Here is a 57,316-nt window from a genome sequence, read left to right on the forward strand (position 1 = left end):
ATAATTTGATCCCGACCGCGACCTAAGAATCTCATCCAGATTGTCGCAAGCGTCTCATCCTGATTGTCGCGCTATACGGTGTAGGACGGTCAAGTCGTGCGGCGCTTGCCGCTGATGCAAACGCGACATGGTTGATCCGTGACATACCAACCATCTCGGTCGACGAATGGCGAGTGCTGCTGGGCAATGTCGATGTCGTAGTAAACGCTGCCGGAGCCCTGCAAGACGGCGCGCGAGACGGTCTTGCAGCCATCCACGTCACGACAGTAGCTCGTCTGGTTGAGGCAACGAAGGACATTCCATTACGGATTGTCCAGATTTCGGCGGTTGGCGTTGGAGCTGAAGCACCAACGGAATTCTTTCGGTCAAAAGCGCGCGGCGACGAAATACTGGCGAGGAGCGGACGAGATTGCGTGATCCTGCGTCCAACGCTTGTTTTGTCGCCAGATGCCTATGGCGGCACAGCGCTTTTACGTGGCGTTGCTGGTTTACCGTTAATTTTGCCGCGTGTTTTGCCTCATGCTCAGGTGCAGACTGTTCATATCGATGATGTAACAGAGGCAGTAGTGGCAGCGGCGAGGAGAAAACTGCCATCCGGGCTTATTGCCGATCTCACCGAGCCTGAGGTTCGAGGCTTTTCCGAAATGGTCGACCACTTCAGGCAATGGCAGGGATTCTCGCCTCCGTGGTTGCGTCCAAAACTGCCCGCAGTGGTGCTGAAATCAGTGGGTAAGGGCGCTGATCTGCTCGGCTGGCTGGGGTGGCGATCACCGATGCGCAGCACTGGGTTACAGGCGCTTGCCGATGGGATACGAGGCGATCCGAGCGCGTGGCTTGAGGCGGGCGGTTACCCCTGTCGTTCGCTAGTTTCGACACTGAGAAGTCTGCCGTCCACGCGACAGGAACGGCTTTTCGCCCGGATGTACTTCATGCTGCCACTGGCCATCGCCACGCTTGCGCTGTTTTGGTGCTTGTCGGGGCTATTCGCATTAATATCTCCAATGCGCGCTATCGCTATTCTCGAAGGACATCACGTTCCGGCGTGGCTGGCGGGTATTACAGTCTATGGCGGCGCATTTGCAGATATCGGATTGGGCCTGGGTATCCTTTGGCGTTCGGCAACGCGCATGGCGACAGTCGGAATGATAGTGCTTTCGGCCTGCTATCTCTTCGGTGGTCTGGTGGTTGCACCAGATCTGTGGCTTGATCCTCTTGGACCGATGATCAAAGTGGTTCCAGCTATTGTTTTGGCAGGTATCGTTGCGATGATGCTGGAGGTGCGATGACCTATGATATTTTGCGCTTTCTGCATGTGATCGGTGCAACGGTCCTGCTTGGCACTGGCGCGGGTATCGCGTTTTTCATGGTCATCTCCAATCGCTCAGGAGATCCGCGGTTGATTGCCCATGTCGGTGGCATCGTCGTGTTGGCTGATACGGTTTTCACTGCAACTGCTGCCATTTTCCAGCCAGTCACCGGCTATTTGCTTGCACGTGAAGCAGGATGGCCTGTCCTGTCCGGTTGGGTTGGGCTTTCGTTGGCGCTCTACATCTTTGTTGGTGCATTCTGGCTGCCAGTTGTCTGGATGCAGATCCGGCTACGGAACATAGCGCGTCAGGCTGTTGTTGAAGGAAAACCGCTGCCGTCGGCCTATCACCGTCTCTATCGCTGGTGGGTTGCTTTTGGTTTTCCGGCATTTGCAGCAGTATTGGCCATTATATGGCTGATGCTGACCAAGCCTTCAATTTAAAGACCGGCATCCCGATAGAAGATGCAACGGGCTCTGCCATCTCGCCAGTCATCAAGGTCTGCGCCAATCCGGAAACCTGTCGCAAGCTAGCGGGAGACATGGATGTCGACGCTGGCAGAATCCTGGAGGGTCGCGCCACCCTAGACGAGGTCGGTAACGAAAGACTAGATCTCATAAAGAACGTGGCGCGCGGTGTAACAACCAAGTCGGAGCATCTGGGCCACCACGAGTTTATCCTGACCTACAAGATCTTTGAGCCGGTAGGCCCTGCTTGCCTGCCTACGATCGCGGCAAGGATGTAAGAGTGGCGGCTGAACCTCTCAAAAAGCGCCTAATTGTGGATTGAATCTCATGAGACTTGGCACAGGCCATAGAAACATCACACTCAATTTGCATGGTTTGCTACAAAAGCCTGCGGGCGGGACCGACCTGCTGCGCTCTTAGATGCCATCGTGTTCCTGATCGTGGGGCTGTGTTATGAAGACATTCGACGCCATATTCATCGGCGCAGGCCAAGCGGGGCCTTTTCTTGCTGCTCGCATGGCAGCTCAGGGTCGCAAGGTCGCACTTATCGAACGAAAATACCTCGGTGGCACCTGCGTCAATGCCGGATGCATGCCGACCAAGACGCTGGTCGCGAGCGCTAGAGCCGCGTATGTCGCCAGCCGAGCAGCGGAATTCGGTGTGACAATCGTCGGGCCCGTCGGCATTGATATGAAAACCGTGCAGGCAAGAGCCGAGAAAGTCATATTGAACGCGCGCAACAATCTCAAAACGTGGTTCGACGGACTCGATACGTTGACTGTCATACAAGGACAGGCACGGTTCGAAAACGCAACTACGATATGCGTCAATGGCGAGAGGATGACAGCGCCCGAGATATTCCTCAATGTCGGAGCGCGCCCCGTCATCCCCGATTATCCGGGCATTGATAAAGTGCCCTATCTGACTAGCACGTCGATCATCGAGCTTGATAGGCTACCATATCATCTCGTGGTCATTGGCGGTAGTTATATAGGGCTTGAATTTGCGCAGATGTATCGCCGATTTGGCGCCCAAGTCACCATTATCGAGCGCGGTTCCCGCCTTGCCCCGCGCGAGGATGATGACGTGTCGGAAGCTATCGCAAATGTTCTCCAAAACGAGGGCATCACTGTGTACACGAATACCAACATCGTTTCATTTGCCAACAAAGGGTCGGATATTGAAGTGACCACGGATCATGACGTGGTTCTCGGTAGTGACGTCCTGATCGCGACTGGACGAAAGCCCAATACCGACGATCTTGGCCTGGACACCACAGGCGTGGAGGTGGACAAACGCGGCTTCATCGTTACAGATGATACGCTGTCGACCAACGTCGATGGTATCTGGGCACTGGGCGACTGCAACGGACGGGGCGCATTCACACACACTTCCTATAATGATTTCGAAATCGTGGCGGCAAACCTGTTGGATGGGGCGGACAGAAAGGTGAGCGACCGCATTCCCGCCTATGCGCTCTATATTGACCCACCGCTCGGCCGGGTTGGTATGACCGAGCGAGATGCACGCGCATCCGGCAAAGACATTCTGGTTTCCGTACGGCCAATGAGCCGGGTCGGTCGCGCAATCGAACGTGCTGAAACGCAAGGTTTCATGAAACTTGTTGCTGATGCCGCGACAGGCCAGATACTTGGTGCTTCAATTCTAGGTATCGAGGGTGACGAAGCTATTCATGGTATCATCGACGCCATGAACGCACGCGTTTCCTATAGAGACTTAAAATGGGCTGTGCCCGTACATCCAACTGTTTCGGAACTGATCCCGACATTAATCGACGGTCTCAAATAGGATGGAACACGAAGCCGTTCCCGCATTTACTTGAGGTCATTAGGGTGCCAGACAGTGGCACTTCCGACGACGCAAACCCTTTCTGTTTACGGTAGATATCCGGCGCAGGCGCTGCGATTGAGATCTACCAAAAGTATCATGGTACACCGCTTCCAAAAGAAATCGTGGACGCGAAATAAGGCCTGCTTTGATGGCCGGCGCCGGGTGCACTTATCCGGCGCTTTATATACTTATAGTGCTTAATAATGCCTTCGCATCCGTTGGCCGGGCAGTTGCATTATCAGCGGCCGGCCATTTGGCGGATTCTGACTGGCAATGAGGCGGTTGTGCTAATGATGGCCGCTTGTCAACGTTCTTTGGCTGAACCAGATCGCCCGCTTCTGGCCCCAATTCGGCGATGGAGAGGAGCAGGTTGGCGGTTCATTTCCCTTTGAGGCGATTAGGTTGTGCTTTTATCGCGCTTCGCTCATTTTCTTCAATTGAACGGCACATATCTTCTCGATTTCGTCGATGAGCGCGTTCGCTTGCTTCAGAAGCCATCGCAGTGCTTCCTCGGTGATATCAAAATGCGGAGAATACCGCGCCTTCACGTAAGCTTCATTGACGATATTGAACCACGCTTTGTAACGCTGTTGATCTTGCGGCCATGCCTTGGCCAGTTCATTGCGTTGCCCTTCAGAGAGCCGACGCAGGAATTTCAGGTTGTGCGAAGACGGCGAGTAATTTGTTGTTACCAATAGAAAGGTGGAATAAGCCTGTTCTATCGCCTGATGAAGGATGAATGTTGCTTCTTTAATGTCGCCTTCCTCCAGAAGGTACCCCACAGTTTTTGCAAAAACTCTTGCATGCGGTAGCCGATCATCAAAATATTCTCTTGCAATACGATGGGCGTCTTCCGGATTGAGAATACCGGGTTGGGCGAGCGGCTCGGGATCGAGTTCGTAAAGTACAATGCCTTCTTTGCGGATGTCAGTGAAGAAATATCGCCCCTCCTTTATTCGCGTGTTCACCTCACGCAGCGAATGGACGATGAAGTTTACCGGTGTCTGCACGTCACGCAGGCGCATAAGCCGGTCTTCGGTTTTTCGCCAGAAATCAAAGTCCGCCAGTTTACGATTATTGACGATAATTAGCAGGTCAAAATCGGAACGGTAGCCTTTGCCGGTGTGCGGCTCATCCACCTGGGTGCCGCGTGCATAGGATCCGAACAAAATTGCCTTGACGATACGACCGCGCTTCTTGAACTCCGCCGCCCCCTCCTTGAGCCCATCCTCGAATTCCTCGAAAATTACTTCCAGCACGCGCTGCAACTCGCGCTGCTTTACGTGTGGCAAGTGATCGATACGGTCTTTCATCAGCACGGGCGCACCTGTCGGTCAAAAGTAAGGGCGAACTATTTCGAGCGTCGGCTTAAACTGCAAAATTCAACGACGTTGATCAAGAAAGTCTTTGCAAAATTTGTGAGATTTTATTCCTATGTGGTTCCGCCGACGAGATAGGAGTTTTCTCCATCGAACCAACAGCGCTTGTTTCCCTTTGTTGTTGCGCTCCTCGAAGTCTCTTGAATTTCATCTAAACCTTATATCCGATTGTTGCCACAACTATTTGATTCTGTTACAAGAGGGTGCATTCTCAAACAACACATGCCAGGGACGACGATACAGCGATTGCTGTTAAAAAAAGCCGTCATGCGGTCTCCACAACGTCCGGCTCTATTCATTGAACCCTCCGCCGGGCGCAGGAGGAATGCTTGTGTTGCAAATTTCGAATGTGAGAGCCGCCCGGGAACTTTTGCAGCAGGATGCTATCCGTTATGGCGCTGAAGACAGTCTGATTGTGGATGCCACGAGGCGAATCTATGCAGACACAGCCCCCACAGCTGCCGCGCTTTTTGCACTCGACGCCTGGTTCGAAGACGATCAGCGAAATTTTCAGTTCTGGACGCGGATTTTTCAGCGCCTCATGAATTGAAACTCACTGTAACGGGTCCGCCGACCGATCGAGGGCGTAGCCCCGACCCTGCACAGTTCTGATCAGGTTTGGACCATAGCGCGCCAATGAGCGCCGGATATGTCCGATATGAATGTCGACCGTACGGGGCTCGACCATAGCACCTTGACCCCATACAGCGTCGATAAGATCCTGCCTGCTCCATACAATTTCAGGCTTTTGCATGAGTGCTTCAAGTAAACGGAACTGCAACGGTGTGATATCGACGCGATGGCCGTTGCGAAACACCCTGAACTGCATGGGGTTCAGCAACAGGTCGCAATAGGTCAAAACAACCCTTGTGGCATCCGTAGTAGCGAAATTGCCTCGGTACCTTTGGAGAAATCCCAGCAAAACAAGTGGATCGAACGGAGGTTTCAGGACCAGATCCAATCGTTCATTAATCTGTAGTCCAGTATCGATATCACCCCTTGCCAGCAGAACCAACGCGAGACCTGGAAGCTTCCTCCTAAGGTGAACGAACTCGAAATGGTCAGCATCGCCACTATCCAATATCAACGCGCTTGGGCTCTGTTCGGCACCTGTCTCGGGAGTCGTCAATGCTTTTAGCTCTGAAAAGAGATCCGCATCGAACCCTTCAACCGAGAGTAGATGACGAAGCATCAAAAACAATTGCGCGTCCGATGTCTTTATAAGAACCTTCGACATAACATTCATCGTCCTGCTGAAGTGGTACTAGGGTGAAACGTATTCTCCCCCGTTTACATCGATCGTTGCGCCATTGATGAAGCCAGCGTTTTCCGACGCCAGGAAAGTGATCACCGCTGCTACATCGTCAGGGCATCCCAACCGTCCGACGGGGATACGTAAAAGCGCATCGCGATTTGCATCGGAATCAATCGGGCCAGTCATTTCGGTTAGGATATGTCCTGGCGCAACAATATTAGCCGTAACTCCGGTCCCGCCAAGCGTAGACACGAGAGAACGAAGGCAACCCGATAGCGCAGCTTTTGATGCGGTATAAGCGCTGCCAGCGAGCCTTGGTAACGTCCTGCCAGCAATAGAGCCAACTAAAACAATTCTCCCGAAGCGCCATTTAATCAGATCCGGTAAAACGCGTTGGCAACAAAAGACAGGTCCGATCAAATTGGTTGAAAGGACTACGTTCCATTCCTCGATCGACGTCTCGACAAACGCTGCAGCTTTACCATCCTTGGCTTTGGGCGATACGCCAGCATTACAGATCAGCGTGTCTGGCGAACCCCAATAGCTTCGCACCTCATCGAAAAAGCCGACAATTGCTGTCGGCTCATTTATGTCTACACTTCGATAAAAGATGGCATCTTCCCCGAATTGCGAAATGAGCATTTCGCCAGCTGCCGAGACTCGCTGAGGTGTCTGCCCGAAAAACGCTACTTTGTAACCTTCGCTAACCAATCGTCTAACCGTTGACAGCCCAATGCCTGAGCTGCCCCCGGTTACGACTGCTATACGCTCCCGCGCTCCAACCGTCATGCTGCCTGATCCATTGCCGCAAAAAGAGAAAGCGGAGGATGAGCGTCTTGATCGGTAATAACTTCGATGAGCGACGGTTTACCGCTTTCAATACTCAGACGTAACTGCTCCGATAAGTCAGCAGCATTATCGACGGTGGCAGATCGACATCCGCACGCTGAAGCAACTGCCGCGTGATCGACCGGTGCAAAATGGCACGCCGTCGTATAGCGGCCGAATTTCACGGTTTCCGCATCTTTCTGGAAGCCTAGCACGCCATTATTCAAGAGGACGACAGTGACGGGTAACTGCATACGCATCATCGTTTCCAGTTCCGCCCAGCTATGCGCAAATCCACCGTCTCCGACAATGGCAACCACCGGCTTGTCAGGACGAGCGGCCTTTGCCCCCATCGCAAGTGGTAGACCCCATCCAAGGCCAGCGAGCCCGCGCGGTGTAATGAATCTCGTGCCCACCTTGCGACAGCGCAACTGACCGACAACCCACATGGACGAATAGCTCGCATCCGCCACGATCGTCACGTCGTGGTCGAGCCAGGGCTGCAATTCCTGCATAACGCGCTCAGGCCGCATGGCGCCTGATCGGTCATCAAGAACTGGTCGGCGAGCTTCATCATATTCCGCCCAGAAACCGGCAATTCTTTCTTCATAATTGAGGCGAGGCATACTGCGCCGAAGGAAGTCTCGTTTAGACAATGTTTCGCACAAGGCCGTGAGCGTTTCGCGTGCATCGCCGTGCAAACGCAATGCCTCGTAATTGCGTCCGATCTCTCCGGGATCGATGTCAATGTGAATGACTTTCGCCGAAGAAGGAATCTGCTGCCAATTGTCAGTTCCGTTCTGATTGGTGCGTGTTCCGGCAAGGATAACCAGATCTGCTTCATTCATGAGGTGACGACTGTAGAAACCTAGCGAACGAGGGCCAGTCAGAGACCCTAGAACGCCAGCAGATAGAGGATGGAATTCGTCAACCACCCCTTTGCCCATATTCGTCGTGAACACAGGAAGGGAGGCTATCTCCTGAAGCCGAGCCAATGCTGCCGCTGCACCACCGGCATGAATACCGCCGCCAGCCAGCACAACAGGGGTTCGGGCTTCAGCAATAGTATCCGCTGCGGTCTGAATGAGGTCGTCCGATGGACGAAACCGGTCAAGCGGCCAGTAGCCAAGACAAGCAGTTCTCGGCTTATAAATCTTCGGAGCCGGGCAACGCAGCAAATCCGCTGGCAACAAAAGCGCAACCGGTCCCGCTCGCCCACTTGCCGCAGCGGTAAAAGCCGCATCAATGTAGTCATCGATGCGCTCGGCTACATTTAGTCGACGGACCCATTTTGTACAGGATTGGAAGAGGGCGATTTGGTCGATATCCTGAAAGGCGTTCTTGTCCGTTTGGTTTCGCTCGACATCCTGTACAAGCGCGACCACTGGAATACTCGCCTTCAAAGCTTCGGCTAGTGGCGGAACAAGCAGCGTCGCTGCGGGACCGTTCTGCGCCGCGACGACGCTCACCTTGCCGGAAACCCGGGCATATCCGTCCGCCATCGCTCCGCCCATATTCTCCTGACGATAGGCGATCTGGCGAATGCCGTGGGCTTCGGCTGCAAGAATAACAGCGGAGGGCAAACTTTGTGCGAAGATCACCTCCACACCATGGCGGACAAGTGCTTGTGCGATACGATCAGCAACGCTGTCTGTAATTGCGGCATGTTTCATGGATGGTCCTCCCGTACGGGGTTTTGTGCAAGGAAATCATCAAAAAGCGAGGCAATGAGGTCGATTTCATTTTCGCCCATCGGGGTGGATAGGCTGGCCGCGGCTCCAAAGGGCAACAGAACACCATTCCGGGCGAAATACCGTGTGAGTTCTCGCATGCACATGGTCTGATCAGGCGACATGATTGAAGCGCGATAATCAGTCGGCGCTTCACGTTTGGAATGAATGCGGAAGAGGGAAGCGGCTCCCGTGATCGAATAGGGAGCCTGCCGCGACTGAGCGATCTGCGAGAGACGCGAACGCAAGGCATCTCCTAGTTCTTCAAGCCGTGCGAAGGCATCGGGTGGCAATGCATTCATAGCAGCAAGACCTGCAGCCATGGAGACCGGGTTAGCGGAGAATGTCCCACCTTGCGGAACTGGTAGCTTACCGTCCCGCTTTTCGAAGACCGACATGACTTCTGCGCGCCCGCCGATGGCTCCAATTGGAAAGCCACCACCGATGATCTTGCCGGTTGCTATGAGATCGGGATTAAGACCGTAACGGTCCGAAGCCCCCCTGTAACCTTGCCGGATATTCAACACTTCGTCGGCGATCAGTAAAATGCCATGCTCTTGCGTGAAGGTTGTCAGTGCCTCGATAAATCCCTGGCTTGGCGCAAATAGCCCAGCGCGGCTAGGCATGGGATCAATCAAAATACCGGCGATCCGATGCGCGTGGCCTTCGAGTTTCGAAACAATCTCCTCCTTGTCATTGAACTGGAGCACGATCACATCGTCGCCAAGGCTGGACGGCGCACCATGATATCCTGGCCGTGCAACGTTTCGACCGGACCCGTTGTTGGGATAGGTGCCGGTTTGCCCCGTTTCAGCCCAATCATAACCCCCGTGATAAGCTCCCTCAAAGCGAACGATCGCAGAGCGACCTGTGAACGCTCGAGCGGCCTTGATTGCAAACATGACCGCTTCGGTCCCGCTGTTGACGAAGCGAACCTTTTCCATTGCCGGGATCCGCGAGATTAGCAATTCAGCCAGTGCGACCTCGTGTTCGGTCGGATTGGAAAAACAGGTTCCGTTACGCAATAGCCTAGCAACCACTTCCGCAACCGGTTCGAAGCCGTGTCCGTGTATAAGCGTGGTGAAGTTGTTGTTGAGATCCAGAAGACGGTTATCGTCCACATCAACCAGATAGGCGCCCTCACCACGTTGAATGTAAATCGGTGTTGGATCGATATCGATCGTGACGCGTGACACACCCTGCGGCAAAACCTGCAGGCCGCGGGCATAAAGACGTGACGATTCCGTTCTCTGCACCGGATCGCCGCGGTTTATTCTCGGACTAGGTATCATTGATTGGGCCTTTTAAACGCACATCAGCTAATGCTTTTGCGTTAGCTTCACAATTTTGTTGCAACAAAAATGCGAAAGGTCAAGCCCATACAACAAAAAACTATCTAGCCGAGGAGCGCGCTCGCGCCGCCTGGCGCAAGCGCCGATAGCCATCCCGAATGTCGTTCTCGAATGCGGCGCGCAGGGATGCGCCATCCTTGTCTTCCAGCGATTCAATGGCTAGCTGGTGGTTTCGAACGCCGTATTTTTCTTCAGCAAACTCTGGATAGAGATCGTAAAGTGATGGGCCAACCCTAAGCCAGGCCCCTTCGATCATGGATAAAAGCCGAGGCATTCCGGCCATTCCGTACACATGAAAATGGAAATCCTTGTTATGCCGCAAAACCGTCTCGTAAGCGCGACGATCCAGTGCATCGTTTATATAATTTTGAATATCTTTAAGTTTTTCAATATCTTCATCGGCAACCGAGTTAACTGCCAGCTGTGCCGCCAGCCCCTCCAGGGCAAGCCGAATTAGTGTGATCTCGCGCAAACTATCTTCATTTAAAACCGGTACGATTACAGTTTTCGGTCCCGAATAGACCAGCGCGCCTTCGCTGGTGAGCCGGTTGATAGCGTCCCGCGCAGGGGTGGAACTAAATCCGAGATCTTCCGCTACGGCTCGGACCGTAAGTTTCTTGCCGGGCTTATATTCGCCTCGTATCAGGCGCTCCTTCATTTCGCGGTATGCGACGTCGCCAAGACCCGGTGCCTGCCCTTCATTGGCCTGGTCCGGCAATTTTATCGCGCTCATCTAAGCCTCAATCCCTGTTGACACGCTGGAATTATGATGCAACAAAATGACCATGTAAAGTTTTTGCAAAGTTTTTGTCGCGTCATATTAGGTTTTAGCAGCGCGTACTCATAGAGTCACGCGGTAGCTGGATGAGCACGTCTATGCGTCTGGAACGTCAATGATGCATTTTGCATCGAGGACCGAATGCAAAGGCACAGATACCAACGTGGTTTCCGGAGGAGGAAAGATTGATCGGTCAGAAATTAATGCTTGCTGGCGTTCAGAAAAGATTTGGCGAAACCTGGGCTGTCCATGAAACCACGCTCGACATCCGGGCAGGCGAATTCGTTTCAATAATCGGACCGTCCGGATCAGGCAAAACGACTTTGCTCACCATGATCGCCGGCTTCGAACAACCGACGAACGGAAGGATTATTGTAGGAGACGTAGATATAACCACCCTGCCGCCCAACCGGCGTAACGTCGGCATGGTGTTCCAGAAATATGCGCTGTTCCCCCATCTGACGGTTCGGCAGAATATTGCGTTCCCGTTGAAAATGCGACGACTGGGTTCGAAGAAAGATATCCGGTCTCGCGTCGATGAGATGCTTGAGCTGATCAGACTCAATGACTTCGCTGACCGCTATCCAAACCAGTTGTCAGGTGGACAACAGCAGCGTGTGGCCGTCGCCCGCGCGCTGGTTTTTTCTCCGCCCGTCATCTTGATGGACGAACCGCTCGGTGCCCTCGACAAGAAATTGCGAGAGGCAATGCAGTTTGAGATCAAACGCATTCAGGAGAATCTCGGAGCAACAGTAATCTACGTCACCCACGACCAGGAAGAGGCGTTGACCATGTCCGACCGCATTGTGGTAATGCACGATGGCTGCGTCCAGCAGGTTGGTACTCCCTCCGAGCTCTATAACGAACCCAATAGAACCTTCGTTGCCGACTTCATCGGCTCTATCAATTTTATTCCGGCGACTTATCGCGGCAACAAAAACGGCAAGTGCATTCTGGATATCTCCGAACGTGTTGCTGTGGAGCTTGATGCGCTGCTTCATCCCAAACTGGCTCACAAATCTATCGGTTCCGAAATCAGGCTAGCCGTGAGGCCGGAACATGTCGGCATCTTTTCCGACCCGAAAAAGGGGCAACTGTCCGGAACTGTTGAGGCTTCCGTCTTTATCGGTTCGAGCACAGTTGTTTTGGTAAGGCTAGACGCATTTCCAGATATCGGCCTGCGTGTCCAATTGCCTGCAACAACATCGTCACCGGTGTTGCGAAAGAATAGCCGCGTCGGTGTAAACTTGGACACCCTCTCACTCCTGACTTTCGACCTTGAAACGAGGTTGGCCGCATGAGTTCGTCGTTTTCCGGTTTCGACACATTCCTTAGAGGAAGATCCGCAAGCCAATACCCGCCGGTAATATCGTGGTTTCTGGTACTACCATTATTAATTCTACTGCTCGTCGGCTTTATGTATCCGATCGGCCGACTCATCGCTCTTAGTTTTTCGGACGATGCAATAAGCTATGGACGCATTGTTGAGGGGAGTCTTTATCTCGATGTCCTGGCTTCCACGGTTGGCGTTGCGGTCGCTGTGACTGCCATTGGATGCGTGCTGGGCTTTCCTGTCGCTCTGACCATGGCAAGAGCAGGAAAGCTTGCAGGGATTATAGCGGCGATTTGCGTCTTCATTCCGCTCTGGACTTCGGTTCTTGTTCGCTCCTATGCCTGGATCGTCCTATTGCAGCGGAATGGGATCGTGAACGGGTTTCTCAGCGCCGTCGGTTTAACTGAACAACCCTTCAAGCTTCTTTACACGCAAGGAGCGGTGACACTGGCGATGGCACATGTTCTCATGCCTTTCGTTGTACTGCCTATCTATGCCGCGCTCAAAGCTATACCCAAGGACCTTGATCGAGCTGCTCTGAACCTAGGCGCAAATCCTTGGAAGGCTTTCTTCGTCGTCACATTTCCTTTGTGTCTTCCCGGGATCTTTGCCGGAGCCACCCTATGCTTTGTTTTGGCGCTCGGCTTTTACATAACGCCCGCTCTGGTTGGAGGGCCGGATTCCATGTTGATGGCGACGCTGATCGGTCAGGAAACAACTGTGACGCTGGATTGGCCCTTCGCTGCTGCTCTTTCAACTGTGTTGCTTGGCATGACAATTATCTTTGTCGCGTGCTTCCGGCGAGTACTAGCGCTCAATAAGGGGTTCGGAAGTGTCCATTAATCAGTGCTCTACAATCGGTTCGAGTCCGGAGACCGGGACTTCAAGAATGTCATTGAAAGGATGGCGCATGGGTAATCTCGCCTGGAAACTGTTCGCGGCCTTCTTCGTGAGTATCATCTTGTTGTTTCTCATTCTGCCCACGCTGATCATCGTCCCAATGTCGTTCAGCCAGACGGATTACCTGCAATTCCCGCCGCAAGGTCTGTCGTTGAGATGGTATGCTGCATATTTCGGCGACCCTGACTGGATGGCTTCAACATGGTTTAGTCTGAAAATCGCCTTGGCGACAGCCCTGACTTCTACCGTTGTGGGAACCATGGCGTCTCTCGCATTCGTTAGAGGCGAGCTACCCTTCAAGGGGGTTTTCCAGGTACTGACGATCGGCCCGATGATTGTTCCGCATATTGTTCTGGGTGTCGCCCTCTATCTGGTTTTTGCACCGCATCAATTGACCGGAACCTTTTCGGGATTTCTGGTCAGTCACACAGTCCTGTCGGTTCCATTCGTGATGATTACCGTAGTAGCGGCTCTACAGCGCTTCGACCCAGCATTGGAGCTTGCGGCCCTGAATTGCGGAGCAGGGCGTGGCAGAGCGTTCTTCCACATCACGTTGCCGATGATCGCCCCAAGTATCGGCGCCGGATTTGTCTTCGCCTTTCTGGCCTCTTTCGATGAGGCCACCGTGGCGTTCTTCATTTCGGATATCAATGGCAAAACGATCGGTAGAAAGATGTTTGAAGATATCGATTTTAACCTGACACCAACTATTGCAGCCGCCTCCACCGTGGTCGTCCTGGTGTCGATGTGCCTCATCGCATTGTCATTCGCGCTTACACGCAGCAAACAAAACTGAAAAACGGGGAGACAATCATGATAGTTCATAAAGTGACCGAATTCGTCTGCAGATCCATGACCGTCACGGCGATAACCTTTGCGGCAAGTGCGCACGCCGGTGCGACATCGGTCAATGAGGTCGTTATCGCATCGACTGGAGGTGCTTACGATCGGGCCCTAAAGGAAGCCTGGTTCGATCCTTTTACCGAGCAGACGGGGATTCGCGTAAGAATCGTATCAGCAACCAATTCGGAAATGCGGGCGAAAGCCTCAGCAATGGTCAAGGCCGGAAACGTTTCCTGGGATCTTTATCTTGATGGAGAAATCCAGTCGGAATCCGAGGCTCACCGACTTGTAACCGAAGATCTGAGCGAGTTTTGTAAAGCATTCGCTGACCGGCCTGATTTGCCCGAGAATGCGTGTGCGCCGGGCGGTGCTTTGCTCCAGTCGACCGCAACGTTGCTCGTCTACCGGAAAGAAAAGGAAGGTCGGCGGGAGCCGCGGACTTGGGCTGATATGTGGAATACTTCCGAGTTTCCAGGAGGCCGGGCATTCCCGAATTTTGACGATCCTTGGCGCGTGCTGGCCGCCGCACTGCTTGCTGACGGTGTGAAACGCGATGAACTTTTCCCTCTCGATGTTGATCGAGCATTCAAGAAGCTGGACGAAATCCGCCCAGCCGTCTCGTTGTGGTGGAAGAGCGGAGATCAAAGTGTCCAGGGGTTTCGCAACAACGAATATGCGCTCGGCCAAATCTGGCTTACCCGTGCACGTGCTCTGCAAGCTGAGGGGCTCCCGATCGGTTGGTCCTATGAAGCATCGTTCTTGGTTGGCGATCGCATTGCGCTAGTGAAGGGAGCGCCAAATCGGGAAAATGCACTCAAACTCATAGCTTTCTGGCTCGAAAATCCGATCGCCCAGGCAAAAGCTTGCGATGTCTTGGCCTGTACACCTCCGAGTACGGAAGCGATTGCAATGATGTCCGATGAAACCAGGAGTTTCATGCCGACGGCAACACAAGTTCGAGACACCGTCGTGGTTCCAGATGCCAAATGGATCAACGAGAATGCCAGGGTGTTACTGCAAAGATGGAACATGTGGGTTCGAGGTTGAACATCGCGAAAGTATGCAAACAGACGCCGGACCGTGTAGTTCCGGCGTCGTAATTTCGTCGAAACGTGCTGAACTGACCGCAAACGTGAAGCCCCTAGCGGTGCTGGAAACATCTCCCGAGTACATTCAACCTGTGGAGCGTAACCTTAAAGGTCAGATGATCCGGTAATCGGCGAACTCGTAGCCAAGGGCGCACGTCGTCCAATATAATCGATCAAATTATGATGTAACAAAAATATGATAATAATTCTCGATAATAGACTTTCAAACTTATTTTTATTGACGAATGTGCAATTTTTATTAACATTAATCATAACTGTAAAAAATTTGTCGCAACATTTATCTCATCGGAGAAAATTGATCGTGAATCTTAGCGTACCGATCTGCACAGAGAACCCACAGAACTACCTCATACTAAGTCACATTCTCAGTGTCGGCGGTTACATGCCAAGCCTCATGGACCTGCAAGCTTCATCGAACTTCGCAACGGAAGCAATTCCATATGCGATATTGTTTGATACAAGCGAGAACACGGAGCCCATTTGTGATGTCTGTGCTACCATCAAACAAAATCCCGCCACCAGAGGTATAATTCTCGTAGCGCTGACTAAACCCTGTAATTCAATGAATTTTCTTGATTTTTTACACGCTGGATTTGACGAAATTTTCCCTCATCCATTCGTGCCCGAGCGGGTTCTGTCCTTTTTACACGACCGGGAATCCATGCCACTGGAACGCAAGACACTGACGTCTGATCGTCGTGAACGTGTCCATATTGGCGACCTAAATATCCTGCCAGACGAAAGAATCCTGAGACTTGGGAGTCTGGAAATAAGGTTAACGCCCACCGAGTTTCGAATTCTGCGAGGGTTCATTGCCGCACCAGGACAGGTAATGAAGCGGGAGCAAATCATCAAGATCGGTTGGCCCGCGCATCACTATGTCCAACTGCGAACGGTGGACGTACATGTCGGCAATCTGAGGCGTCAGCTATGGAAATTGACCGGAAGGAACCTTATCCGAACAGTACATACGACAGGATATGCGTTCGAATTTTCACAATAAACTTATGAATGATATTAATGTAAATATTGTAATTAATATAAACTATAATTCTTCTTAACTGCTTTGTTGCGAATAATATTTCTTCCAGCTTTCATAATGGCACCACAATGGAGGATGTGATGCCAAGGAATCCGTTTGAATCATCTCAACGTCTATTTGGAACGGGTGCTCGCAATACTGCGAAGTTGATCGATATTGCTGGCTCTCATTTCGAAGCGGCTCACCTTCAAGGTGTTATGGCGCTTTACGCAGTCCCGAGAGAAGGGCGCCAGGTCCAGTTACTCGGTCGCAACGACAATGTCATTGATTTCGTCCGGTGTTCCTATCTCGGGCTGGACAATCATCCACGTATCGTCGGGGGAGCCATTGAAGCAGTTCGACAAAACGGTAGTCTACATTGGTCCTGCGCCCGGACAAGGCTAAACTTCGTACAGCTTGGCGAACTCGAAGAGGCGCTTTCGCAGCTCTTCCAGGCTCGCTCTATTACCTATACGACTGTATTAGCCGCCAACATGAGCGCACTTCCATTGGTTGCTTCTGGTCATCTGACTGGCGGTATAAAGCCAACGATGGTTTTCGATCGGTTTGCTCACGCGACCCTTGCCTACCACAAGAAAACAATGGCCGATGAAACCGCCGTTCAAACGATACCGCACAACGACTATGAAGCACTTGAGGATATCTGCAAAAAGAACCGAAGCGTCGCATACATTTGCGATGGCGTGTACTCTATGGGAGGCGGCGCGCGCATCGATGAATTGAAACAGCTGCAAGAAAAATACGGCTTGTTCTTGTACATTGACGATGCACATGGAGTATCCATTGTCGGTAAGGAAGGGCAGGGTTATGCGAGATCCCAATTCGATAACCTGGGAGACCGAACCATAATCGTCACATCGTTGGGCAAGGGATTTGGAGCATCTGGCGGGTTGCTGATGCTGGGAACCGCCCATCAGGAAAGTTTGTTTCGCCGTTATGCAATTGCACACGCATTCTCGGCATCACTCAATACAGCAGCTATTGGTGCAGCGTTGGCTTCAGCTGAAATCCATCGATCTCCAGAACTTGGGCAACGACAAGCCGCGTTGCAGGACAATATCGCACTTTTTGACAGACTAATGCCCACAGCCCAATCAGGATCCGAACTGCCGATCCGCATTATCCGTATCGGTGATGAAATGATATCAATTGGGTGTGCTCAGGAGCTTCTGAAACATAATTTCTACGCCTCAGCAATTTTCTTCCCTACGGTGGCCAGGGGAGAAGCAGGATTGCGTGTCTCCCTCACCGCCAGCCATCATGCGGATGAGATTGAGAGTTTTTGTAGCGCAGTCAAAGAGCTCCTGGTCGACAACGGCTAGCCCCAACTGCCTCGGTGCCGCGCAGAAGGGTTTCGATAGCCATCGCGTTATCAAGTCTCGTTCGCTCCGCGACATCTCACTTGCATGACGATCAGCCGTAACTGATCGATATGTTGGTTTAGTGAGGGCGACTGCAGAGGTGCAAGCAGTTCAGCGACCGTAATGGCGAAAGGCGCTCTGGGCGTCGGACCGTGAAAAAATCAGGGCTCCATGATGAAAAATCTTGCTCATAGACACCGTGCTGAAGCCTTCGTCCTCGTTTCGAACCCCGATGAGGCAGGCAAATTTCTACACACCGAATTCAGTGCACAATTTGTGTCGATCGACATTATTGGTCGTGAGAGCGTCATCGGTTTTGGCGACGGTTACGCGTTTCTGCGACCCCTCACAAATGGCCTTCACCTTCGGGTGGAGGCGGCGGACTTTGTTACTTTCGTTGGAATACGGTCTCTGCTCACTATCGGCCTCACTCTCAGCAAAAGGGGACCACAGGTGGGGTTTGACTGGATTTTTGAGAAGGAAACGCGTTCAAGTGAGATGATCGACGCACTGTGAGCGGCTGTCGCTCATCGGTCACATAAAGGAAGCCCTTCCGATTTGTCAGCGTTCCGATTGGCGATCCCTATTGCTCTGCGTTGAGAGCTTCATCGAGAAATCCGTTCCCTCTTGCTTCGACAAGAGTAATCAAAGGTAGACCCTTCAAATGGATAGTCGGGACAAAAATTCATTTAACTTATAATATATTTATATGTTAAATTACTCTGCGCCGGTGGAGCGGATCTGCTCGAATACGTTGCGTGCGAATTCAAACTGCCTCGCCGTTCCCCGACCCATCGAATTGCGCCCAAGCGTCTCGCTGAGGATGCCACGTTGCACCAGTTGTTCGACCGTTTCGATGACACCGCCGCGCGTCAATCCGGTAATTTTCATGATTGATGAAAGAGTTAGCGGCTCATGAGCCTGATGCATCATGTACAGTACATTTAGCATTCCGATCTGTTTGATACGCGATTGCGGCGATTCATCTTCAATCGGTTTTTCCAGAATTTCCCGAAGGCCAAAAAGAGCCAGCGCCTGGTTTTGCCATCGTTCGCTTAAATTGCTTGCCATTTTTTTAACTATCGATTATTTGCATAGTAATGGAGTTGAGGCGCAACGAGTTCTGACAACGTGCCCAACAACTAATCGGAGGATAGGAGGCATGAGCAAATTTCTCTTTCGTGGTGCCATCGCAGTTTTCGGACTCGGTGCATTATATCTCGGTTCCAGTCAAAACGCTCGTGCCGATGACTGGGGTTGTAAAGTTATCTTGTGCTTATCCAATCCCGGTGGACCTACGCAATATGCACAATGCCGTCCACCGGTGCAAAAGCTATGGCGGTGGCTTGCCAGAGGCAAGTCGTTTCCGACCTGCAGCAGCGCAGGGTTTCAGAGCTCACGTTCTCGCTACGAACCGTATTATTGTAATGACGGTTATCGCCTTACCGTTTCTTACGCTGATCGCAGACGCGTAGTATCTTGCGTCTCCACTTCGGCGCAGGCTGTAAACAGCATCCTATGCAAACATCGCAGCGAGCAGCTTCGCAATGACGATGGCCTGTTCGTTGATGCCAAATGGCACTACGAAAAAGGCTACCGTCAGTGCATGGGCCATAAAACTGCTCGACCTCTTGTTCGCGAAAAACCTAACTACATTGATGTAACGATCGACGGTGTCGGCAAGCAGAGGGTGTGGTTCTAGTCATGCCCGTATCGTTTGTCGATCTTGCCCACAACTGCGCGCCGTCCGTTGCTACCGAAACGCTTGCCGGTATTGTCAGCCTCGAAAGCCGTTTCGAACCATTTAACATCCGCATCAATAGCGGCCCTCCTTTAAAACCACAGCCGGCCTCAAAAGCCGAGGCGATAGAAGTCGCTGTTGCGTTGGCCACCGGGCATCAGGACATTCAGCTTGGTCTCGCGGGATTAGGTCTTGATGACCTCAGTAGGCTCAACCTCACGATCGCCGAAGCTTTCGATCCGTGTCTCAATCTGAAAGCGACTGCGACACTGCTTGACAGCACCTATCGTCGCGCGATCCGGGCCGGTGCCGATGAAACCGAGGCTGGGAAGATCATGCTTCAGTCATTCTACGGGGGCGGAGATATCTCTGCTGGTTCATCTGCCGAGTATGACAATCAGATTCAACGCGAGATCGAACGGTTGAAATCGACGAACGCGACTTTGACTGTCCACGGTCACCAAGATGGACAGCGTGCAAAAGGGTCCGCTGCCACTTCCGATGCCATCGTAGATGTTGTTGCCAAGAATTCCGGCCGGAAGGCCACCTCCGACGCCACCGCGCCTTCCTGGGATGTCTTCAAGTCCAGGCGTCAGTCGTCGGTCCTCGTTTTCCAGAACCAGCGTGGAGGAGAATAAAATGACCTATGGTTACCGAATGCGCTCGATTGCAACGTCCGCCATTATGACGACCGCAATTTTCGCAGCTCTGGTCGAACCGGCCTTCGCCCAGGCCGCAGGCATCGAGTCCATCCTTCAGAACATCGTCGATCTCCTCACAGGCAATATCTTCAAGTTGATCGCGACCATTGCGGTCATACTGATCGCAGTCGCCTGGATGTTCGGTTACATGGACCTGCGTCGCGCTGGCTACTGGATCATCGGAATCGGCGTGATTGCCGGTTCTTCCGAGCTTGTCAGCACGATTGTCGGGAGTTGAGGCAATGTCGATCTCAGGGCCAGCGCTTGAGGAAGACACCCTGTTCATTGCCTGCACCCGACCGGCCATGTTCGCAGGTGTCACCATGGAAGCCATGGGCATGAATGTCATCGCAACCACGATTTTCTATCTCGCAGCCGGTTCCGTCGCTTATGCGCTCGTAGGTGTGGTTTTTCATTGCATCTTCCGCGCGCTCGTCAGGCACGATTACAACATGTTTCGTATCGCCGTAGCCTGGGTCGAGACGCGTGGCCGGTCGCGAAACACCTCCCTGTGGGGTGGCAGCTCGATCACTCCGCTCAGTCTCTACCGCCGGTTTGACGAAAGGGATCTTGGTCTTGCCTGATATCGCAATCTTCAAATCCCGGGAGCCTGGTCCTGAAACCTTCATTCCTTACGTGCGTCACGTCGATGAAACGACAATCGCCTTGAACTCGCGTTCGCTCATGGCGATGATTGCACTTGAAGGCGTTTCGTTCGAAACCGCAGATGTTCTGGATATCAATGCTCTGCACCGCGATATCAACACGCTGTACAGGAACATTTCCGACGAGCGACTCGCACTATGGACCCATCTGATCCGTCGGCGTGACAAGACCTATCCCGACGGACAGTTTAAAGCGAAATTCTCCGCTCAACTCAACGAAAATTATCGCCAGCGAATGGTGAGCGAAGATCTTTTTCGAAACGATCTATATCTGACGATCGTCTGGTCACCGCTGCGCGATCCTGCCGAAAAAGCAGCAAACCTGCTTTCGCGTCTCGTCCGTGCGCGCAACGGCGATATCGAATTCGACCAAGAGGCGGTGAAACAACTCCGCGACAAGGCGGTGGACATAACAGCAGGATTGAAACGCTTCGAGCCGCGAGTGTTATCGCTGTACGATGCCGATGGCCTGCTTTTTTCCGAACCGTGCGAGGTCTTGCATCAACTCGTCGGCGGACGAAGGGAGCCGGTCCCGCTCACAGAGGGACGCATTGCCTCGGCGATCTATTCTGATCGTGTTATTTTCGGTCGGGAGACAATCGAAATCCGGCACGAGGCTGAAAGCCGTTTTACCGGGATGCTGAGCTTCAAGGAATATCCCGCTACCACGAAGCCGGGCATGTTGGATGCTGTCCTGATTAGCCCCTTCGAACTGATTTTGTCGCAATCCTTTTCCTTCGTCTCCAAGGCCGACGCCCGTACAATTATGGGGCGCAAGCAAAATCAGATGCTCAGCAGCGGCGACAAGGCTGCTTCACAGATCGAAGAGCTCGACGACGCCATGGACGATCTGGAATCCAACCGTTTTGTTCTCGGCGAGCATCATCTGACTCTGGCAGCGTTTGCCTCTTCAGTAAAAGAACTGAGCGACCACCTCGCAAAAGCGCGCGCAAGCCTCACCAATGGCGGTGCTGTTGTTGCGCGCGAAGACCTTGGTCTTGAAGCTGCATGGTGGGCTCAACTCCCCGGCAATTTCAGATATCGCGCGCGCTCCGGTGCAATCAGCTCGCGGAATTTCGCAGCATTGTCGCCGTTCCATTCCTATCCAGGCGGCCAGAAGGACGACAACGAATGGGGCGCTGCCGTCGCGCTCCTCAAAACTGCATCCGGTTCGCCATACTATTTCAATTTCCATTACGGTGATCTTGGCAACGCTTTCATTTGCGGACCATCGGGCGCGGGCAAGACCGTGTTGCTCAATTTCATGCTGTCCCAGCTTGAAAAGCACGATCCGCACGTGATCTTTTTCGACAAGGACCGCGGCGCCGCTCTCTACATCCGAGCTGCTGGTGGCACCTATCATCCGCTTAAAAACGGCGAGCCCACCGGTTGTGCGCCACTTAAGGCACTCGACCTGACGCCAGAAAACAAGATCTTCCTCGCAGACTGGATTGGAAAGCTGGTGGGGTCGTTGTCGGGGCAGTTGTCTGTCACCGAACTGCGCGACATTGCCTCCGCCATCGATGGGCTTGCGGATCTTCCGGTAGAACAACGTACGATCGGTGCGCTCCGGACTTTCCTCGACAATACGAACCCCGAAGGCATCGCCGCCCGGTTGCGCCGATGGGAGAGCGGAGGGCCGCTTGGCTGGGTCTTCGACAATGCCAATGAGGAAATCGGTTTCGGAAAATTCGGCTCAGGTGGAAAGTTGGTCGGGTACGATATGACCGACTTCCTCGATAATGAGGAAATCCGCTCGCCCTTGATGGCTTATCTTTTCTACCGCGTGGAGCAACTCATCGACGGTAGGCGCATTGTCATCGTCATTGACGAATTCTGGAAGGCTTTACAGGATGACGCCTTCCTCGACCTTGCACAGAACAAGCTCAAGACGATCCGCAAGCAAAATGGCCTTATGCTATTTGCGACGCAAAGCCCTCGCGACGTCATCAACTCATCGATCGCCCACACCATCATAGAGCAGTGTCCGACGCAAATTTTTCTTCCGAACGCACGCGGAAGCCATGCCGACTACGTCGACGGTTTCAAACTGACAGAACGTGAGTACGAGCTGATCGCACGCGAACTGAGCGTCGAAAGCCGCCGCTTCGTTCTCAAGCAAGGTCATAACAGCGTCGTCGCCGAATTGAACCTCCACGGCTTTGACGATGAACTCGCCATTCTTTCCGGTCGAACTGCAAATGTCGAACTTGCAGACGCAATTCGAAGTGAAGTCGGCGACGGGCTTGAAAACTGGATGCCCCTTTTCCAGAAACGAAGGAGTGCAAGCTGATGATTGCGGATAAAATTCGGTGTGTGGCCATTGTTGCGGCGCTGATCTTCTCAGCCGGGACTGCGAGTGGTGAAGGAATTCCTGTCATCGACAGAACATCAATCCTCAAGCACATGGAGAGTATCGCGCAACTGAAATCGCAACTCGATGCGCTCCATCAGCAGATCGAGCAGGCGCAGCAACTTTATGGTTCGCTCAACAAACTGACCGACATGGCCGATGTTGCCAGCGTTCTTAACGATCCGGTCATTCGCAAGGCGCTGCCTCCAGATTTCGCAGCCATTGAAAGCTTGTTCAAGGGCGACGGATCAGGCTCGATCGGACAATCTGCTTCAAAATTTCTCGAAGGCAATTCCCGCTATCGGACCGACGCCGACGATTACTACGCAAAGGAGTTATCGCGCATTCAGAACAATAATGCCGGGCAGATGAGTATAGGTCAGCAGATCTACGATGTAGCTACCAAACGCATCGACGGGATCGATGAGTTGCGAGAGAAAATATCTTCCGCCGGCGATGCCAAGGAGATCGCTGACCTCCAGGCCCGGCTTCAGGCCGAACAGGCATTCCTCCAGACAGATGTCTTGCGAATGGAAGGTCTGCAAATGCTTCAGCGCACACAAACCCGGGTCGACGAACAACGCAAGGCCGAAGACTGGCGCAAGCGCATGGATTCGATGAAAGCGGTATTGCAATGAAACGGCTTGTTTCGATTGCTGTCCTTGTCTGTGCGACTGGCTGCTCTGAAGAAAGAAATCCAACCCTTCCCGTTGAGGTGCTGATGGCGGACGAGACGCTGCTCAACCGCATCCTTGCTGAATGCCGCAATGATCCGGGCCAACTGCGCGGCACGCCAGGGTATGTGAACGCCGAAGCGGCGGACGGAAAACGAAGGCTACGGCAAGATGCGCGAAACGTTGGGGAATTGATGCGATGTATCAGGTGTTCGACTTCATCGACGGGCAGTTCAAACAACCACTGGAAACGTTTGTTTCGGATGGAACATTGAACATCGCACAATGGATAACAGGCCCGTTGACCGCTGCCGTCACCCTATACATCGTGCTTTATGGTTATCTGGTACTGCGCGGCTCGGTTAGCGAGCCGATCCTCGAATTCGTGTTCCGGGCGATCAAGCTCGCGATTATCGTAACGCTGGTCAAGAACGCCGGCGATTACCAGACCTACGTCACGAACGTTTTCTTCAATGTGCTCCCGCATGAAATTGCCGGGGCACTCAACTCTGGTCCGGCTCCAGGTGCCAGCACTTTTGACAGTCTTCTGGACAAGGGACAGGCGTCCGCCACCGACATCTGGTCGCGCGCTTCCTGGCCCATCGATATTGTTACAGGCGTTGCAGGAATTTTGGTGATCGCGGTGAGCTTTCTGGTTGCCGGCATTGGCTATGTCGTCTCGCTTTATGCGCGTCTGGCATTGGCAATCATACTGGCGGTCGGGCCCATCTTCGTTGCACTGGCTCTGTTTCAGTCCACAAGGCGTTTCACCGAGGCCTGGATCGGACAACTCGTCAATTTCGTCATTCTGCAAGTCCTCGTCGTTGCGGTGGGATCGTTGCTGATCTCGTGTATCGATTCCACCTTTACTGCCATCGATGCCTATTCCGACGTCCTCATGCGTCCGATTGCCCTTTGCGCAATCGGGATCGCCGCACTCTACGTTTTTTATCAACTCCCACATATTGCTTCGGCGCTCGCTGCCGGAGGCGCATCGCTTGCCTATGGTTACAGCACAGCGCGTGATGCTCATGAGGGTATGCTTGCGCGCAGCACCAGAAGTACCGGGCGCGCCCTTAAACGCACTGTTCGTCTAGTGGGCCGAACGGTTGGCCCCAGAGGTACGAACACATGACTTTATCGAAAGAAGAGGTCTTTTCCGATGAACAGATTTTTCTGGTCCATTGCGCTGGCCGCATTGCTTGGCGGCTGCGCATCGTTGAACTATCCCTTGCCGAAGTGCGATGGCCAGATCCGCCGTCCACTCAATCGCGCTATGTGGGAATGGGATGAAAACCGAAACCTGAAACCCCATCGCCAGGATACAAGATCATCAATGTCAGCATTGCCTTACGTTGAGCAGGGCAAAGAACCTGCGGCGTTTGCCCATCTCGATATCGCTGCATCGCATCGTTCTTGCGCGGGGTGAGGAGATGGTTACGACTGAAAGCCTCAAATCCTACTTCGAAAAAGCGCGCCGTTTTGACCAGGAGCGGATGATCCAGATAGAGCGATCGAACCGATTGGCCTGGTCTATCGCGTTGGCAGCAAGTCTGGTTGCGGTCGTCTCGATCCTTGCAGTTGCTGCGTTGACACCATTGAAAACGGTGGAGCCTTTCGTTGTTCGTGTCGACAATTCGACCGGTATCGTCGATGTGGTTTCGGCGCTGACTTCGACCGCCGGGACTTACGATGAAGCGGTGACAAAATATTTTGCCGCGAGATATGTTCGTGCCCGAGAAGGTTATGTCTGGAGTGAGGCACAGACAAATTTCAGGACGGTCGCGCTCCTCTCTACGCAAGCGGAACAGGATCGCTTTGCGAGCCACTATCGCGGTAGCAATCCGGGTTCGCCGCAAGTCATCTATGGGCGTGCGGCGACGACCAAAATCAGGATCGCTTCAATCTCGCTTATAAATCAGAACGTAGCGTCCGTGCGTTATATGCGCACTGTCACTCGAGGTGATGAAGTCCGGACGACACACTGGATCGCAAGCCTGACCTATGCCTACGCCAATGCACCCATGTCCTCCACGGACCGTCTTGTGAACCCGCTTGGCTTTGCGGTTAGCGAATATCGTTCGGATCCGGAGGCGATCAATTGATAAGACAGACAGTCCTTTTATCTGCACTGTTTTCAGGAGCCGCCTTTCCGGGGCATGCACTCGAGATTCCGCACAGTGCCTCGCAGGATAGCCGCGTCCGCTTCGTCAATTATCAGCCCTTCAACATCACCAGGATCGTTGGTTCGTTACGATCCTCTGTTCAGGTTGAGTTTGCTGCAGACGAAGAGATCGCCCATGTCGCGCTTGGCAACAGTGTCGCCTGGGAAGTTGCACCAGCCGGCAATATTCTGTTTCTAAAGCCGCGCGAAAAACAGCCGGTCACCAACATTTCCGTTGTAACGACCAGACGCGACGGTTCCACTCGCAGCTACCAGATGGAATTGACCGCGCGTGACGGGACCGTCGAGGTTGGTCAGAACACCTATTTCTATTTGAAATTCCGGTATCCCGCAGATGAAGCAAACGCGCGACGACAGCAAGCTGCAGCACGTGCACGCGCTGCACAGGCGGAGGAAGCTGACGATCTGCTGGCCCTCCATGAAGCCTATGGGCCTCGTAACTGGCGTTATTCGGCGCAGGGGTCCCAGTCGCTCGAACCGCAAAGCGTCTACGATAACGGCAAGATCACGACTTTCGCTTTCGTGGGCAACCAGGAAATGCCGGCAATCTATATCGAAAACCCGGATGGCTCAGAAAGCCTGGTGTCGAAATCCGTCGCCGGCAATCTAGTCATGGTTCACGCGATCAGCAGTAAGTTCATCCTGCGCCGCGGCAAGGACGTTTTGTGTGTCTTCAACGAAGCCTACAGCCGCGTCGGCATCAATCCGGATACCAACACCACGTCACCCTCCGTAGAACGTGTCGTGAGATCCGAGACCGCGGAACAATGAAGGGGGAAAACATGGCAGACGAAGAAGAAGCCCGTATCCCCGGAGAGCGCGCCGAGACGATCACCGATCAGCGCATCGACAGCAATCCGGTTGTCAAACGCGGCGCAATTGCACTCGCAGTAGTGGCGTTTATCGGCTTTGCCGTATGGTCTACTTCCGGAAACGACAACAAGGATCAACGCACCGACCCTGAGCGTGTGATCATTCGCCAAACCAACGCTTTTGAGCCAGCAAAGGAGAAGGCAGAGCCAGTTTCGCCTGTGCCTGTGCCAAAGACGGTGCTTCCAATACCCACATTGGAGCCTGTTCCGGAAATGGAAGACAAGCTGCTCGATTCCGCACGTCGGGCACCTGTTCTGGCCTATAGCCGGGAGCGGGGTAAGTCACCAGTACGGCGAGCCGGTGACGATCTGGCACAATCGATAGATGGCAACTTCTTGCCGCTCGATAGCAACGCGATGAGCCAGGGTCAGGTGAGCAACGACGAGCAACGGTTCGATAGTCTATTGCGACCGACACGTCTTGAAGGCGCACGCGCGGGAACGCTTGGCAATCGGAATTTCATCGTCGCGATGGGAAACTCAATTCCTTGCGTACTCGAAACCGCACTCGCTTCCGATCAACCAGGTTTCACGAGTTGCATCATTAACAGGGACGTCCTCTCCGACAATGGCAGGGTGGTATTGATGGAGAAGGGGACGCAGGTCGTTGGAGAGTTCCGCGGAGGGCTTCAGCGCGGCCAGAAACGATTGCTCGTTTTGTGGAATAGAGCGAAGACGCCCGAAGGCGTGATCATCACGCTGGCATCTCCCGCGACCGACGCGCTTGGACGCTCTGGTTTCGATGGCCATGTCGACAGGCATTGGTGGGAACGCTTCGGCAGTGCGCTGCTTTTGTCGATTGTGGGCGACGCAACCGGCTATGCCAGCAACCGTTTGCAGAATAGCGGTGTCGAAGCGCAAAACACCATGAGCGCCGGTCAGCACGCAGCGGCAATCGCAGTCGAGAAATCGATCGATATTCCCCCAACGCTAAACAAGCACCAGGGCGAGATCGTCTCCATCTTCGTGGCCCGTGATCTCGATTTTTCGGATGTTTATCGCCTTCGCGTTGCCGAACCGAAAAACCGCATCTTCGATCGGGCTGTGCTGGGTGATTTCAAGCCGGAATCGAAAGTGGTGACGAAGTAAAGGAAGTAATGGATGGACAGCACGAATGCGGCAGTCGTTCGCGAACTTTTGTCACCAATTGCAATCTTTCTCCAGGACAGGTCGCTTTATGAAGTGATCATCAATAAGCCTGGGCAGGTACTGACAGAAGGACCCGATGGATGGTGCTCTCATGATGCGCCGGGTCTGACCTTCGAAAAGCTCATGCGTCTTGCAAGGGCCGTTGCTACCTTCTCGAACCAGTCTATCGATGAAAAGCGGCCAATTCTTTCGGCGACACTTCCAGACGATGAACGCATTCAAATCGTCATACCGCCTGCGACCACGAATGCCACGGTCAGTATCACGATCCGCAAACCTTCATCTGTTGATTTCGCACTTGAGGATTTGGAAGATAACGGCTTCTTTTCCGAAGCGAGAAGCACAGGCGCAGCCTGTTCAGGACCAGAAACCAAACTGGCGGAGTTATATCGCAACGGTGAGTATAAGTTGTTTCTGCGGCACGCTGTCATTGCTCGTAAGAATGTCGTAATTTCCGGCGCTACGGGTTCTGCCAAAACAACCCTTGCAAAGGCCCTGATCAAACACATCCCCCATCACGAACGAGTGATTTCGATCGAGGACACACCAGAGCTGGTTATTCCTCAGCCCAATCATGTCCGTCTGTTCTATTCGAAGGGCGGGCAGGGGCTATCCGGGGTCGGCCCCCGCGAGCTTTTGGAATCCTGTCTTCGCATGCGACCGGACCGTATTCTTTTGCAGGAACTGAGGGATGGTACTGCATTTTATTATATCCGAAACGTGAACTCGGGACATCCCGGCTCGATCACCACCGTTCATGCCGGATCGACACAACTCGCATTCGAGCAACTCGCCACCCTTGTCAAAGAATCGGAGGCGGGACGTGCTCTTGAGCGCGTCGAAGTGCTTTCGTCACTTAAGATTGCCATTGATATCGTGGTTCAATGCAGGCGAATTGACGGATCTTTCAGGGCTACGGAGATTTACTTTCGCGACGAGATGGAAAGCTAGGCCTGAAATTCATGGGTGTCGTCTTTCTTGCTCCAGCCAAGGATGCAAGCACTTTGCCTCGCAAAAGGCAGTTCCGCCACAAAATCCGCGCAGAGTATCGTGCAAACTTCAATCTCGGTTTGACTGTAATCTAATGCTCCAGCCACGATCAGCGCTCAATCACCGATTGACCAAGGAAGTCCAGAAATGCGGCAATGCTTCGCGGAAGGTTTCGTCCCTGCATGGTTACAATTTGTAGCACACTGGCTTTCATGGTCTCGTCAACTACAGGAATGGCAACAATATTTTCCGGAAGGGTATTGTCCTTGCTGCCGGCTGAACTGGAAAACATAATCGTTTCCGCAGCGAAGGCGAATACTTTCAGAGTTGCCATGGAATTGGTGGAAAAAACGGGATCCATTGCCAGTCCCTTGGTAGCCAGAGCGGTGTCGATGAGCTGGCGCTGGGTTCGACCCTTGTCAGGCATGGCCATCGGTTCTGTTGACAGATCTGCAAGTGTAACCTGTTTCCGCCGGGCCAGCGGATGGGACCGTGGAATCAGGGCGTACATTGGCCTTCTGGCGATACGCTCGATTTTCACCCCGGCAGGTGCGGAATAACTGTAGGTAATGCCGATATCAGCGTTGCCTTCATTGACGCGTTCGCAAATTTCTGACGAGTTTCCCACCCACACATGAAAAAGAACGCCCGGAAACTGCTCACGAAAATCAGCAATGATACGCGCCAGGCGGTCGACCGCGAAGCCCTCGTAAGTTGCGACACGCACTAGCCCGCGCTGTGGTCCGCGCATTTCCCGCACGTCAGCCAAAGCGCGTTCGGTATCCAATGCGATACGCCTGACATGCTTGACCAGCAGTTCGCCTGCCGGGCTCAAAACCATCCCGCGCGGTCTGCGTTCGAACAGTTCCACAGCGAGCTCGGTTTCCAGTCGCGATATCTGGCGACTGATCGCTGAACCCGAGACGTTCAACTGTGCGGAGGCCTCGGTTATCGAGCCTGTTCGGGCTACCTCCAGAAAATAGCGCAAGGCAATGTGCTGCATAACGGCCTTTCTGCTTTGCCAAAAACGCAACGATATGAACTAATTTATGAAATTGTGGCATGTCTATCCGCTTGATATCAAGCCTGAACTGAGGATCGAGGGCCCTTAACGTCCCGATATTTCGCTTTCAGGGAGGTTTTAATGTCTGTTTTCACCAGTGAGGCCATTGCCGATGCAACGGCTATTCGCCAACAATTGCACAGCAATCCCGAGCTCAAGTATGAGGAACATGCAACGAGTGATCTGGTCGCTGAATTCCTGAAACAGCGCGGCTATGAGGTCAAAACCGGTCTCGCCCAGACGGGTGTACTTGCCATCCTTGATACAGGGCGCCCCGGTTCCTCAATCGGCTTTCGTGCCGATATGGACGCATTGCCTATCCAGGAAGAAACAGGCCTGACTTACGCTTCGAAGACACCCGGCAAAATGCATGCGTGCGGCCACGACGGGCATACTGCTTCGCTGTTGTTGGCGGCGGACAGACTTGCGCGGCATCACGAGCATCTTTCTGGTCGGATTACGCTGTTGTTCCAGCCAGCAGAAGAAGGCGGCCTTGGGGCTGCACGCATGATCGAAGAAGGTGCGCTGGACCGGGTCGAGACCATTTTTGGTTATCATAACCGGCCCGGTTACCCATTAGGGCGGGTCTTTGCTAAGGCCGGACCTGCGATGGGTGGAAGTTCGCTTTATGAGGTCACCATAACGGGTAAGGGTGGTCATGCTTCCCGCCCCGACCTGGCCATCGATCCGGTATTTATCGGAGCAGGAGTTATTCAATCGTTGCAAAGTGTCATTGCTCGACGCGTGTCACCGCTGGACTCAGGTGTCGTTACGGTTACCCAGTTCCATGGCGGCAATAGTCACAACGTCATTCCAGGCCAGGCAACAATGATGATCAACACGCGTGATGGCTCGCCTGAGGCTGCAGCGACAATCGACAGGGAACTTCGCCGGGTCGTTGCGCAGACTTGCGAGGCCTATGGTGCAAGCGTCAGACTGGAACAGACAATGCGGATTCCGCCTGTTGTCAATGACAGCGATGAAACGGACTTTACAATAAAGGTTGCTGTCGAGAGATTCGGCGCTGAAAACGCCGGTTTCATGCATCAATTGCCCACGATGGGTGCGGAGGATTTTGCATTCTATCTGGAAAAGATTCCCGGTTGCTTCTTCTTTGTCGGTAACGGTGAAGATAGCGCCTACCTCCACCATCCGCATTACAACTATCGCGACGAGATATTGCCGGTGGCGGCAGGCATGTTCGTCGCAATAGCTGAACAGCGCCTCAAAACAAATCCTTGAAAAGCCGGCTTCAGGTTGCGGTTTAACCCCTCTGCTTGAAGCCATTCATCATGATGCCGACCCTGCGCTGTCGGGAGGAACCGCATTACAAGGTGCGGATCGGACAGTACAGGGCCTGGAAGGGAAGAATTAATATGCAACGTTTTTTCAATGCGATCGAACGGGCGGGCAATAAACTGCCGCATCCTGTCATCCTTTTCGCATCTCTTTGTGTTGTCGTCGCGCTTTTATCATGGGTTCTGGCAATCTACGGCGTATCAGGAGTAAATCCGAAAACCGGCGCAAGCGTCACCGTCAAAAGCCTCGTGTCTGGCGAAGGACTGGTATTTGCTCTGACCACCGTGGCCAAGAATTTTGTGATGTTTCCACCGCTCGGCGTGGTGCTCGTTATCATGCTTGCCATCGGAGTTGCGGACAAGACAGGTCTTATTGCTGCACTGATGCAGGTCAGCGTGATGAAGGCCCCTCGCTATCTGACTACATTCGTCATTTTTCTGGTTGGCATGTGCAGCCACGTTGCGTCTGATGCGGCCTATATAATCCTCATCCCGCTTTCAGCGATGATTTTCCAGGCAATGGGCCGGAATCCTCTGGTGGGTGCAGTGACAGGATATGTAGCTGTCGGAGCTGGCTATGATGCGAGCCTGCTGATCACGCCGGCAGACGTTATACTCTCAGGCATTACAACAAGTGCTGCACACACTGTCGATGCAAACGCATACGTATCGCCTATCGACAACTACTATTTCATTGCATCCTCAGCGGTCATACTTTCAATTGTTGGTGCATTCATTATCGAGCGAATTGTTGAACCCATGGCTGGCACCTATCGTGGTAGCGTGGTGCTCGATGTTCATCCTGTCAGTGAACTGGAGCTGAAAGGGTTGAAGCGCGTTGGCTGGGCAACGCTGGCACTCATAGCCATCATAGTCGCAGCCGTAGTGCCTGCCGGATCGCCGCTTCGCAATGAAAATGGTGGACTGGTGCCTTCACCATTACTGGAAAGCGCAGTGGCTATTTTTGCCATATTCTTCCTCTTCCTCGGCTGGATCTATGGCCGGACTGTCGGTAAAATCAAAACTTCACAAGATGGCATAAACTTCATGGCAGAAGCAGTGAAGGAGCTTGCACCGACATTGGTTCTGTTCTTTGCCATTTCGCAGTTCCTTGCCTGGTTCAAGTGGACAAACCTGGGCGAGTGGATCGCCGTAGGCGGCTCTCACATGCTCGATGCCAGCGGATTTGGCGGTATCCCGCTTCTGGTGTCGTTTGTCGTACTGGCTACTGTCATGAACCTGTTTATCACGTCGGGGTCTGCACAGTGGTCCTTGATGGCACCAATTTTCGTGCCGATGATGATGCTGGTTGGTTTCGAACCGGCACTCATCCAGGCAGCTTTCCGCATTGCTGACTCCTCCACCAATATCGTGACGCCGATGAGCCCCTATTTCGCGGTCTGCCTCGCATTCTTGCAGCGGTATCAAAAGGATGCGGGTATCGGTACACTTGCGTCGATGACAATTCCCGTCGCACTCGGTTTTCTTGTCTCGTGGTTGTTGTTCCTTATCCTCTGGATGGAACTCGGTCTGCCGATTGCACCGGGCGTGGGATTGTTTATCCAGTAGCAAGTCGCCGCGCGTTCCGCGGCGCAGCCGGCAAAAAAACATCTGCATCAGAGCTCCCTGGCAATATTGTCAGGGAGCCGATTGGCAAATCCCGCCACTTTTGGTCAAACGCAGGATTTCAGGCTCGTGTGAATTGAGGCTGCCAGCTTTTCTGGTGCGGTGTGGACAGTACAGAAGCAGTTTGGCTCCAGAGAATCCATCTTTATATTTTCAGCATTCCACTGATGGTCGAGACCATCGCTCGCGCAATGCCTCGCGTGCTCTGTTAAAAGGTTTAATCAGGTAATCCAGCACTGTTTTGCTGCCTGTATTGATATCAATGGCAGCTACCATGCGCGGGACGATTGAAAAACGTTCGCCACTTTTTGTTAAAAAGTGCATCTGTCTTGATGAAAGCCCGATAGTAGAATTCCTCCGGCTTGACTTCATCCTGAATCGTATCGGGTGAAATACTCCCCACTTCCCTTTTAAGCTGCCCTATATCGCATAGTCACAGGCTGTTATCTTGACCGTTGCGGGCTGGCCGGGATGGATGTAGGCAATGTCACGCGGAGAATGCGAGCCTCGATAAGAAGCTGTTCATCCAGCGGAGCAATAATCATCAGTTTGCCATTGGGAGGAACCACGCCACTTATTGTCGAAACTTCGATGTTCTTTACGGTCCCTCCCATAGTTCAAAAGGGTGATCGTGATCGGGTCCAAAGGGGAGACTACATTGCGAATGCGCCTTTCGTTGGCGGAACTGAAGCTCAACCAGGTCAATGAGCGTATCGAATCCGGTGAACTTTGTTTTGGTCCTGACGCCTGCACGGGCTACTGACTTTTGGAGGTTTTAACGAACCGGTTGACTGCGGCGGTCATGTCCATTTCCTTGCGTCGAAAATAAATAGCCCGACCGCAGCGGATGGGGCGGTGCCCCTGTACAATAATGATCTGTTCATCCTTGCGCATCGACTGGGTAACCTCATGCGGCATTATAAGCGGTCGACGCTGGAAATTGATGCTTTCAGATTTTCGGGAAAGATGGCTCTTATCCCATCCTGTATTGCGTGAACTGTTCTTCACTTCTACCGTCATCTCCCCGCATTGCGCTGACACATTACGCGCGGTATCGAGCGCCTTGATCGCAGCATAGCTCGCGAATGCGCATCCATCGATCCATGAAACTGCACCATCTTTGCCAAAATGGCGTTCCAACTGGCCAACGGACTGGTACATCAGCATCAAGCTGATTCCGTATTTGCGCCCTCGATCACGTGCCTCTTCCAGTATGCGCATATAGCCAAGCAGATCGACCTCATCGAGCATGAACAAAACCCGTCGCCGGAATGCGCCATTCGCCTCTATCATTGCATTGATTAACGAGCCAATGATTACTCGTCCGATTGCCGGGTAGGAGCGAAGGATCGATGCGGGGATATTGAGAAATACGTCTTTTTCACCTTCGGCTATTTGTGCTGGTTTAAAACTGTCACCGCAGACAAGGGACGCGTAATTTGCGAGGGATAGCCACTGGGTATCCTTCGATGCGGTAGAGTAGACACCTGAAAATGTCTGCTCAGTCATGTTGACGAAGACACCAAGCGTCTCGCGAATAAACGTCGAGGCGGAATTTTCCTGAACGTCACGCAGCATGGCAAGCACCGTTGTCTCCGGTTCGGAAACGATTTGACGCAGGCTGTGTAGATTGCGCCGTCCGGAAAATTCTGGCGATAGCATTACATGCGCCAGGAGTCCTGTCAGCAAATTGTGTGCCTGGCTCTGGAAAAAAGACCCCGTTGAATTTTCAAGGCGAGCGCTTTCCGACAGCAGCATATGTGAGATGCTGACGATGTCTTCTTCTTTTTTTATCGACGTTTCGATCCCGTCAAGAACATTGAAACCGTTAACCGGGTTGGCGGGGTCGAGTACCACGACGTCTCGCCCGAGCCTTTTGCGGCGATGCTCGATTACCATCGATGCAACCTCGGATGACGGATCCAGGCAAACGATCGGACCACTATAGACAAGTGCTGTAGGCACGACATTACTGGTCGTTTTAAATCCACCTGATCCCGCAAAAAACAGCATATGGGTTGAATCGAAATTCTGATTGTAAGTCAGGAGTGGAGCTTTTCCGCCGCGCCCCCAGGTAGACGGATCGACTGGATCGAAAGGCAGTTCATGGATGAGTTCCTTGTCGACACGATAGCGCTCGCCAACAACGATTTCGCCGTCTGCAGGAAAGAGCCGTGCCGCCGCCGACATCGGTAACCAGTCTGCATCTCCAAAGATTCCGCGACGGGCGCGCTTCACCGTTTCGGGCACAACGCTTGAGATGCGCACGGATACCGCTGAAACAACAAAACCAACTGCGACGCTAACCAGGGTAACCATATCGAGGAATGATAGAGCCTGATCCCATTGCAGGACTCCGCTTTCTACGAAAGGGGATATGCGGGTGATCTCGCGCAGCGTGTAGAAACCCACAATAAGCAGAAAGCAAAACAGGCTGACCATGGCGACCGGTCGGCGCCGGTGCAGCGGTAGCAAGCAAACCATCAGCAGTGCCCCAAGCGGCCCCGATAGAAGCACTGGTGCAGGCGCAGCACGCATAAACCAGTACTGGAGCTTTCCTGGCAAGCCTGCGGCCAGTTCGGTCCAAAACCAATCCGCTACGTAAAAGGTAAAGCCGTAAAGAACGACTGGCACCAAAGCGAAAAGCAGACCTGGGAGTGGTATCGATCTGCCCATCAATTACGGTCTCCAGGAAACGGGTTGAGATCTTCTCGTGACACTTCGGTCCGGAAGGCAATCTCGCCAATATCGCGCAAACGACGGTACTCGGGCGTTCCGGGTGAGAGTTTTGCCATTTCCAGCAGTCCTCCTAACAGGAATGCCCGGTCGACACTCGACAAGCCTGCCCGCACGACAATTGCCCCCAGCAGGCGTTTGCTCCGCGGATCTGTCTTCCGATCAATTTTCTTGCTGGACATTCGCCGTTGCTCCGGTGTTGCCAGTCGGCTCTTCAAGGGACAAAAAAGCCTTACCGTAAACGTTGCTCTTGTAGGTCTTGCAAGAAGACGCGTTGTTCGTTCAACCATCCTTTCCGTCTGGACCACGGGTTCACCTGACCAGCCGTCGTGCGGGCCGTTTCATACGGTGAGCTAATTTTAGTGTTCATAGTTTTTTATGTTCATGCGGCAGTCTTCAATTTCGCGTCTAATATTCTATCCGGAAAATCACTGCGCATTTTGTGGGCCTCTCTGTTTGAGACGGTAGAGATTGTGAATTTGACTGATTAAAAAAAGATAGTTAAATGTGTTTTCATATTCAAGCCCCCTAGATGGAGCGGTGCAACTCGTGAAAGGGGGACGGAGAATTGGCAAGGCTGCTGCTCGGTTAACCCGAGGCTTTCACACGTATCGACTGACGGTCAGGAGAATATTGTGGCAATCATGTTCGTGCGGGCGCAGATGATCAGCAGGGGAGCGGGGCGCAACATCATCTCTGCTGCCTCTTATCGTCATCGCACCCGGATGAGAGACGAACAGACAGGTGTGTCTTTCAGCTTCAAGGATAGCGACGATGAACTGAGGCACGAGGAACTGGCTCTACCGGAGGCGGTTCCAGCGTGGCTGCAGAGTGCTATCGAGGGGAAAACGGCGGCTGCGGCAAGCGAGGCACTGTGGAATGCTGTCGATGCATTTGAGACGCGTGTGAACGCGCAGTTTGCCCGGGAATTGATTATGGCACTGCCGGAGGAACTGACGCTTAGGGAAAACATCGCCCTGGTGCGTGAGTTCGTGAGGGACAATCTGACCTCAAGGGGCATGATCGCCGACTGGGTTTATCACGACAGGGACGGCAATCCGCACGTACATGTTCTGACAACACTCAGACCCCTGACAGCGGAAGGGTTCGGCCTCAAGGTCATGCCTGTTCGCGACAATGACGGAAAGCCATTGCGTGTGGCGGCGGGAGACCAGCCGAACGGCAGGATCGTCTACACAGTCTGGGCGGGTAACAGGGAGACGATGAAGGCGTGGAAGATCGCCTGGGCGCAGACAGCCAGCCGGTATCTGGCACTGGCTGGCCGTGACATCCGCCTTGATGGGCGCTCTTATGCCGAACAGGGTCTTGAGGGGATTGCCCAGAGGCATCTGGGACCCGGGAAGTCGGCGATGATGCGCAAGGGCGTCGAGATGTATTTTGCACCGGCCGATCTGGCACGCCGGCGCAAAATGACCGCCCGGCTGCTTGCCGATCCGGGGCCTCTCCTCAGGCAACTTGGCAATGAGCGCTCCACCTTTGACGAGAAGGATATCGCAAGGGTCATCCACCGCTATGTCGATGATCCGGTGGACTTTGCCAATATCCGTGCACGACTGATGGCCTCTCCTGATCTGGTGCTGCTCAAACCGCAGCAGGGTGGCCCGCCGACTGATCCGATGACTGATCCGCCGACTGGCCCGATGACTGGCCGGGTGACTGGCGAGGGAAGGGAACCGGCCGTCTTCACCACCCGCCAGATCCTGCGCACCGAACATGACATGATGCGTTCAGCCGATGTCCTGTCGGGGAGGAGGGGTTTCGGGATTTCGGACGCTGGACGCGCAGGCGCAGTGCGTTTCGTCGAAGGGGACAATCCGCTGAAGCCGTTCAGGCTGGATCTTGAGCAGATTGAAGCCATTCGGCATGTGACGGGCGACAGCGGTATCGCTGCTGTCGTCGGTCTTGCCGGTACGGGCAAGTCGACATTGCTTGCAGCTGCGCGCCTTGCCTGGGAGAGCGGGCATCACCGTGTCCTGGGTGCGGCCCTTTCCGGCAAGGCTGCCGAGGGGCTGGAGGAGAGTTCCGGTATCAGGTCGCGAACGCTTGCCGCGTGGGAGCACGCCTGGAATAACGGACGCGACCGGCTGATGCGCGGTGACGTCCTCGTCATTGACGAGGCAGGCATGGTCTCCTCGTTGCAAATGGCACGTGTGCTGGATGCCGCAGAAAAGGCTGGCGCAAAGGTTGTTCTGGTCGGCGATGCCATGCAGCTTCAGCCGATCGGGGCCGGTGCGGCTTTCCGGGCAATAGCGGAACGGATCGGTTCTGCCGAACTTGCCGGTGTGCGTCGCCAACAGGACCAATGGGCCCGCGATGCCTCAAGTCGCCTCGCTCGCGGGGACACCGCGGCCGGACTGGAGATCTACGCCAGACGCGGGCATCTGGTCGAGGCGGAAACCCGGGATGAACTGGTCAGCCGTCTGGTCAGTGACTGGGCCGATGCGCGGCGGAAAATGATCATGCCATCACAGCCGGGACGGGGCGTGCGGCCAGGGACGGGGATCGCAGCGCTAAACGGTGGCGGCCGGCTACGGGGTGATGCGTTGCTGGTGCTGGCGCACACCAACAGGGATGTCCACAGGCTGAATGAAGCCTTGCGCAAGGTGATGCGGGAAGAGGGAGCGCTCGGTGCCGCGCGCAACTTCCGGACAGAGCGGGGTATGCGGGAGTTTGCTGCTGGCGACCGGATCATCTTTCTTGAGAACGCCCGTTTCCTTGAACCGCGTGCAGGGGGAAACAATCCGCAATATGTCAGGAACGGCATGTTCGGCACGGTGGTCTCGACCGGCAACGCATTCCGCGCGCCGCTGCTTTCTGTCCGGCTCGACAGCGGCAGCGAGATTGTTCTGAGCGAGGACAGCTACCGCAACATCGATCACGGCTATGCGGTGACAATCCACAAGTCGCAGGGCGCGACTGTCGACCGGACCTTTGTGCTTGCCAGCGGCATGATGGACAGGCACCTGACCTATGTGTCCATGACCCGTCATCGTCACAGGGCTGATCTTTATGCTGCGCGCGAGGACTTCAGGCCCGGGCCCGGACGGGAGGACAGGCCCCCTGTTGACCACGCGAAGGGGATCATCGGCGAACTGGTCGAAACCGGGGTGACAAAATTCCGGCCCGGGCATGAGGATACGAATGACACGCCCTATGCTGATCTGAAGGTTGAGGGCGGGAAGGTCCATCGCCTCTGGGGTGCCGGTCTGCCGGCGGCCCTGTCGGCTGCGGGAGCTTCCAGAGGGGATATGGTTACGCTTCGCAAGGATGGCGTCGAGACCGTGAAGGTAAAAATTGCAGTTCCTGATGCGCAAGGCGGTGAAAGGCGCTTTGAGGAGCGCACGGTCGAACGCAATGTCTGGACGGCCAGGCTGCATGAAACCATAGATGTCCGCCGCAAAAGCATTGAAGGGGAAAGCCACACACCGGAATTGTTCCGGCAACTGGCCAAACGCCTCGGGCGTTCGGGCGCCAAAACCACGACGCTGGATTTTGCTGGCGAGGCGGGCTACCAGGCACATGTGCGGGACTTTGCCCGCAGGCGTGGCATCGACGCACTTGCCGAAGTGATGGCCGAAACAGGGGCAGGAGCACGACGCCAGATGGCGTGGCTGGCGCAAAAGCGCCAGCAGGTGGCAATGCTGTGGGAGCGGGCAGGTGCGGCGCCAGGCTTTGCCATGGACAGGGAGCGACATGTTTCCTGCGGTGACAACCATTGCGAAAACCTCGCCGTACAAAATCCGGCCTCCCCGGCACCTGTGGGCAGAACCCTTGTCGGTTCATTCCGAAGCCGGCTGCCGGACCATGACGGGTGCCGCCTGGAAGCCCGTTCCATACCGCCGCTGCTTGCTGCTGTGACAGACTTCACGATCCCCGTGGAGGTTGAGGCGCGCGCGAGGGCATCCGCGGCAGCCCACTACCGCCATAACCGAACAGCACTTACCAAAACGGCCTCTCATCTCTGGCGGGAACCCACCAGTGCCGTCGATACGATCGAGGCACTGATCCGGAAAGGCATTGCCGGTGATCGGATTGCGGCAGCCATTGCCAATGATCCTGCGGCCTATGGTGCCCTGCGCGGCTCCGGTCGGCTGAGGGACAGGCTTCTGGCCGTTGGCCGCGAGCGAAAGACAGCACTGGAAGCCGTGCCGGATGTGCAGGCAAGTGTCCGCTCGCTGGGGTCGAGCTGGGCGTCAGCCCTGAAGGCCGCAACAACCGCAATCGCCGCAGAGCGTCAGCAGATGGCAACCGCCATTCCCGGATTGTCAGCAGAAGCCGGCCAGGAACTCCGTCGCATCACAACTGCGATGCAAAAGAAGGACGCACGGCTTGATGTCCTCGCCGGTTCGCTCGAACCGCATATTCGTCGGGAGTTTATCAGCATCAGCCGCGCCCTTGATCTCAGATTCGGGCGCAACGCAATCCTGCGCGGCGACAGTGACAACGTCAGTCGCGTGTCTCCCGCACAACGTTCCGTCTTCGAGGCACTTCAGAACACGTTGAAGGTTCTTAAGCAAATAGTTTACACCGCCAGGGCCCAGGAAACCGCAACGATACGTCAGAGCCAGAAACTCGACCGCGGTCAAGACGTCCGGTACTAACCTGTTCGCAAGGTCCAGGGGGCAGATTCATTCCGTGCCGTTTGCCCCGCACTGTTTCAACATTTGAACTGTGTCGGGGGGATCGGGTTCTGCATGAGGTAAAATTCGACCGTGTGACAAATATCTTCATGTTGACGTATCTTGACATTCAACCTACTAGAAGGTAGAGATCGAGTATGAGCAATTTATCCACCACTTCCGATGATATTCTCGCTTGCGCCAGAACCTTGATCATGTCGGGCGGGTATAATGGGTTCAGCTACGCGGATATCGCCAGCGTCGTAGGCATTCGCAAGGCCAGTATCCATCATCACTTCCCGAGCAAGGTCGATCTGGTGAAGGCACTAATCGTGCGGCATCGTGAAGATACAGAAGCAGGTTTTGCCAATCTCGAGAGCAAAGTCGATGATCCGCTGGAGCAACTGCAGGCTTATACTCAATACTGGAGTGCGTGTATCACAGACGGGAGTGCGCCATTCTGTGTAGGGGCGCTTCTGGCAAGCGAAATTCCTGTGTTGCCACAGGAACTCGCTTCTGAGATTCAAAACTTTTTCAGATCGTTATCGAGATGGTTGACATCAGTCCTCGCACGCGGCGCAAGACAGGGTCGTATTCGTTTGATCGACTCCCCTGACATCGAGGCAGAAGCCTTTGCTGCTACCGTTCACGGAGGGATGTTGTCGGCGAGAGCCCACAGCGATCCGAAGATGTTTTCGCTTATAGTTGAACCAATGCTTCGCAGACTAGCTGAGGCACAGTGATTTCGATCAAAGCCTGATCATGCTCGGTAGTCAGGCTATCAATTAGTGGGAAGGTGAATGCGGCGACCCCGTTATCCAGCCTGCAGCCATCGCATCGATGTTCCGAAATATGCCGGGCGCAGGCAATGCCTTGAATGAATATCGAAATGCTGCGTGCCTGTGTCTGGAATGTCGCTGTCGCGACGATGCTTCTCGTCGGCCAGTTGTCGAAATGGCGAGCGAATTTTGGGAAGGAAGACTGTGGTGAATGTGGATGGATGCTATCAGTATGGCTGGAATGGTTAATCGACCGTCCTGATCAATGAACAGGGTCTTACTCTCAAATCTATCTACTAGTAGGTAACAAGTACTACAGGAGCTTTGATATGTTTGGAATTTCCCCGCTAGGCTGGGTGCACACGATCGGCAGTTTGCCTGCCATTCCCTTGGCCATCTACATGTTCGTCCGCTACGGGCGAATTTTGCCCTGGTCAAAATCCGGCGGCCTTTATTTTGTCTCGATGCTTATAGGTGCCGGCACAACATTTCTCGTTGCACGCCAGCAGGTCAGCTATGTTATCGGTGCTGCGACGATGGTTCTGCTGATTGCCGGTTATTCAATCGGTTACAGTTCAGTCTTCGGTCGTGCGACCCGCTACCTGGAAACAGTCTTTCTAAGCTGACTGCCTTCCTGCTAATGGTGCCGGCGGTAAGCGAGGTATTGCGGCGCGTACCAGATGGACATCCATTTGTGACTGATCTCAAATCCCCGTTGTTGCTGGGCGCGCAAGGCAGTCTTTTGATCATCCTCATCATAGGACTGACAGCTCAGCTTATCTTTCTGAAAAAACAAAACAATCGGTGATCGCGTGGATGGCATGTTTCTCCTATCCACGGAATGAGGTTCAAAGACCACGCGGAATAATGAGCTCTGTCGGTATCATTTCGGGCGGGTTGTTCGTTTGAACGGACTCGTCCAGAAGTTCAAAGGCGCGTTCGATCATTGCCTGAACATTTTGCCGGACCATCACAACCGGGAAGTGGAGAACTTCGATGAAGGGGTCCCAGTCGAAACATCCGATGGAGCACTCCCGGACCTCGTCAACCGGCAGCGTCTTGAGAAAACTGACGACGCCCTCAAAAGGGCTCGTCGAGTTGACGAACAGTGCCTCTGGCAATCCATTCAATTTTTTATAAATATCGCGGATGGTTCTCGCGGCGGCATCGGGACCATAACCATTCGTGATTATGGCGTCGGAGTGAACGGGGAAGTTCAGCGCAGCCAGTTCATCCTTATACCCGCGCACACGTGCGCGGGTGTTGTGGTCACTATCCACGCCACCGATGAAGTAGAAGCTGTTTTCCGTTCGATGAGACCTGCGGCTGGCAATCTGATGCGTCAGTACGCGGGCACCGTCATAGTTGTCACTGATTACGGATGCGCCATGCTTTCCGGGAAGATCCACGTTTATATGTTTCAGATGAGCCTTTTCGCAGAGTTCGGCGACACTGTCCGGATCGGTTGCGCCCGCGATCAACAAGGCGTCGACATTGTGGGCAATCAATGTTTCCACGGTGCTGCGTTCCTGCTGCGGGTCGCGTAATGTGCTGGCTACAACGGGGATAAGATTCCGTGAGCGCGCCACCGTCTCAAACGATGCGGCCATGGAGCTGAAGTATCGGTTGTCCAGCATAGGCAAGATCATGCCGATCATGCCGGAATTGGATATGCGCAACCCGCGTGCCTGAAGGTTGGTGGTATAACCGAGTTCGCTCGCTATTACTCGAATTCTGTCGGCTGTTGCTTTGGTAATTCTTCGATTTTCCCATGAACCATTCATAACCGAAGCAACGGTCGACGCGGATACACCAGCGCGCTCCGATATATCGTAAATGGTTACTTTCCGGGGGATGCTCATCAGGCCTGCTTTGCGTCTGGGTCGGGTCCCGATCTTAGCGGTGCGATAGCGTTTGCTGCAAGTAGGGGAAGGCGTAATCCAATCTATTCCTCTGTCATTTTCCTCTTGACCAGATGCAGGATGTTGAGCGATGGTTATGTTGCACTATCGATGGTGCAACATGATTGTATGCCGAGAGGAGCGGTGCACACATGCCGAAGCCAGGAACGGCTTCCCATCATGCGTCACAAGCCCCGTCAGCATTGCTCGATTTGATTGGTGCGCCGCAAAGCAATGCGGCGCCAAAATGCCGGAACTCCAGGGAACTGGAGGTCGCTATAGGGAGAACATATGGGGTGGAGTAGCGATATAAAGTTTGTCTGCAAGATTGTGTAAAATACAAAATTGAAAACCCAATGGGAGTGAGACATGAAAAATATGTTTGGTAAGGCAGCCTTTGCTGCGGTGGTGCTATCGTCGTTCGCTGGCAATGCTCAGGCGGAAGTGAAGGACGCAGTGGTCGGCTTTTTAATGCCAGACCAGGCATCGACGCGCTATGAGGAGCGCGATTATCCGGGCTTCGCTGCCGAGATGAAGAAAATCTGTGAAAGCTGCAAGGTGCTTTATCTCAATGCCGATGGTGATGCGAGCAAGCAGCAGCAGCAGTTCAACTCGGTCATATCGCAAGGTGCAAAAGTGATAGTGCTCGACGCGGTCGATACGGCAGCGGCAGCCTCGCTGGTCAAGCTCGCCCAGTCGCAGGATATCAAGGTCATTGCCTATGACCGTCCGATCCCGGATGCGACGTCTGATTTCTACGTGTCGTTCGACAATGAAGCCATCGGCAAGTCGATTGCGGAATCGCTGGTAAAGCACCTGAAGGACAAGGGTGTCGCGGGTGACAAGGGCGGCGTTCTGCAGATCAACGGTTCGCCAACCGATGCCGCTGCCGGTCTCATCAAGAACGGTATTCACGCCGGTCTGAAGGACAGCGGTTACAAGACGCTCGCTGAATATGACACGCCTGAATGGGCGCCGAGCAAGGCTCAGCAGTGGGCTAGTGGCCAGATCACCCGCTTCAATGACCAGATCGTCGGCGTTGTCGCTGCCAATGACGGCACTGCAGGCGGTGCGATCGCAGCCATGAAAGCGGCAGGCATCGATCCGCTACCACCGGTTACCGGCAACGATGCGACGATTGCAGCACTTCAGCTGATCATTTCGGGCGATCAGTACAACACGATCAACAAGCCATCTGAAATTGTTGCCGCAGAAGCCGCGCGCGTCGCGGGTCAGCTTCTGAACGGTGAAACTCCGAAGGCCGAAGCCACGCTTTATAACACTCCGTCGAAGCTTTTCGTTCCAGTGGTGGTGACCGCCGAAAACCTCAAGGCTGAAATTATCGACAAGAACATCGTGTCCGCAGAAACGCTTTGCGTCGACCGTTATGCTGACGGCTGCAAGAAGCTTGGCATCACCAACTGACCAACGACGCGCCCGGCCGGTTATCCGGTCGGGCAGTTTGATGTGCAATGGCATATCCTGCAATATGCCAGGGAAAGTGAGATCATGTCCCAAGATCACGAAGCCGCTGCGTCGTCGCGGCAGCCAGTGCTGCGTCTAAGCGGCATATCCAAGAATTTCGGTGCCGTTTCAGCGCTGACAGATATCGATCTGGAAGTCTTTCCGGGCGAAGTTGTCGCTCTTGTCGGTGATAACGGAGCAGGAAAGTCCACCCTGATCAAGACACTGGCAGGTGTCCATCAACCGACATCCGGCAGTATCGAATTTAATGGTGAGAAGGCTGTGCTTTCGTCGCCGAGCGTTGCGCTCGATCTCGGCATTGCGACAGTCTTTCAGGATCTGGCGCTGTGCGAGAATCTCGACGTGGTCGCCAATATTTTCCTTGGCCGCGAAATGAGCCCCTATCGGCTTGATGAAGTGTCCATGGAGATCAAGGCGTGGAAGCTTCTGAACGAGCTTTCCGCCCGTATCCCGAGTGTACGCGAGCCGGTCGCCTCCCTTTCTGGTGGCCAGCGCCAGACGGTTGCGATCTCGCGCTCGCTGTTGCTTGATCCCAAGCTCATTATGCTCGACGAACCGACGGCAGCACTTGGTGTTGCGCAGACTGCTGAGGTTCTCGATCTTATCGAGCGCGTCCGTGACCGTGGGCTCGGTGTCTTGATGATCAGCCACAATATGGAAGACGTTCGTGCTGTCGCGGACCGCATCGTCGTGCTGCGGCTTGGCCGAAACAATGGTGTTTTCTACCCAGATTCCTCAAACGAGGAGCTGGTCGCAGCCATCACCGGCGCAAGCAGCAATTCCGTTTCCCGCCGTGCCGAACGGCGTCAGGCGCAGCATGAAACCGGTCAGGCCCATGATCGGGGAGAAGCATAATGAACCAGGCAACCGGAAATACCCCTCTCGATCGCCAGGACACCCGCGTGCGCCATGATGAAGGCGTTTCGGGCGCGCTGCGCAATTTCTTCGACCGTGTCCGGTCGGGCGATCTTGGATCGCTGCCGGTCATCATCGGTCTCGTCATCATCTGGACCGTTTTCCAGACGTTGAACCCGGTTTTTCTGTCGAGCAACAATCTCGTAAACTTGCTGTTCGACTGTTCGACTATCGGCGTGATTTCGCTGGGTATCGTCTGCATTTTGATGCTGGGTGAAATCGACCTTTCGGTCGGTTCGGTTAGCGGACTTGCGTCAGCCATTGTCGGCGTGCTTTGGGTCAATCATGGCTGGCCTGTTGGCGTTGCAATGCTGGCGGCGCTGTGCACCGGCGCGTTGATCGGCCTGCTTTACGCGTTCCTCTATAATCGCTTCAGCATGCCAAGCTTTGTTTCCACACTGGCCGGTCTGTTGGCGGCGCTTGGCCTTCAGCTTTATCTGCTAGGCAATACCGGCTCGATCAACCTGCCTTATGGTTCCTGGCTCGTGAGTTTCGGCCAGCTTCTGGTTATGCCGCGTCCGCTGTCCTATGCGTTGGTGCTGATTGCCGGACTTGCGATCTTCTTCACCGGGTTCCGCTCTGCGCAGCGCCGCCGTGAAGCCGGTCTGTCAGCGCCGTCGTCGGTCGGGATAGCGCTCAAGGCCATCGTCATCACAGTCATAGTCGGCGGTGCTGTGTTTTATCTCAACCAGTCGCGTGGTGTGCCATGGATGTTTGGCCTGTTCGTGGCGCTGGTCATCGCGATGAATTACGCACTCACACGTACCCAGTGGGGGCGCGCGATGCAGGCAGTCGGCGGCAACCGCGAAGCCGCACGCCGTGCTGGTATCAATGTGAAATTTATCTATATGTCGGCTTTCATGACCTGTTCGGTTCTGGCTGCAGCAGGCGGCATTCTGGCCGCAGCTCGCCTTGCTTCTTCCAGCCAGCAGGCAGGCACTGGCGACGTCAACTTGAACGCAATTGCAGCAGCGGTCATCGGCGGCACTAGCCTCTTTGGCGGACGTGGTAGCGCCTGGTCGGCTCTACTTGGCATTATCGTCATCCAGTCGATTGCCAGCGGTTTGACGCTGCTCGATCTGTCATCGTCGCTTCGCTACATGATTACTGGCGCTGTGCTCGCCATCGCCGTGATTGTCGACTCCCTCGCCCGCCGCTCGCGCCAGTCGCACGGTCGCGCCTAAAACTTTAAGGACTGAAAAATGGCTCAGGATCTCAATGGAAAAGTCGGCGCCGTTACCGGTGCTGCCTCTGGCATCGGCTTCGAATGTGCAAAGCACATGTTAGAAGCGGGAATGACGGTGTTTCTCGTCGACCGTGACGAGAAGGCGCTTAATGCAAAATGCGCCGAGCTTGGCGATAAAGCCAGACCGCTGGTCATTGATCTGCTCAATCCGGCATCAGTCGCCACCATGATGCCGCAGATACTCGACCAAGCGGGCAAACTCGACGTATTTCACGCCAATGCGGGTGCCTATATTGGCGGACCTCTTTGGGCAGGTGACCCGGATGCATGGGACCGCATGCTGAACCTCAACATCAACGCGGCTTTCCGCACCATTCATGCGGTTCTGCCACATATGATGGAACGAAAGACCGGGGATATCATCATGACAAGCTCTGTCGCAGGTGTCGTGCCGGTCATCTGGGAGCCAATCTATACCGCATCCAAACATGCCGTTCAGGCTTTCGTTCATACGGTTCGCCGTCAGGTTGCGCCGCACGGTATCCGCGTTGGTGGCGTTCTGCCTGGTCCGGTGGTTACCGCACTTATTAGCGACTGGCCGAAGGCAAAGCTGGATGAAGCGCTGGCTAATGGCAGTCTGATGGAACCGAAGGAAGTCGCGGAATCGGTGATGTTCATGCTGACCCGCCCGCGCAACATTACCATTCGCGATCTGGTCATTCTTCCACAAAGCCTCGATCTGTAAATGGGAGCGACCATGACCAGCTATTATCTGGGCGTCGATGTCGGCACCGGCAGCGCTCGCGCCGGTCTTTTCGACGCTAGCGGTACCATGCTTGCTTCGGCCAAGCGCGATATCACCATCTGGCGTGAGGCGGGCAGCATTGTTGAGCAGTCGAGCGTCAATATCTGGCAGGCTGTTTGCGAAAGCGTGCGCGAAGCCGTCAAGACTGCCGATATTGATCCGACGGACATTGCCGGTATCGGCTATGACGCGACATGTTCGCTGGTTGTGCTGGGCGAGGGTGGCAAGTCGCTTGCAGTCGGTCCGTCCAACGATCCAGCGCGCGATATTATTGTGTGGATGGATCATCGCGCTGTTGGCCAGGCAGAACGCATTAATGCGACCAAAGCCAAGGTTCTCGACTACGTTGGCAGCACCATTTCCCCCGAGATGGAAACGCCGAAGCTGTTGTGGCTCAAGGAAAACAAGCCGGAAACCTTCGCTGCTGCATGGCAGTTTTTCGATCTTACCGATTTTCTCACATGGAAATCTTGCGGCAGTCTTGCCCGTTCGGCCTGCACGGTCACCTGCAAATGGACCTATCTCAGTCATGAAAAGCGCTGGGATGAGACCTTTTTTCGTGAAGTGGGCCTTGGCGAACTGGCGGACGAAAATTTTGTCCGCATCGGCACGGACGTTCGACCCGGTGGCGAGAGTCTTGGCGGCTTGAGCGAACAGGCCGCAGCAGAACTCGGTCTTATGCCGGGCACAGCTATTGCCGCTGGCCTGATCGACGCTCATGCGGGCGGGATCGGCACGGTCGGGGCACGCGGTCCGGAGGGCGGGATATTGTCGCGCATGGCCTATGTGTTTGGCACGTCGGCCTGCACCATGACGACCACCGAACAGCCGGTTTTCGTAGATGGGGTATGGGGTCCGTATTATTCGGCGATGGTTCCGGGCCTGTGGCTTAACGAGGGAGGACAATCGGCAGCGGGTGCAGCTATCGATCATCTGATCCACATGCATCCTTTCGCGAAGGAAGCGGAAGAGCAGGCAACCGCCCAAGGCAAGGGGCTGGTCGACATTCTTGCTACAGAAGTCGACGCGAGGGGAGGCTCAGAAGAGGCAGCTGCCATCATTGGCGACATTCACGTCGTGCCGGAGTTCCTCGGTAATCGTGCACCGTTCGCGGACCCTGATGCGCGCGCAATCATTGCCGGGCTCGATCTCGATGCCGGGATCGACAGCCTTACGGCACTTTATTTGGCCGGGCTGTGCGGCCTCGGCTATGGTGCGCGGCAGATCGTGGAGGCCCAGAAAGCAAAGGGTATCGCGACCGATACTATCGTCGTCTCGGGTGGGGCTGCACGTTCGCATCTGGTACGACAGGTGCTTGCCGACACGACCGGTCTTGTCATCGCCGCCTCCACTTCGCCCGAACCTGTTCTGCTCGGCTCTGCCATGCTGGGTGCGGTCGCGTCGGGGGCTTACCCTGATCTTGCATCGGCCATGGACGCCATGTCGGAACTAGGAGAAGTTAACAGGCCGGATGCCGGGCTGGCCAGATGGCACGACCAGCGTTTCGAGGCTTTCACACTTTTGCAGGCAACCGCTCGCAAAATCCGCGTGGTTCAACTGAGCTAGATTGTTCCCGGCACGCAGGCAGTTCCGGTTGCATGCTCTGCGGTCGGGTCTGACAGCTCGGACGACAGCGAACATTGAAGACTGTACACGCAGAAATGGACGCTTCTTCACGTCCAGGGCTTCGACAGCAGGCTGTCCGTCTTGCGGGGCTGTTTGTCAACTCAGATCGCTTCTCAATGATCTTTGCTATGCCAGGCGCATTGCCAAGGGACTGAACAATCTTCTTGAGATACGAAAGCGTTTCAAGGATGACTTGCTGCGAAGCCTCTCCGAGATGTTTGACGAGGATACTGCGCTGGTAGCCATCTAAGGCAGGACGGAAATGCCGATTTCAGTTCGAGCCATGGCTGGATTTCAACCATCGCCAATTTCCCAGACTGCAGCGCCGGCAAGCATGCCGGCACCGGCGGCTGAAAGAAGTAGCCGTTCGCCTGACTGAAAAGGCTGCGATTTCGATGCCAGTGATAGCGAGAGCGGGATCGTCGCCGCCGACGAGTTGCCGAACACGCCAATCGATCTGGCGGCAATCGAGGCAGGTAGGTGCAACTGGTCGCAAACCGTGTCGATGATCCGCGCATTGGCCTGATGGGGAAAGAACCTGTTCACATCGGAGGCAGTAAGCTTTGCCTGTTCAAGCGCGTCGGTTGCGCAACGCAACATCATACGAACGGCCTGCGTAAAGACGGCCTTGCCGTCTCGCATGGTCATTCTTGTCTCGCCAGTGGGAATGGAAATCAGCCCGTAATTTCCTCCATCGGACATGAGCGCCGACCCACGCAGTCCAGCATGTGGATCGTTCGATGGTGCAAGCAGGACTGAACCGGCGGCATCGGCAAAGAGAATTGCTGTGTTGCGCTCCTCCATACTGATCCGGCGGCTCAATATATTGGCTGCCACGACCAGAACTGGCTTGCGGAAGTTCTTGACAAAGCCGTCTGCCAGAACAAGCGCATAAAGAAACCCGGAGCAAGCGCCTGCAAGATCGATCCCGCCGCAGTTTTTCAGCCCCAGCTTGTGAGCGAGAAGCGGCGCGGAAGGTGGCAGGAGATGATCGGGCGTTGATGTCGCGAGAATGACAAGCGCCACCGAATTGTGCGGGACACCGGCATCCTGGAGAGCCATTTCTCCCGCCTTCATAGCCATGTCCGTCAGAGTTTCATCCGGTGCCGCCCAACGCCGCTCGCGAATGCCGGTGCGCCTTTCGATCCAGCCAGTATCCAGTCCGAGACGCTGCTCCAGTTCATCATTAGCAACTCGGCGGTCTGGCACGTAATGGCCGAAACCCGCCATACGGCTCGAAATACTCATCGCGCTGCCGTCTCGATCATATCGGCCGCCGCATGAATCGCGTCATAGGCAAGGTCCAGATCAAGTGGCGTTACGCAATAGGGGGGCATCAGATAGATCACGTTGCCGAGCGGACGCAGAAGCACACCCTGTTTGCGGAAGAAGGATTTCAATTGCGGCCCAGCATCGGAAAGGTAGCCGGCTTTTTTGACCGCGAGATCAAGGGCGGCAATGGTTCCTTGCTGGCGAAAATTGGTGAAACGAGGATCATCCTGAAAACGCGATAGCCTTTCCGAGTGCAATTGCCCCAATGTCCTGATGCGATCCGCGACGGGTTCCGTTTGCCAGACTTCTATATTTGCAAGTGCTGCCGCGCAGGCAATCGGATTGGCTGTGTAGGAACTGGAATGAAAGAATGTGCGGCTGCGGTCTTTCGAAAAATGCGCATCGAAGATTTCAGCCGTGCTGAGCGTTGCGGCCAGCGGAAGAGCGCCGCCGGTAATGCCTTTGGAAAGGCACAGAATATCTGGCGAGGTGGATGCCTGCTCGCACGCGAACATGGTGCCCGTGCGTCCCCATCCTGTCATCACTTCATCGGCGATCAGTAGTGTTCCGTATTGTTTCGTAATCCGCCGGAACTCGGTGAGCAGGTGAGGAGGATAGATTCTCATTCCGCCTGCACCCAGAACAAGCGGCTCCAAAAGCAGAGCGGCAACTTTGCCACTCCGGCAGAAGTGCTCCAGCGCGTCGAGTGCTTCCTGCTCCCGCCCCACCGATGGAAACGGAATGGTGTCGACCTGAAACAGCAGGGGGGCATAGGCGGAGTTGAATACACCGCGCGCACCGGTGGACATGGTGCCAATCGTATCGCCGTGATAGCTATGCTCCAACACTGCGATGCGTGAACGCGGTTTGTTTCTATTGTGATAGAAGCCGAGTGCCATCTTGATAGCGACTTCGACTGCTGTGGAACCGCTGTCGGAATAGAACACATGGGCGAGGCCTTGCGGGGTGAGTTTAACCAGTTCTTGCGCCAGCTTTTCTGCCGGTTCGTGAGTGAATTCGGCAAAGATGATCTGATCGAACTGGTCCAATGCGTCGCGGATCGCCGCCATGATCTTTGGGTGACGGTGCCCATGTGTAATCACCCACCATGACGATATGGCATCCAGCACCGAACGGCCGGTTTCATCCTGTAAATAGGCACCGTCAGTTTTGACGATCCTGCGGAAAACCGGTTCTGTGGCGTGCTGGGTGAAGGGATGCCAGACAGGAGACGAATGCCCGGTCATTGAGAAGCCTCGTTAAAAACGTTCATTTTGAAATGCTCGCGAAACGCATGGCGGAGCGTGTCCGGATCAAGATTCGCAAGGCGGGGCAGTCGTCCCAGTCTGCGAACGCCGCTCAGTTCCGGGATGATCTTCTCGGTATCCGGTTGATGATCGCCGATAAAGGCAATGCCGAGCACGGGAATATTGCGCCGGTTCAATGCCTCAAGCGAAAGCAATGTGTGATTGATGGTGCCGAGGCCGGTTCTTGCACAGAGGATGACTGGTTTCTGCCAGCGCGCAAAGACATCGATGAAAGTCGTGCGCCGCGTCAAGGGTACATGCAATCCGCCTGCGCCTTCAATCACCAGAGGCGCATCGACCGATGGCACTTCGAGTGCATCCGCGTCAATTTCCACTCCAGCGATCTGTGCTGCAAGATGCGGCGAAACAGGCGTATTCAAGCGCCAGCTTTCCGGGATGATGTTCTGGCGTGAAAGTCCGGCAAGCTGAACAACGGTTTCGCTGTCGGTTGCTTCTTCCAGCCCTGACTGAACCGGCTTCCAGTAATAAGCACTGAGCGCGCTCGCGAGTGCTGCAGAAAAGACGGTCTTGCCGATCCCCGTATCGGTGCCGGTAACAATGAAAGTGCAGTTCATACCATTTCCTCTGCCATGATCGCGGCAAGGCGCTCGAACACGTGCGTTATAGTGGGTTCATCGACATTGAGCGTGATGGTGATGCGCAGCCGCGCCGTACCGACAGGCACCGTCGGGGGGCGTATGGCGCGTATGTCGAAGCCTTCGGTCTGCATGCGAATTGCGATGCGCAAGGCACGGTCGGCATCCCCGATGATGAGCGGCAGTATCTGTGTTCCGCTGCCGGGTCTGCCGAAGCGATTGGCGAATTGCACATTGGCGAAGTCTATAAGCCGGTGCAATTCGTGCTGACGATGTTGTTCGGCGATCATGGTTTTCAGCGCAAGCCGCGTTGCGGATACTTGCAAGGGTGAGGGCGCGGTCGAATAGATGAATGGCCGTGCGCGATTGACGAGAAAATCGCGAAGGATTGGATTTGCCCCAACCAGCCCACCGGCGCTGCCCATTGCTTTGCCGCAGGAATGTAGCGTGATGACGTTCTGCCGGCCTTCCAGTCCCGCAGAAAAGCCGCGTCCGTCCGGCCCGTGCACGCCCGTTGCATGGGCTTCGTCAATAAAAAGAAAAGCGTCGTGGCGGTCTGCTATCTCAATGAGGTTGGAAAGCGATACGCAGTCGCCATCCATCGAATAGAGGCTTTCCACCACAATCCAGGGGGTGCCAATTCCTCCCTTCTCACGCCATGTGCGGATGGCTCTCTCGAATGCATCCGCATCGTTATGCGGGACGGAGACGATGTCGGCCTTTCCGGCCCGCATGCCTTCATGTGCGCTGGCATGGATCAGTTCGTCATAGACAATCAGATCGCCGCGTTGCGGCAAAGTCGAGAGAACTGCGAGGTTTGCCGCATAACCATTGCAGAAATAAAGCATCGACGGAGCACGAAAATAGGCCGCAGATTCAGCCTCCAGAAACTCGTGTTCCAGGTGATTGCCGCGCAACAGCCGGGAGCCGCCAGACCCGGTGGCAAGGCCGTTTTCCAGCTCGGCAATCAAAGCATTGCGGATCGACGGTGATGCGGCAAGGCCCAGATAGTCGTTCGAACTGAAGTCTGCGTCCTTATTGCCCGAAAGCGTGCGCAGATGCCGCCGCCGCTGAAGGTTTTTCAGCTTGGTGGCGTAACGGGCCAATGGATCCGTGTTATGCATGGTTGTCCAGCGTATCGGCGGTCAGGCCAAGCCGCCGCATAAGGCTTGTGTCGCGGTCTTCGCCCGGATTGGTAGCGGTCAGCAGCGTGTCACCGATAAAGATCGAATTTGCGCCTGCGAAAAAGCACAGAGCCTGCATTTCATCGCTCATCGAATTGCGCCCGGCTGTCAGCCGCACATGCGATTGCGGCATCATCAGGCGGGCAAGCGCGATAATGCGGACAAAGGCGATAGGATCGACGGGCGATGCTTTCTCCAGCCGCGATCCGGGCATCGGGATCAGCATATTGATTGGCACGCTTTCCGGCGGTGTCGGCAGATTTGCCAACGTCAGGAGCATATCGATGCGATCATCTTCGGTTTCTCCAAGGCCGAGAATGCCGCCGCTGCAAACCTTGATTCCGGCTTCACGAACATGGGCAAGTGTTTCCAGCCGATCATCGAAACTGCGCGTCGTGATGACCTGCGGATAAAACCGCTCCGACGTATCGATATTGTGGTTGTAATAATCAAGTCCCGCTTCCGCAAAGGTCTGCGCCTGATCCGGGCTCAACATGCCAAGCGTCATGCAGGTTTCCAGACCGAGCGCTTTCACCTGTTTGACCATTTCGGCAATAGCCGGTTCATCACGCGGCTTCGGGCTGCGCCAGGCCGCACCCATACAATAGCGGGTGGCGCCGCTATCCTTTGCCTTCTGTGCTTCTTCGAGAACCGTATCCAGGCTCATCAATTTGGAGGCTTTCAGACCCGAAGCATGATGCGCCGACTGGCTGCAATAGCCACAATCTTCGGGGCAACCACCGGTCTTGATGTTGAGCAGTTTGCTGAGCTGAACGCGGTTCGGATCGAAATTGGCACGATGAACGCTTTGTGCCTCGAAAAGAAGATCGTTGAACGGAAGATCGTAGAGCAGACGCGCGCTTGCGAGCGTCCATGCATCTTGTTCCGATTTGGACGCCGTTTTCTCAGCGCCTTCCGGGTTCGATTGCACCATACTGAGCATGCTTTCTCCAGTTTATCTATAAAAATAGAAAGAATCTATGAAATATAGATTATCTTTATGTGTACCGGTGACTCAAGCTAAAATATTATAGATAATTATGGAATGTGTATAATGATGCACTGCGTTGTGACTGTGCCAGAACGCAAAACGCCGCGATCATTGGATCGCGGCGTTATGAAATCAGCGGGTTGGAGAAGTCTGCAAAAGCCTGTTGCGGCGCAGCCGGTTATCCGTCTGAATGCGCGAGCTGCGCTTCAAGATGCTCATCACGAAGGCGATGACGCCCCAAAGGCAACATGATCGGTCGGCCGGACGTTGGATCGGTCATGATACGGCTTTCGAGATGAAATACCTCACGAACATTTTGTTCTGTCAGCACGTCGTCGGGCGTTCCGGTTGCGTATAGTCGTCCGTTAGCCATTGCGACCAGAAAATCCGCATAGCGGGCGGCAAGATTGAGATCGTGCAAAACCATGACGACTGTGGTTCCCCGCTTCTGGTTGAGATCTGTGAGCAGATCCAGAACTTCAATCTGGTGACTGATGTCGAGAAAGGTTGTCGGTTCATCCAGCAGGAGAATATCGGTCTGCTGCGCCAGTGCCATCGCAATCCATACGCGCTGGCGCTGGCCACCTGAAAGTTCATCCACTGGCCTGTCGGCCAGTTCGGTCGTCTTGGTTGCTTCAAGTGCCGTTGCGATTGCTTCGTCATCTGCCCGCGTCCATTGCGAGAATACGCCGTGATAGGGGTTTCGACCTCGACTGACCAGATCGGCAACCAGTATGCCCTCCGGCGCTATCGGCGATTGGGGCAACAGGCCGAGCGTTTGTGCCAGTTGCCGGGAGGGAAGCGTGTGGATCGACTTGCCGTCAAGCAGTACTTCCCCGTGTCGTGGTGCAAGAAGTCGCGACATAGTGCGCAGCAAGGTAGATTTCCCGCAGGCATTTGCTCCAACGATTGCTGTTACCTTGCCGGAAGGCACCTCAAGATCGAGACTATCCAGCACAAGCCTGTCACCATAGCCAGTGGTCAGCTCACGCGCGATGAGGGTGTGATCGGTCATAGGGATGCCCCGCTGCGGTTGGCACGTATGATGAGGTAGATGAGATAAGGAGCGCCCAGAACTCCGGTGACGACGCCAACCGGATAGCGGCCGGGCAGCAGGAACTGTCCGCAATAATCGCCGGCGAGGACTAGTATGGCTCCAATCAAGGCAGACGGGACGAGCAGGGAACCGTTATTACCGATGACACGTGCTGCAATGGGGCCGGACAGAAAGGCGACGAAAGCAATGGGGCCTGAGACGGCTGTGGCGAAGGCTATCATACCGACGGCGGCAATGATGATGACGATCCGGGTTCGCCCCACATTGGTTCCCAATGCTGCAGCGCTGTCGTCGCCCAGCCGCAATGCTTCGAGATCGCGCGACCGGCTCAAAAGCAAACCGCCGAAAACGACCAGTGCGACCAGAAGAGGAAACATCTGGTCCAGCCTTGCGCCGTTGACGCTGCCGGTGAGCCAGCGCATGGCATCCTGCAGGCTCCAGGCGGGCGCGTTTGAAAGAATATAGGCAATGACACTTTCGAGCATCGCCGAAACACCGATCCCAACGAGGATAAGACGGGTTCCAGCTACCCCGTTCCTGAAGGAAAGACCGTAGACGGCAAGCGCTACAGCAAGCCCAGCCACAACGGCAAAGATCGAAACAATGGGGCCGCTCAGCGAGAGCACAACGATTGCAAAAACAGCTGCAGCACTTGCACCGGAACTGATGCCGATGATGTCAGGGCTTGCGAGCGAATTGCGCAGCATGAGCTGGAATGCGACACCGCCGAGGCCGAAGCTCAGCCCTGCCAGCACGGACAGGACGGCGCGCGGCAGGCGCAACATCCCGACCGTGAAGCTTGCGCCTTGAACATCTTCGCCCAGAAGCACCCGCACGACATCTTTCGGCGGGGTGAAAGATTGGCCCAGCATCAAAGTGAGGAGGAAGAGGGCGACGAGAATGACCAGAAGAAGAAGACCGATGACAAGATTGCGCTTGCGGGTGCGGCTGCGACGGTTCCGGGCGATAAGATCGGCGGTGGAATGCAGCATGATCACAACTCACGAACCCGTTGGCGTCTGACGATCCAGATGAAGAACGGCGCGCCGATCAAGGCGGTGACAATCCCGACATCGAGTTCGGCAGGACGGGCAATGAGGCGTCCTACAATATCGGCAGCAAGCAGGAGACAGGCTCCGCTGAGGGCCGAGAATGGCAACAGCCAGCGGTGATCCACGCCTACCAGCAGGCGGCAGAGATGCGGTACGACCAGACCCACAAAGCCGATGGGACCGCAGATGGCGGTGGTTGCACCACACAGCAGAATTGCGCCGAGCGCCGCAACAGCGCGAGCAATGGCGACCTTTTCTCCGAGCCCGGCGGCAAGTTCATCGCCGAGTGCGAGCGAGTTCAGTTTGCGCGCCGATAGAAGGCTGACAACGAAACCGACAGCGAGAAATGGCAGCACATAAGCGAGCCGGTCGAAAGTCGCACCTCCAACGCCGCCGATCTGCCAGGCGCGAATGCCGCCGGCAATATCGTTGCGGGGCAGCACGATGGCGATAACCAGTGAGGAAAATGCTACCGACGTGGCTGCACCGGCCAGCGCGAGCTTGAGCGGTGTTGCGCCACCACGGCCAAGCGATCCGACCATATAGACGAAGACGGCGGCGCAACCGGCGCCGAATATGGCTGCCCAGATATAAGCTGGTGCGGAAACGATGTTGAACCACGCAACGCCGATGACGACGGCAAGCGATGCGCCCATATTGACGCCCAGAATGCCGGGATCTGCCAGCGGATTGCGGGTAATGCCCTGCATAATGGCGCCTGCCAGACCGAGCGCTGCGCCGGCGAGAAGAGCGAGCAAGGTGCGCGGAATGCGCATGGCGACGGCGGCCTGTCCGATGGTGTCCATATGACCACGCAGGGCCGCAACAATGTCGGGCCATGGCACTTCACGCGTGCCGAGCGACACGGACAGAACACAAAGGGTCACAAGGAGAAAGACGACCGCGCCGGCGAGAAGGGCGGCATAGTCCTT

General features: G+C 54.6%; 53 protein-coding genes and 4 pseudogenes (1 of these 57 cut by a window edge). 36 read left to right on the forward strand and 21 right to left on the reverse strand.

Annotation, left to right across the window (positions count from 1 at the left end):
- Positions 1-131: 131 nt before the first annotated feature.
- The 4 genes from FG152_RS09780 to FG152_RS09795 all read left to right on the forward strand — a co-directional run bounded on the left by FG152_RS09780 (position 132) and on the right by FG152_RS09795 (position 3,583).
- Positions 132-1,286, forward strand: a complete 1,155-nt coding sequence (locus FG152_RS09780; protein WP_498986266.1) for an SDR family oxidoreductase — start codon at positions 132-134, stop codon at positions 1,284-1,286.
- Entirely contained in the window at positions 1,283-1,750 is a 468-nt protein-coding gene (locus tag FG152_RS09785; protein WP_498986268.1) for a DUF2269 family protein, read from the forward strand. Before FG152_RS09780 ends, FG152_RS09785 begins: the two co-directional genes overlap by 4 nt.
- Positions 1,720-2,052 (forward strand): hypothetical protein, encoded by a 333-nt coding sequence (locus tag FG152_RS09790; protein WP_498986271.1) that lies wholly within the window; start codon positions 1,720-1,722, stop codon positions 2,050-2,052. The genes FG152_RS09785 and FG152_RS09790 overlap by 31 nt, the downstream gene beginning before the upstream one ends.
- A 175-nt stretch (positions 2,053-2,227) precedes the next feature.
- Entirely contained in the window at positions 2,228-3,583 is a 1,356-nt protein-coding gene (locus tag FG152_RS09795) for an FAD-containing oxidoreductase (RefSeq protein WP_498986275.1), read from the forward strand.
- Positions 3,584-4,035: 452 nt separating this feature from the next.
- On the opposite strand, the gene FG152_RS09800 is transcribed toward FG152_RS09795, so the two are convergent.
- A complete protein-coding gene (locus tag FG152_RS09800) occupies positions 4,036-4,938 on the reverse strand; it encodes a nucleotidyltransferase and HEPN domain-containing protein (protein WP_498986278.1) in 903 nt (300 codons plus the stop codon).
- 391 nt (positions 4,939-5,329) lie between these two features.
- Here FG152_RS09800 and FG152_RS09805 point away from each other — a divergent pair, with 391 nt between their 5' ends.
- The gene (locus tag FG152_RS09805; RefSeq protein WP_006472023.1) at positions 5,330-5,554 is read left to right on the forward strand and encodes a Y4oE-related protein; all 225 of its coding nucleotides are present in this window, start codon (positions 5,330-5,332) and stop codon (positions 5,552-5,554) included.
- A 3-nt stretch (positions 5,555-5,557) separates the two neighbouring features.
- On the opposite strand, the gene FG152_RS09810 is transcribed toward FG152_RS09805, so the two are convergent.
- The 5 genes from FG152_RS09810 to FG152_RS09830 all read right to left on the reverse strand — a co-directional run bounded on the left by FG152_RS09810 (position 5,558) and on the right by FG152_RS09830 (position 10,902).
- Positions 5,558-6,241: a winged helix-turn-helix transcriptional regulator gene (locus FG152_RS09810; RefSeq protein ID WP_498986281.1), complete on the reverse strand. Its 684-nt coding sequence runs from the start codon at positions 6,239-6,241 to the stop codon at positions 5,558-5,560.
- A gap of 27 nt (positions 6,242-6,268) precedes the next feature.
- The gene (locus FG152_RS09815) at positions 6,269-7,048 is read right to left on the reverse strand and encodes an SDR family NAD(P)-dependent oxidoreductase (protein WP_029928361.1); all 780 of its coding nucleotides are present in this window, start codon (positions 7,046-7,048) and stop codon (positions 6,269-6,271) included.
- The gene (locus FG152_RS09820) at positions 7,045-8,760 is read right to left on the reverse strand and encodes an acetolactate synthase catalytic subunit (protein WP_498986285.1); all 1,716 of its coding nucleotides are present in this window, start codon (positions 8,758-8,760) and stop codon (positions 7,045-7,047) included. The genes FG152_RS09815 and FG152_RS09820 overlap by 4 nt, the downstream gene beginning before the upstream one ends.
- On the reverse strand, positions 8,757-10,109 hold the full coding sequence (locus FG152_RS09825) for an aspartate aminotransferase family protein (RefSeq protein WP_439710823.1): 1,353 nt from the start codon (positions 10,107-10,109) through the stop codon (positions 8,757-8,759). Before FG152_RS09825 ends, FG152_RS09820 begins: the two co-directional genes overlap by 4 nt.
- Positions 10,110-10,209: 100 nt before the next feature.
- Complete coding sequence (locus FG152_RS09830) at positions 10,210-10,902, reverse strand: GntR family transcriptional regulator (RefSeq protein ID WP_498986288.1); 693 nt, start codon at positions 10,900-10,902, stop codon at positions 10,210-10,212.
- A 230-nt stretch (positions 10,903-11,132) separates the two neighbouring features.
- On the opposite strand from FG152_RS09830, the gene FG152_RS09835 reads away from it, so the two are divergent.
- The 7 genes from FG152_RS09835 to FG152_RS09865 all read left to right on the forward strand — a co-directional run bounded on the left by FG152_RS09835 (position 11,133) and on the right by FG152_RS09865 (position 18,051).
- Positions 11,133-12,248 (forward strand): ABC transporter ATP-binding protein, encoded by a 1,116-nt coding sequence (locus tag FG152_RS09835; protein ID WP_498986291.1) that lies wholly within the window; start codon positions 11,133-11,135, stop codon positions 12,246-12,248.
- Positions 12,245-13,123, forward strand: a complete 879-nt coding sequence (locus FG152_RS09840; RefSeq protein WP_498986293.1) for an ABC transporter permease — start codon at positions 12,245-12,247, stop codon at positions 13,121-13,123. The genes FG152_RS09835 and FG152_RS09840 overlap by 4 nt, the downstream gene beginning before the upstream one ends.
- A 67-nt stretch (positions 13,124-13,190) precedes the next feature.
- Positions 13,191-13,976 carry an ABC transporter permease gene (locus tag FG152_RS09845; protein ID WP_273794265.1) on the forward strand — a complete coding sequence of 262 codons (786 nt, stop codon included), beginning with the start codon at positions 13,191-13,193 and terminating at the stop codon, positions 13,974-13,976.
- A gap of 56 nt (positions 13,977-14,032) precedes the next feature.
- Complete coding sequence (locus tag FG152_RS09850) at positions 14,033-15,070, forward strand: ABC transporter substrate-binding protein (RefSeq protein ID WP_498986554.1); 1,038 nt, start codon at positions 14,033-14,035, stop codon at positions 15,068-15,070.
- 363 nt (positions 15,071-15,433) lie between these two features.
- Entirely contained in the window at positions 15,434-16,135 is a 702-nt protein-coding gene (locus FG152_RS09855) for a winged helix-turn-helix domain-containing protein (protein ID WP_498986298.1), read from the forward strand.
- A 119-nt stretch (positions 16,136-16,254) separates the two neighbouring features.
- Positions 16,255-17,496 carry an 8-amino-7-oxononanoate synthase family protein gene (locus FG152_RS09860; protein WP_498986301.1) on the forward strand — a complete coding sequence of 414 codons (1,242 nt, stop codon included), beginning with the start codon at positions 16,255-16,257 and terminating at the stop codon, positions 17,494-17,496.
- 210 nt (positions 17,497-17,706) lie between these two features.
- Positions 17,707-18,051: a hypothetical protein gene (locus FG152_RS09865; RefSeq protein WP_498986303.1), complete on the forward strand. Its 345-nt coding sequence runs from the start codon at positions 17,707-17,709 to the stop codon at positions 18,049-18,051.
- A 201-nt stretch (positions 18,052-18,252) separates the two neighbouring features.
- On the opposite strand, the gene FG152_RS09870 is transcribed toward FG152_RS09865, so the two are convergent.
- Positions 18,253-18,606: a transcriptional regulator gene (locus FG152_RS09870; RefSeq protein WP_498986306.1), complete on the reverse strand. Its 354-nt coding sequence runs from the start codon at positions 18,604-18,606 to the stop codon at positions 18,253-18,255.
- A 91-nt stretch (positions 18,607-18,697) separates the two neighbouring features.
- On the opposite strand from FG152_RS09870, the gene FG152_RS09875 reads away from it, so the two are divergent.
- The 13 genes from FG152_RS09875 to virB11 are packed head-to-tail and all read left to right on the forward strand — an operon-like array spanning position 18,698 to position 28,826.
- Positions 18,698-19,237, forward strand: coding sequence for a hypothetical protein (locus FG152_RS09875; protein WP_498986309.1), 540 nt, complete (start codon positions 18,698-18,700; stop codon positions 19,235-19,237).
- 2 nt (positions 19,238-19,239) lie between these two features.
- Positions 19,240-19,914 (forward strand): lytic transglycosylase domain-containing protein, encoded by a 675-nt coding sequence (locus tag FG152_RS09880; protein WP_498986311.1) that lies wholly within the window; start codon positions 19,240-19,242, stop codon positions 19,912-19,914.
- A 1-nt stretch (position 19,915) separates the two neighbouring features.
- On the forward strand, positions 19,916-20,215 hold the full coding sequence (locus tag FG152_RS09885) for a TrbC/VirB2 family protein (protein ID WP_025091600.1): 300 nt from the start codon (positions 19,916-19,918) through the stop codon (positions 20,213-20,215).
- Between the two features lie 4 nt (positions 20,216-20,219).
- A complete protein-coding gene (locus FG152_RS09890) occupies positions 20,220-20,561 on the forward strand; it encodes a VirB3 family type IV secretion system protein (RefSeq protein ID WP_010660275.1) in 342 nt (113 codons plus the stop codon).
- Complete coding sequence (locus tag FG152_RS09895; RefSeq protein ID WP_498986314.1) at positions 20,554-22,935, forward strand: VirB4 family type IV secretion/conjugal transfer ATPase; 2,382 nt, start codon at positions 20,554-20,556, stop codon at positions 22,933-22,935. The genes FG152_RS09890 and FG152_RS09895 overlap by 8 nt, the downstream gene beginning before the upstream one ends.
- Complete coding sequence (gene virB5, locus FG152_RS09900; RefSeq protein ID WP_151614543.1) at positions 22,935-23,633, forward strand: P-type DNA transfer protein VirB5; 699 nt, start codon at positions 22,935-22,937, stop codon at positions 23,631-23,633. The genes FG152_RS09895 and virB5 overlap by 1 nt, the downstream gene beginning before the upstream one ends.
- Positions 23,630-23,944, forward strand: a complete 315-nt coding sequence (locus FG152_RS09905) for an EexN family lipoprotein (RefSeq protein WP_498986320.1) — start codon at positions 23,630-23,632, stop codon at positions 23,942-23,944. The genes virB5 and FG152_RS09905 overlap by 4 nt, the downstream gene beginning before the upstream one ends.
- Positions 23,869-24,804: a TrbL/VirB6 family protein gene (locus tag FG152_RS09910; RefSeq protein ID WP_151607143.1), complete on the forward strand. Its 936-nt coding sequence runs from the start codon at positions 23,869-23,871 to the stop codon at positions 24,802-24,804. The genes FG152_RS09905 and FG152_RS09910 overlap by 76 nt, the downstream gene beginning before the upstream one ends.
- Positions 24,805-24,831: 27 nt before the next feature.
- Positions 24,832-25,098, forward strand: a complete 267-nt coding sequence (locus FG152_RS09915) for a hypothetical protein (protein WP_213506859.1) — start codon at positions 24,832-24,834, stop codon at positions 25,096-25,098.
- Between the two features lie 4 nt (positions 25,099-25,102).
- Positions 25,103-25,774 carry a VirB8 family type IV secretion system protein gene (locus FG152_RS09920; RefSeq protein WP_025091594.1) on the forward strand — a complete coding sequence of 224 codons (672 nt, stop codon included), beginning with the start codon at positions 25,103-25,105 and terminating at the stop codon, positions 25,772-25,774.
- Positions 25,771-26,625: a P-type conjugative transfer protein VirB9 gene (gene virB9 / locus FG152_RS09925; protein ID WP_498986327.1), complete on the forward strand. Its 855-nt coding sequence runs from the start codon at positions 25,771-25,773 to the stop codon at positions 26,623-26,625. Before FG152_RS09920 ends, virB9 begins: the two co-directional genes overlap by 4 nt.
- 11 nt (positions 26,626-26,636) lie before the next feature.
- Positions 26,637-27,815, forward strand: a complete 1,179-nt coding sequence (virB10, locus tag FG152_RS09930; RefSeq protein ID WP_213506861.1) for a type IV secretion system protein VirB10 — start codon at positions 26,637-26,639, stop codon at positions 27,813-27,815.
- A 12-nt stretch (positions 27,816-27,827) separates the two neighbouring features.
- Positions 27,828-28,826, forward strand: a complete 999-nt coding sequence (gene virB11 / locus FG152_RS09935) for a P-type DNA transfer ATPase VirB11 (RefSeq protein ID WP_213506875.1) — start codon at positions 27,828-27,830, stop codon at positions 28,824-28,826.
- Positions 28,827-28,974: 148 nt separating this feature from the next.
- Here the strand turns inward: virB11 and FG152_RS09940 are convergent, their stop codons facing one another.
- A complete protein-coding gene (locus FG152_RS09940) occupies positions 28,975-29,868 on the reverse strand; it encodes a LysR family transcriptional regulator (protein WP_204157840.1) in 894 nt (297 codons plus the stop codon).
- Between the two features lie 141 nt (positions 29,869-30,009).
- Here FG152_RS09940 and FG152_RS09945 point away from each other — a divergent pair, with 141 nt between their 5' ends.
- On the forward strand, positions 30,010-31,170 hold the full coding sequence (locus tag FG152_RS09945; protein WP_151576692.1) for a M20 metallopeptidase family protein: 1,161 nt from the start codon (positions 30,010-30,012) through the stop codon (positions 31,168-31,170).
- A 134-nt stretch (positions 31,171-31,304) separates the two neighbouring features.
- Complete coding sequence (locus FG152_RS09950) at positions 31,305-32,795, forward strand: AbgT family transporter (RefSeq protein WP_176036947.1); 1,491 nt, start codon at positions 31,305-31,307, stop codon at positions 32,793-32,795.
- A gap of 813 nt (positions 32,796-33,608) precedes the next feature.
- Here FG152_RS09950 and traG read toward each other — a convergent pair.
- Both traG and FG152_RS09960 read right to left on the reverse strand, forming a co-directional pair.
- Entirely contained in the window at positions 33,609-35,528 is a 1,920-nt protein-coding gene (gene traG / locus FG152_RS09955) for a Ti-type conjugative transfer system protein TraG (RefSeq protein ID WP_498986556.1), read from the reverse strand.
- Entirely contained in the window at positions 35,528-35,770 is a 243-nt protein-coding gene (locus FG152_RS09960) for a conjugal transfer protein TraD (protein ID WP_151665411.1), read from the reverse strand. Before FG152_RS09960 ends, traG begins: the two co-directional genes overlap by 1 nt.
- A 453-nt stretch (positions 35,771-36,223) precedes the next feature.
- Between FG152_RS09960 and traA the strand changes: the two genes are divergently transcribed.
- From traA to FG152_RS09980, 4 genes and pseudogenes are all read left to right on the forward strand, one after another.
- Positions 36,224-40,210 (forward strand): Ti-type conjugative transfer relaxase TraA, encoded by a 3,987-nt coding sequence (gene traA, locus FG152_RS09965; RefSeq protein ID WP_498986333.1) that lies wholly within the window; start codon positions 36,224-36,226, stop codon positions 40,208-40,210.
- 176 nt (positions 40,211-40,386) lie between these two features.
- Entirely contained in the window at positions 40,387-40,971 is a 585-nt protein-coding gene (locus tag FG152_RS09970; RefSeq protein ID WP_151607126.1) for a TetR/AcrR family transcriptional regulator, read from the forward strand.
- Between the two features lie 134 nt (positions 40,972-41,105).
- On the forward strand, positions 41,106-41,276 hold the full coding sequence (locus tag FG152_RS09975) for a hypothetical protein (protein ID WP_192798604.1): 171 nt from the start codon (positions 41,106-41,108) through the stop codon (positions 41,274-41,276).
- 60 nt (positions 41,277-41,336) lie between these two features.
- A pseudogene (locus FG152_RS09980) lies at positions 41,337-41,815 on the forward strand (hypothetical protein).
- 40 nt (positions 41,816-41,855) lie between these two features.
- Here the strand turns inward: FG152_RS09980 and FG152_RS09985 are convergent.
- Together FG152_RS09985 and FG152_RS09990 are read right to left on the reverse strand one after the other, a co-directional pair.
- The gene (locus tag FG152_RS09985; RefSeq protein WP_235819941.1) at positions 41,856-42,665 is read right to left on the reverse strand and encodes a substrate-binding domain-containing protein; all 810 of its coding nucleotides are present in this window, start codon (positions 42,663-42,665) and stop codon (positions 41,856-41,858) included.
- Positions 42,666-42,761: 96 nt separating this feature from the next.
- Positions 42,762-42,869 (reverse strand): annotated as a pseudogene (locus FG152_RS09990) (transcriptional regulator); the annotation flags it as partial.
- Between the two features lie 417 nt (positions 42,870-43,286).
- On the opposite strand from FG152_RS09990, the gene FG152_RS09995 reads away from it, so the two are divergent.
- The 5 genes from FG152_RS09995 to FG152_RS10015 all read left to right on the forward strand — a co-directional run bounded on the left by FG152_RS09995 (position 43,287) and on the right by FG152_RS10015 (position 48,865).
- Positions 43,287-44,333 (forward strand): ABC transporter substrate-binding protein, encoded by a 1,047-nt coding sequence (locus tag FG152_RS09995; protein ID WP_235817422.1) that lies wholly within the window; start codon positions 43,287-43,289, stop codon positions 44,331-44,333.
- Positions 44,334-44,417: 84 nt separating this feature from the next.
- Positions 44,418-45,248, forward strand: a complete 831-nt coding sequence (locus tag FG152_RS10000; protein WP_498986336.1) for an ATP-binding cassette domain-containing protein — start codon at positions 44,418-44,420, stop codon at positions 45,246-45,248.
- Entirely contained in the window at positions 45,248-46,492 is a 1,245-nt protein-coding gene (locus FG152_RS10005; protein WP_010660774.1) for a sugar ABC transporter permease, read from the forward strand. The genes FG152_RS10000 and FG152_RS10005 overlap by 1 nt, the downstream gene beginning before the upstream one ends.
- An 18-nt stretch (positions 46,493-46,510) precedes the next feature.
- Positions 46,511-47,239, forward strand: coding sequence for an SDR family oxidoreductase (locus FG152_RS10010; RefSeq protein WP_151607123.1), 729 nt, complete (start codon positions 46,511-46,513; stop codon positions 47,237-47,239).
- Between the two features lie 12 nt (positions 47,240-47,251).
- Entirely contained in the window at positions 47,252-48,865 is a 1,614-nt protein-coding gene (locus tag FG152_RS10015; RefSeq protein ID WP_151607121.1) for an FGGY-family carbohydrate kinase, read from the forward strand.
- A 354-nt stretch (positions 48,866-49,219) separates the two neighbouring features.
- Here the strand turns inward: FG152_RS10015 and FG152_RS10020 are convergent, their stop codons facing one another.
- The 9 genes and pseudogenes from FG152_RS10020 to FG152_RS10060 form a co-directional block, all read right to left on the reverse strand.
- Positions 49,220-50,173, reverse strand: a complete 954-nt coding sequence (locus FG152_RS10020) for a beta-ketoacyl-ACP synthase III (protein WP_151616413.1) — start codon at positions 50,171-50,173, stop codon at positions 49,220-49,222.
- On the reverse strand, positions 50,170-51,444 hold the full coding sequence (locus FG152_RS10025) for an adenosylmethionine--8-amino-7-oxononanoate transaminase (protein ID WP_331664872.1): 1,275 nt from the start codon (positions 51,442-51,444) through the stop codon (positions 50,170-50,172). Before FG152_RS10025 ends, FG152_RS10020 begins: the two co-directional genes overlap by 4 nt.
- Positions 51,441-52,079, reverse strand: coding sequence for a dethiobiotin synthase (gene bioD / locus FG152_RS10030; protein WP_151607115.1), 639 nt, complete (start codon positions 52,077-52,079; stop codon positions 51,441-51,443). Before bioD ends, FG152_RS10025 begins: the two co-directional genes overlap by 4 nt.
- On the reverse strand, positions 52,076-53,224 hold the full coding sequence (locus FG152_RS10035) for an 8-amino-7-oxononanoate synthase (protein ID WP_151607113.1): 1,149 nt from the start codon (positions 53,222-53,224) through the stop codon (positions 52,076-52,078). Before FG152_RS10035 ends, bioD begins: the two co-directional genes overlap by 4 nt.
- On the reverse strand, positions 53,217-54,227 hold the full coding sequence (gene bioB, locus FG152_RS10040) for a biotin synthase BioB (RefSeq protein WP_151607111.1): 1,011 nt from the start codon (positions 54,225-54,227) through the stop codon (positions 53,217-53,219). Before bioB ends, FG152_RS10035 begins: the two co-directional genes overlap by 8 nt.
- A 226-nt stretch (positions 54,228-54,453) precedes the next feature.
- On the reverse strand, positions 54,454-55,290 hold the full coding sequence (locus FG152_RS10045; protein WP_151607109.1) for an ABC transporter ATP-binding protein: 837 nt from the start codon (positions 55,288-55,290) through the stop codon (positions 54,454-54,456).
- Positions 55,287-56,324, reverse strand: coding sequence for a FecCD family ABC transporter permease (locus FG152_RS10050; RefSeq protein ID WP_151607107.1), 1,038 nt, complete (start codon positions 56,322-56,324; stop codon positions 55,287-55,289). The genes FG152_RS10045 and FG152_RS10050 overlap by 4 nt, the downstream gene beginning before the upstream one ends.
- 2 nt (positions 56,325-56,326) lie before the next feature.
- Positions 56,327-57,292: pseudogene (locus tag FG152_RS10055) on the reverse strand (FecCD family ABC transporter permease); the annotation flags it as partial.
- Positions 57,287-57,316, reverse strand: a pseudogene (locus FG152_RS10060) (iron-siderophore ABC transporter substrate-binding protein); its annotated part runs 951 nt beyond the window's last position; the annotation flags it as partial. The pseudogenes FG152_RS10060 and FG152_RS10055, both read right to left, overlap by 6 nt.

It is taken from the genome of Ochrobactrum sp. XJ1, assembly GCF_024701725.1.
Taxonomy (GTDB): Bacteria; Pseudomonadota; Alphaproteobacteria; order Rhizobiales; family Rhizobiaceae; genus Brucella; species Brucella anthropi.

What these genes read in the sequence shown, in the direction of transcription:
- FG152_RS09860 (WP_498986301.1), top strand. Translation starts at nt 16,255, where the DNA reads ATGCCAAGGAATCCGTTTGAATCATCTCAACGTCTATTTGGAACGGGT.
- virB5 (WP_151614543.1), top strand. Translation starts at nt 22,935, where the DNA reads ATGATTGCGGATAAAATTCGGTGTGTGGCCATTGTTGCGGCGCTGATC.
- FG152_RS09790 (WP_498986271.1), top strand. Translation starts at nt 1,720, where the DNA reads ATGGCTGATGCTGACCAAGCCTTCAATTTAAAGACCGGCATCCCGATA.
- FG152_RS09885 (WP_025091600.1), top strand. Translation starts at nt 19,916, where the DNA reads ATGACCTATGGTTACCGAATGCGCTCGATTGCAACGTCCGCCATTATG.
- FG152_RS09865 (WP_498986303.1), top strand. Translation starts at nt 17,707, where the DNA reads ATGATGAAAAATCTTGCTCATAGACACCGTGCTGAAGCCTTCGTCCTC.
- FG152_RS09850 (WP_498986554.1), top strand. Translation starts at nt 14,033, where the DNA reads ATGACCGTCACGGCGATAACCTTTGCGGCAAGTGCGCACGCCGGTGCG.
- FG152_RS09995 (WP_235817422.1), top strand. Translation starts at nt 43,287, where the DNA reads ATGTTTGGTAAGGCAGCCTTTGCTGCGGTGGTGCTATCGTCGTTCGCT.
- bioD (WP_151607115.1), bottom strand. Translation starts at nt 52,079, where the DNA reads ATGAACTGCACTTTCATTGTTACCGGCACCGATACGGGGATCGGCAAG.
- FG152_RS09810 (WP_498986281.1), bottom strand. Translation starts at nt 6,241, where the DNA reads ATGTCGAAGGTTCTTATAAAGACATCGGACGCGCAATTGTTTTTGATG.
- FG152_RS10045 (WP_151607109.1), bottom strand. Translation starts at nt 55,290, where the DNA reads ATGACCGATCACACCCTCATCGCGCGTGAGCTGACCACTGGCTATGGT.
- FG152_RS09805 (WP_006472023.1), top strand. Translation starts at nt 5,330, where the DNA reads ATGCTTGTGTTGCAAATTTCGAATGTGAGAGCCGCCCGGGAACTTTTG.
- FG152_RS10010 (WP_151607123.1), top strand. Translation starts at nt 46,511, where the DNA reads ATGGCTCAGGATCTCAATGGAAAAGTCGGCGCCGTTACCGGTGCTGCC.
- FG152_RS09785 (WP_498986268.1), top strand. Translation starts at nt 1,283, where the DNA reads ATGACCTATGATATTTTGCGCTTTCTGCATGTGATCGGTGCAACGGTC.
- FG152_RS10020 (WP_151616413.1), bottom strand. Translation starts at nt 50,173, where the DNA reads ATGAGTATTTCGAGCCGTATGGCGGGTTTCGGCCATTACGTGCCAGAC.
- FG152_RS09970 (WP_151607126.1), top strand. Translation starts at nt 40,387, where the DNA reads ATGAGCAATTTATCCACCACTTCCGATGATATTCTCGCTTGCGCCAGA.
- FG152_RS09830 (WP_498986288.1), bottom strand. Translation starts at nt 10,902, where the DNA reads ATGAGCGCGATAAAATTGCCGGACCAGGCCAATGAAGGGCAGGCACCG.
- FG152_RS09840 (WP_498986293.1), top strand. Translation starts at nt 12,245, where the DNA reads ATGAGTTCGTCGTTTTCCGGTTTCGACACATTCCTTAGAGGAAGATCC.
- FG152_RS10015 (WP_151607121.1), top strand. Translation starts at nt 47,252, where the DNA reads ATGACCAGCTATTATCTGGGCGTCGATGTCGGCACCGGCAGCGCTCGC.
- virB11 (WP_213506875.1), top strand. Translation starts at nt 27,828, where the DNA reads ATGGACAGCACGAATGCGGCAGTCGTTCGCGAACTTTTGTCACCAATT.
- FG152_RS10035 (WP_151607113.1), bottom strand. Translation starts at nt 53,224, where the DNA reads ATGCATAACACGGATCCATTGGCCCGTTACGCCACCAAGCTGAAAAAC.
- FG152_RS10005 (WP_010660774.1), top strand. Translation starts at nt 45,248, where the DNA reads ATGAACCAGGCAACCGGAAATACCCCTCTCGATCGCCAGGACACCCGC.
- FG152_RS09875 (WP_498986309.1), top strand. Translation starts at nt 18,698, where the DNA reads ATGAGCAAATTTCTCTTTCGTGGTGCCATCGCAGTTTTCGGACTCGGT.
- FG152_RS09915 (WP_213506859.1), top strand. Translation starts at nt 24,832, where the DNA reads ATGAACAGATTTTTCTGGTCCATTGCGCTGGCCGCATTGCTTGGCGGC.
- virB10 (WP_213506861.1), top strand. Translation starts at nt 26,637, where the DNA reads ATGGCAGACGAAGAAGAAGCCCGTATCCCCGGAGAGCGCGCCGAGACG.
- FG152_RS09950 (WP_176036947.1), top strand. Translation starts at nt 31,305, where the DNA reads ATGCAACGTTTTTTCAATGCGATCGAACGGGCGGGCAATAAACTGCCG.
- FG152_RS09920 (WP_025091594.1), top strand. Translation starts at nt 25,103, where the DNA reads ATGGTTACGACTGAAAGCCTCAAATCCTACTTCGAAAAAGCGCGCCGT.
- FG152_RS09815 (WP_029928361.1), bottom strand. Translation starts at nt 7,048, where the DNA reads ATGACGGTTGGAGCGCGGGAGCGTATAGCAGTCGTAACCGGGGGCAGC.
- FG152_RS09825 (WP_439710823.1), bottom strand. Translation starts at nt 10,109, where the DNA reads ATGATACCTAGTCCGAGAATAAACCGCGGCGATCCGGTGCAGAGAACG.
- FG152_RS09800 (WP_498986278.1), bottom strand. Translation starts at nt 4,938, where the DNA reads ATGAAAGACCGTATCGATCACTTGCCACACGTAAAGCAGCGCGAGTTG.
- FG152_RS09960 (WP_151665411.1), bottom strand. Translation starts at nt 35,770, where the DNA reads ATGTCCAGCAAGAAAATTGATCGGAAGACAGATCCGCGGAGCAAACGC.
- FG152_RS10000 (WP_498986336.1), top strand. Translation starts at nt 44,418, where the DNA reads ATGTCCCAAGATCACGAAGCCGCTGCGTCGTCGCGGCAGCCAGTGCTG.
- FG152_RS09940 (WP_204157840.1), bottom strand. Translation starts at nt 29,868, where the DNA reads ATGCAGCACATTGCCTTGCGCTATTTTCTGGAGGTAGCCCGAACAGGC.
- FG152_RS09975 (WP_192798604.1), top strand. Translation starts at nt 41,106, where the DNA reads ATGAATATCGAAATGCTGCGTGCCTGTGTCTGGAATGTCGCTGTCGCG.
- FG152_RS09985 (WP_235819941.1), bottom strand. Translation starts at nt 42,665, where the DNA reads ATGATCGGCATGATCTTGCCTATGCTGGACAACCGATACTTCAGCTCC.
- FG152_RS09870 (WP_498986306.1), bottom strand. Translation starts at nt 18,606, where the DNA reads ATGGCAAGCAATTTAAGCGAACGATGGCAAAACCAGGCGCTGGCTCTT.
- traG (WP_498986556.1), bottom strand. Translation starts at nt 35,528, where the DNA reads ATGGGCAGATCGATACCACTCCCAGGTCTGCTTTTCGCTTTGGTGCCA.
- FG152_RS10050 (WP_151607107.1), bottom strand. Translation starts at nt 56,324, where the DNA reads ATGCTGCATTCCACCGCCGATCTTATCGCCCGGAACCGTCGCAGCCGC.
- FG152_RS09890 (WP_010660275.1), top strand. Translation starts at nt 20,220, where the DNA reads ATGTCGATCTCAGGGCCAGCGCTTGAGGAAGACACCCTGTTCATTGCC.
- FG152_RS09945 (WP_151576692.1), top strand. Translation starts at nt 30,010, where the DNA reads ATGTCTGTTTTCACCAGTGAGGCCATTGCCGATGCAACGGCTATTCGC.
- FG152_RS09910 (WP_151607143.1), top strand. Translation starts at nt 23,869, where the DNA reads ATGTATCAGGTGTTCGACTTCATCGACGGGCAGTTCAAACAACCACTG.
- FG152_RS09845 (WP_273794265.1), top strand. Translation starts at nt 13,191, where the DNA reads ATGGGTAATCTCGCCTGGAAACTGTTCGCGGCCTTCTTCGTGAGTATC.
- FG152_RS09795 (WP_498986275.1), top strand. Translation starts at nt 2,228, where the DNA reads ATGAAGACATTCGACGCCATATTCATCGGCGCAGGCCAAGCGGGGCCT.
- bioB (WP_151607111.1), bottom strand. Translation starts at nt 54,227, where the DNA reads ATGCTCAGTATGGTGCAATCGAACCCGGAAGGCGCTGAGAAAACGGCG.
- FG152_RS09905 (WP_498986320.1), top strand. Translation starts at nt 23,630, where the DNA reads ATGAAACGGCTTGTTTCGATTGCTGTCCTTGTCTGTGCGACTGGCTGC.
- FG152_RS09820 (WP_498986285.1), bottom strand. Translation starts at nt 8,760, where the DNA reads ATGAAACATGCCGCAATTACAGACAGCGTTGCTGATCGTATCGCACAA.
- FG152_RS09880 (WP_498986311.1), top strand. Translation starts at nt 19,240, where the DNA reads ATGCCCGTATCGTTTGTCGATCTTGCCCACAACTGCGCGCCGTCCGTT.
- FG152_RS10025 (WP_331664872.1), bottom strand. Translation starts at nt 51,444, where the DNA reads ATGACCGGGCATTCGTCTCCTGTCTGGCATCCCTTCACCCAGCACGCC.